This window comes from uncultured Nocardioides sp. (assembly GCF_947488025.1).
GTDB lineage: Bacteria > Actinomycetota > Actinomycetes > Propionibacteriales > Nocardioidaceae > Nocardioides.
This window is the reverse complement of the sequence record NZ_CANKYS010000002.1, coordinates 224730-280925: the sequence shown is the minus strand read 5'-3', so window position 1 is coordinate 280925 and position 56196 is coordinate 224730. Positions and strand designations below refer to the sequence as shown.

Annotated in this window: 57 protein-coding genes (2 of these 57 running past the window's edge); 28 read left to right on the top strand and 29 right to left on the bottom strand. The window is 71.8% G+C overall.

Annotated elements, in window-relative coordinates; genetic code table 11:
- The 7 genes from Q1B24_RS04745 to Q1B24_RS04715 form a co-directional block, all read right to left on the bottom strand.
- On the bottom strand, positions 1 to 900 hold the 5' portion of the coding sequence (locus Q1B24_RS04745; RefSeq protein WP_299923953.1) for a histidine kinase. 672 nt of this gene lie to the left of the window's left edge; 900 of the gene's 1572 nt are visible here — the first part of the coding sequence; its start codon is at positions 898 to 900; its stop codon lies beyond the left edge, outside the window.
- Positions 901 to 908: 8 nt separating this feature from the next.
- Positions 909 to 1802 (bottom strand): type II secretion system F family protein, encoded by an 894-nt coding sequence (locus tag Q1B24_RS04740; RefSeq protein ID WP_299923950.1) that lies wholly within the window; start codon positions 1800 to 1802, stop codon positions 909 to 911.
- Between the two features lie 34 nt (positions 1803 to 1836).
- Positions 1837 to 3729, bottom strand: a complete 1893-nt coding sequence (locus tag Q1B24_RS04735; protein WP_299923947.1) for a type II secretion system F family protein — start codon at positions 3727 to 3729, stop codon at positions 1837 to 1839.
- Positions 3726 to 4928 (bottom strand): CpaF family protein, encoded by a 1203-nt coding sequence (locus Q1B24_RS04730; protein WP_299923944.1) that lies wholly within the window; start codon positions 4926 to 4928, stop codon positions 3726 to 3728. The genes Q1B24_RS04735 and Q1B24_RS04730 overlap by 4 nt, the downstream gene beginning before the upstream one ends.
- A 263-nt stretch (positions 4929 to 5191) precedes the next feature.
- Positions 5192 to 6433: an AAA family ATPase gene (locus Q1B24_RS04725; protein WP_299923941.1), complete on the bottom strand. Its 1242-nt coding sequence runs from the start codon at positions 6431 to 6433 to the stop codon at positions 5192 to 5194.
- Complete coding sequence (gene cpaB, locus Q1B24_RS04720) at positions 6430 to 7185, bottom strand: Flp pilus assembly protein CpaB (protein ID WP_299925094.1); 756 nt, start codon at positions 7183 to 7185, stop codon at positions 6430 to 6432. The genes Q1B24_RS04725 and cpaB overlap by 4 nt, the downstream gene beginning before the upstream one ends.
- Before the next feature lie 246 nt (positions 7186 to 7431).
- The gene (locus Q1B24_RS04715; protein ID WP_299923938.1) at positions 7432 to 9228 is read right to left on the bottom strand and encodes a long-chain fatty acid--CoA ligase; all 1797 of its coding nucleotides are present in this window, start codon (positions 9226 to 9228) and stop codon (positions 7432 to 7434) included.
- A gap of 119 nt (positions 9229 to 9347) precedes the next feature.
- On the opposite strand from Q1B24_RS04715, the gene Q1B24_RS04710 reads away from it, so the two are divergent.
- Genes Q1B24_RS04710 through Q1B24_RS04700 form a run of 3 tightly spaced genes read left to right on the top strand, consistent with a single transcriptional unit; the run spans position 9348 to position 11379 of the window.
- A complete protein-coding gene (locus Q1B24_RS04710) occupies positions 9348 to 9785 on the top strand; it encodes an SRPBCC family protein (protein WP_299923935.1) in 438 nt (145 codons plus the stop codon).
- A gap of 14 nt (positions 9786 to 9799) precedes the next feature.
- Complete coding sequence (locus tag Q1B24_RS04705) at positions 9800 to 10999, top strand: ArsA family ATPase (protein WP_299923932.1); 1200 nt, start codon at positions 9800 to 9802, stop codon at positions 10997 to 10999.
- Positions 10996 to 11379 (top strand): hypothetical protein, encoded by a 384-nt coding sequence (locus Q1B24_RS04700; RefSeq protein WP_299923930.1) that lies wholly within the window; start codon positions 10996 to 10998, stop codon positions 11377 to 11379. Before Q1B24_RS04705 ends, Q1B24_RS04700 begins: the two co-directional genes overlap by 4 nt.
- A 39-nt stretch (positions 11380 to 11418) precedes the next feature.
- On the opposite strand, the gene Q1B24_RS04695 is transcribed toward Q1B24_RS04700, so the two are convergent.
- Together Q1B24_RS04695 and Q1B24_RS21830 are read right to left on the bottom strand one after the other, a co-directional pair.
- Positions 11419 to 12564 (bottom strand): pilus assembly protein TadG-related protein, encoded by a 1146-nt coding sequence (locus Q1B24_RS04695; protein WP_299923927.1) that lies wholly within the window; start codon positions 12562 to 12564, stop codon positions 11419 to 11421.
- Positions 12561 to 13028 (bottom strand): TadE/TadG family type IV pilus assembly protein, encoded by a 468-nt coding sequence (locus Q1B24_RS21830; RefSeq protein ID WP_366916425.1) that lies wholly within the window; start codon positions 13026 to 13028, stop codon positions 12561 to 12563. The genes Q1B24_RS04695 and Q1B24_RS21830 overlap by 4 nt, the downstream gene beginning before the upstream one ends.
- A 167-nt stretch (positions 13029 to 13195) precedes the next feature.
- On the opposite strand from Q1B24_RS21830, the gene Q1B24_RS04690 reads away from it, so the two are divergent.
- Positions 13196 to 14137 carry an ROK family protein gene (locus Q1B24_RS04690; RefSeq protein WP_299923925.1) on the top strand — a complete coding sequence of 314 codons (942 nt, stop codon included), beginning with the start codon at positions 13196 to 13198 and terminating at the stop codon, positions 14135 to 14137.
- Between the two features lie 33 nt (positions 14138 to 14170).
- On the opposite strand, the gene Q1B24_RS04685 is transcribed toward Q1B24_RS04690, so the two are convergent.
- The gene (locus Q1B24_RS04685; RefSeq protein ID WP_299923923.1) at positions 14171 to 15406 is read right to left on the bottom strand and encodes a TIGR00300 family protein; all 1236 of its coding nucleotides are present in this window, start codon (positions 15404 to 15406) and stop codon (positions 14171 to 14173) included.
- A gap of 39 nt (positions 15407 to 15445) precedes the next feature.
- Positions 15446 to 15919, bottom strand: a complete 474-nt coding sequence (locus Q1B24_RS04680) for a hypothetical protein (RefSeq protein ID WP_299923920.1) — start codon at positions 15917 to 15919, stop codon at positions 15446 to 15448.
- Between the two features lie 80 nt (positions 15920 to 15999).
- Between Q1B24_RS04680 and Q1B24_RS04675 the strand changes: the two genes are divergently transcribed.
- Genes Q1B24_RS04675 through Q1B24_RS04655 form a run of 5 tightly spaced genes read left to right on the top strand, consistent with a single transcriptional unit; the run spans position 16000 to position 19933 of the window.
- Positions 16000 to 16812 carry an alpha/beta fold hydrolase gene (locus Q1B24_RS04675; RefSeq protein WP_299923917.1) on the top strand — a complete coding sequence of 271 codons (813 nt, stop codon included), beginning with the start codon at positions 16000 to 16002 and terminating at the stop codon, positions 16810 to 16812.
- 9 nt (positions 16813 to 16821) lie between these two features.
- Positions 16822 to 17589 carry a lysophospholipid acyltransferase family protein gene (locus Q1B24_RS04670; RefSeq protein WP_299923914.1) on the top strand — a complete coding sequence of 256 codons (768 nt, stop codon included), beginning with the start codon at positions 16822 to 16824 and terminating at the stop codon, positions 17587 to 17589.
- Positions 17586 to 18740, top strand: coding sequence for a DUF5931 domain-containing protein (locus Q1B24_RS04665; RefSeq protein WP_299925091.1), 1155 nt, complete (start codon positions 17586 to 17588; stop codon positions 18738 to 18740). Before Q1B24_RS04670 ends, Q1B24_RS04665 begins: the two co-directional genes overlap by 4 nt.
- A gap of 4 nt (positions 18741 to 18744) precedes the next feature.
- On the top strand, positions 18745 to 19251 hold the full coding sequence (locus tag Q1B24_RS04660) for a flavin reductase family protein (protein WP_299923911.1): 507 nt from the start codon (positions 18745 to 18747) through the stop codon (positions 19249 to 19251).
- Between the two features lie 37 nt (positions 19252 to 19288).
- The gene (locus tag Q1B24_RS04655) at positions 19289 to 19933 is read left to right on the top strand and encodes a response regulator transcription factor (protein WP_299923908.1); all 645 of its coding nucleotides are present in this window, start codon (positions 19289 to 19291) and stop codon (positions 19931 to 19933) included.
- Positions 19934 to 19942: 9 nt separating this feature from the next.
- Here Q1B24_RS04655 and Q1B24_RS04650 read toward each other — a convergent pair whose 3' ends face one another.
- From Q1B24_RS04650 to Q1B24_RS04640, 3 genes are all read right to left on the bottom strand, one after another.
- Positions 19943 to 20563, bottom strand: a complete 621-nt coding sequence (locus tag Q1B24_RS04650) for a hypothetical protein (RefSeq protein WP_299923904.1) — start codon at positions 20561 to 20563, stop codon at positions 19943 to 19945.
- Between the two features lie 338 nt (positions 20564 to 20901).
- A complete protein-coding gene (locus tag Q1B24_RS04645) occupies positions 20902 to 21369 on the bottom strand; it encodes a class F sortase (RefSeq protein ID WP_299923901.1) in 468 nt (155 codons plus the stop codon).
- Between the two features lie 179 nt (positions 21370 to 21548).
- Complete coding sequence (locus tag Q1B24_RS04640; protein WP_299925088.1) at positions 21549 to 22385, bottom strand: DUF4397 domain-containing protein; 837 nt, start codon at positions 22383 to 22385, stop codon at positions 21549 to 21551.
- Between the two features lie 183 nt (positions 22386 to 22568).
- On the opposite strand from Q1B24_RS04640, the gene Q1B24_RS04635 reads away from it, so the two are divergent.
- Complete coding sequence (locus Q1B24_RS04635) at positions 22569 to 23012, top strand: GNAT family N-acetyltransferase (RefSeq protein ID WP_299923898.1); 444 nt, start codon at positions 22569 to 22571, stop codon at positions 23010 to 23012.
- 9 nt (positions 23013 to 23021) lie between these two features.
- Positions 23022 to 23921, top strand: a complete 900-nt coding sequence (locus Q1B24_RS04630) for a hypothetical protein (protein ID WP_299923895.1) — start codon at positions 23022 to 23024, stop codon at positions 23919 to 23921.
- Here Q1B24_RS04630 and glpK read toward each other — a convergent pair.
- Entirely contained in the window at positions 23918 to 25396 is a 1479-nt protein-coding gene (gene glpK / locus Q1B24_RS04625) for a glycerol kinase GlpK (RefSeq protein WP_299923892.1), read from the bottom strand. The genes Q1B24_RS04630 and glpK overlap by 4 nt on opposite strands.
- Positions 25393 to 26232 carry a DUF1028 domain-containing protein gene (locus Q1B24_RS04620; RefSeq protein ID WP_299923889.1) on the bottom strand — a complete coding sequence of 280 codons (840 nt, stop codon included), beginning with the start codon at positions 26230 to 26232 and terminating at the stop codon, positions 25393 to 25395. The genes glpK and Q1B24_RS04620 overlap by 4 nt, the downstream gene beginning before the upstream one ends.
- 68 nt (positions 26233 to 26300) lie before the next feature.
- On the opposite strand from Q1B24_RS04620, the gene Q1B24_RS04615 reads away from it, so the two are divergent.
- Together Q1B24_RS04615 and Q1B24_RS04610 are read left to right on the top strand one after the other, a co-directional pair.
- Positions 26301 to 27374 carry an SMI1/KNR4 family protein gene (locus Q1B24_RS04615; RefSeq protein ID WP_299923886.1) on the top strand — a complete coding sequence of 358 codons (1074 nt, stop codon included), beginning with the start codon at positions 26301 to 26303 and terminating at the stop codon, positions 27372 to 27374.
- 47 nt (positions 27375 to 27421) lie between these two features.
- Positions 27422 to 28669: an MFS transporter gene (locus Q1B24_RS04610; protein ID WP_299923883.1), complete on the top strand. Its 1248-nt coding sequence runs from the start codon at positions 27422 to 27424 to the stop codon at positions 28667 to 28669.
- Between the two features lie 3 nt (positions 28670 to 28672).
- Here Q1B24_RS04610 and Q1B24_RS04605 read toward each other — a convergent pair whose 3' ends face one another.
- Positions 28673 to 29881: a pyrophosphate--fructose-6-phosphate 1-phosphotransferase gene (locus tag Q1B24_RS04605; protein WP_299923880.1), complete on the bottom strand. Its 1209-nt coding sequence runs from the start codon at positions 29879 to 29881 to the stop codon at positions 28673 to 28675.
- A 197-nt stretch (positions 29882 to 30078) separates the two neighbouring features.
- Between Q1B24_RS04605 and Q1B24_RS04600 the strand changes: the two genes are divergently transcribed.
- The 4 genes from Q1B24_RS04600 (at position 30079) to Q1B24_RS04585 (ending at position 35735) form a co-directional block, all read left to right on the top strand.
- Positions 30079 to 31524, top strand: coding sequence for an APC family permease (locus tag Q1B24_RS04600; RefSeq protein WP_299923877.1), 1446 nt, complete (start codon positions 30079 to 30081; stop codon positions 31522 to 31524).
- Positions 31525 to 31592: 68 nt separating this feature from the next.
- Positions 31593 to 32978 (top strand): metallophosphoesterase, encoded by a 1386-nt coding sequence (locus Q1B24_RS04595; RefSeq protein ID WP_299923874.1) that lies wholly within the window; start codon positions 31593 to 31595, stop codon positions 32976 to 32978.
- A gap of 86 nt (positions 32979 to 33064) precedes the next feature.
- A complete protein-coding gene (locus Q1B24_RS04590; protein WP_299923871.1) occupies positions 33065 to 34402 on the top strand; it encodes a class II 3-deoxy-7-phosphoheptulonate synthase in 1338 nt (445 codons plus the stop codon).
- A 331-nt stretch (positions 34403 to 34733) separates the two neighbouring features.
- The gene (locus tag Q1B24_RS04585) at positions 34734 to 35735 is read left to right on the top strand and encodes a GntG family PLP-dependent aldolase (RefSeq protein ID WP_299923868.1); all 1002 of its coding nucleotides are present in this window, start codon (positions 34734 to 34736) and stop codon (positions 35733 to 35735) included.
- Here the strand turns inward: Q1B24_RS04585 and Q1B24_RS04580 are convergent.
- The 5 genes from Q1B24_RS04580 to Q1B24_RS04560 all read right to left on the bottom strand — a co-directional run bounded on the left by Q1B24_RS04580 (position 35713) and on the right by Q1B24_RS04560 (position 41836).
- On the bottom strand, positions 35713 to 36852 hold the full coding sequence (locus tag Q1B24_RS04580; protein WP_299923865.1) for a hypothetical protein: 1140 nt from the start codon (positions 36850 to 36852) through the stop codon (positions 35713 to 35715). The genes Q1B24_RS04585 and Q1B24_RS04580 overlap by 23 nt on opposite strands.
- A gap of 60 nt (positions 36853 to 36912) precedes the next feature.
- Positions 36913 to 37812, bottom strand: a complete 900-nt coding sequence (locus tag Q1B24_RS04575; protein ID WP_299923862.1) for a DMT family transporter — start codon at positions 37810 to 37812, stop codon at positions 36913 to 36915.
- A gap of 18 nt (positions 37813 to 37830) precedes the next feature.
- Complete coding sequence (gene pknB / locus Q1B24_RS04570) at positions 37831 to 39999, bottom strand: Stk1 family PASTA domain-containing Ser/Thr kinase (RefSeq protein WP_299923859.1); 2169 nt, start codon at positions 39997 to 39999, stop codon at positions 37831 to 37833.
- A 107-nt stretch (positions 40000 to 40106) separates the two neighbouring features.
- Entirely contained in the window at positions 40107 to 40862 is a 756-nt protein-coding gene (locus Q1B24_RS04565; RefSeq protein ID WP_299923856.1) for a transglycosylase SLT domain-containing protein, read from the bottom strand.
- Positions 40863 to 41035: 173 nt separating this feature from the next.
- Complete coding sequence (locus tag Q1B24_RS04560; protein WP_299923853.1) at positions 41036 to 41836, bottom strand: glycoside hydrolase family 16 protein; 801 nt, start codon at positions 41834 to 41836, stop codon at positions 41036 to 41038.
- Positions 41837 to 41927: 91 nt separating this feature from the next.
- Between Q1B24_RS04560 and Q1B24_RS04555 the strand changes: the two genes are divergently transcribed.
- Genes Q1B24_RS04555 through Q1B24_RS04545 form a run of 3 tightly spaced genes read left to right on the top strand, consistent with a single transcriptional unit; the run spans position 41928 to position 43163 of the window.
- On the top strand, positions 41928 to 42299 hold the full coding sequence (locus Q1B24_RS04555) for an Rv2175c family DNA-binding protein (protein WP_299923850.1): 372 nt from the start codon (positions 41928 to 41930) through the stop codon (positions 42297 to 42299).
- Complete coding sequence (locus Q1B24_RS04550) at positions 42299 to 42724, top strand: ribonuclease domain-containing protein (RefSeq protein WP_299923847.1); 426 nt, start codon at positions 42299 to 42301, stop codon at positions 42722 to 42724. The genes Q1B24_RS04555 and Q1B24_RS04550 overlap by 1 nt, the downstream gene beginning before the upstream one ends.
- 4 nt (positions 42725 to 42728) lie before the next feature.
- Entirely contained in the window at positions 42729 to 43163 is a 435-nt protein-coding gene (locus tag Q1B24_RS04545) for a barstar family protein (protein WP_299923843.1), read from the top strand.
- Between the two features lie 19 nt (positions 43164 to 43182).
- On the opposite strand, the gene Q1B24_RS04540 is transcribed toward Q1B24_RS04545, so the two are convergent.
- Complete coding sequence (locus tag Q1B24_RS04540; protein ID WP_366916441.1) at positions 43183 to 44250, bottom strand: polyprenyl synthetase family protein; 1068 nt, start codon at positions 44248 to 44250, stop codon at positions 43183 to 43185.
- 60 nt (positions 44251 to 44310) lie between these two features.
- Between Q1B24_RS04540 and metF the strand changes: the two genes are divergently transcribed.
- Positions 44311 to 45201 carry a methylenetetrahydrofolate reductase [NAD(P)H] gene (metF, locus tag Q1B24_RS04535; RefSeq protein ID WP_299923837.1) on the top strand — a complete coding sequence of 297 codons (891 nt, stop codon included), beginning with the start codon at positions 44311 to 44313 and terminating at the stop codon, positions 45199 to 45201.
- Between the two features lie 7 nt (positions 45202 to 45208).
- Positions 45209 to 45817, top strand: a complete 609-nt coding sequence (locus Q1B24_RS04530) for an SIMPL domain-containing protein (protein ID WP_299923834.1) — start codon at positions 45209 to 45211, stop codon at positions 45815 to 45817.
- Here the strand turns inward: Q1B24_RS04530 and Q1B24_RS04525 are convergent.
- The 3 genes from Q1B24_RS04525 to Q1B24_RS04515 are packed head-to-tail and all read right to left on the bottom strand — an operon-like array spanning position 45811 to position 48233.
- Positions 45811 to 47121, bottom strand: a complete 1311-nt coding sequence (locus Q1B24_RS04525; protein ID WP_299923831.1) for an FAD-dependent oxidoreductase — start codon at positions 47119 to 47121, stop codon at positions 45811 to 45813. The genes Q1B24_RS04530 and Q1B24_RS04525 overlap by 7 nt on opposite strands.
- A gap of 19 nt (positions 47122 to 47140) precedes the next feature.
- Positions 47141 to 47746 (bottom strand): DUF4126 domain-containing protein, encoded by a 606-nt coding sequence (locus Q1B24_RS04520; protein WP_299923828.1) that lies wholly within the window; start codon positions 47744 to 47746, stop codon positions 47141 to 47143.
- Between the two features lie 13 nt (positions 47747 to 47759).
- On the bottom strand, positions 47760 to 48233 hold the full coding sequence (locus Q1B24_RS04515; RefSeq protein ID WP_299923825.1) for a YbaK/EbsC family protein: 474 nt from the start codon (positions 48231 to 48233) through the stop codon (positions 47760 to 47762).
- 48 nt (positions 48234 to 48281) lie between these two features.
- Here Q1B24_RS04515 and Q1B24_RS04510 point away from each other — a divergent pair, with 48 nt between their 5' ends.
- The 6 genes from Q1B24_RS04510 (at position 48282) to Q1B24_RS04485 (ending at position 52305) form a co-directional block, all read left to right on the top strand.
- Positions 48282 to 48749, top strand: a complete 468-nt coding sequence (locus Q1B24_RS04510) for a hypothetical protein (RefSeq protein ID WP_299923823.1) — start codon at positions 48282 to 48284, stop codon at positions 48747 to 48749.
- Between the two features lie 191 nt (positions 48750 to 48940).
- Positions 48941 to 49264 carry a DUF6504 family protein gene (locus Q1B24_RS04505; protein ID WP_299923820.1) on the top strand — a complete coding sequence of 108 codons (324 nt, stop codon included), beginning with the start codon at positions 48941 to 48943 and terminating at the stop codon, positions 49262 to 49264.
- Between the two features lie 12 nt (positions 49265 to 49276).
- Positions 49277 to 49717 (top strand): SAV_6107 family HEPN domain-containing protein, encoded by a 441-nt coding sequence (locus Q1B24_RS04500; protein WP_299923817.1) that lies wholly within the window; start codon positions 49277 to 49279, stop codon positions 49715 to 49717.
- Between the two features lie 71 nt (positions 49718 to 49788).
- Positions 49789 to 50583: a methyltransferase domain-containing protein gene (locus tag Q1B24_RS04495; protein ID WP_299923814.1), complete on the top strand. Its 795-nt coding sequence runs from the start codon at positions 49789 to 49791 to the stop codon at positions 50581 to 50583.
- Between the two features lie 24 nt (positions 50584 to 50607).
- Positions 50608 to 51777, top strand: a complete 1170-nt coding sequence (gene dinB / locus Q1B24_RS04490; RefSeq protein WP_299923811.1) for a DNA polymerase IV — start codon at positions 50608 to 50610, stop codon at positions 51775 to 51777.
- A gap of 90 nt (positions 51778 to 51867) precedes the next feature.
- The gene (locus Q1B24_RS04485) at positions 51868 to 52305 is read left to right on the top strand and encodes a DUF3040 domain-containing protein (RefSeq protein ID WP_299923808.1); all 438 of its coding nucleotides are present in this window, start codon (positions 51868 to 51870) and stop codon (positions 52303 to 52305) included.
- Between the two features lie 170 nt (positions 52306 to 52475).
- Here Q1B24_RS04485 and Q1B24_RS04480 read toward each other — a convergent pair whose 3' ends face one another.
- The 3 genes in view from Q1B24_RS04480 to Q1B24_RS04470 are tightly spaced (each overlapping or abutting the next) and all read right to left on the bottom strand, a layout consistent with a single transcriptional unit that may run on beyond the window.
- Positions 52476 to 54842: a DUF3488 and transglutaminase-like domain-containing protein gene (locus Q1B24_RS04480; protein ID WP_299923805.1), complete on the bottom strand. Its 2367-nt coding sequence runs from the start codon at positions 54840 to 54842 to the stop codon at positions 52476 to 52478.
- Complete coding sequence (locus tag Q1B24_RS04475; RefSeq protein ID WP_299923802.1) at positions 54839 to 56107, bottom strand: DUF58 domain-containing protein; 1269 nt, start codon at positions 56105 to 56107, stop codon at positions 54839 to 54841. Before Q1B24_RS04475 ends, Q1B24_RS04480 begins: the two co-directional genes overlap by 4 nt.
- Positions 56100 to 56196, bottom strand: the 3' end of a protein-coding gene (locus Q1B24_RS04470; RefSeq protein ID WP_299923799.1) for a MoxR family ATPase. Its footprint extends 911 nt past the window's final position; only the last 97 of its 1008 coding nucleotides appear in the window; the start codon falls outside the window, past its right edge; the stop codon is at positions 56100 to 56102. Before Q1B24_RS04470 ends, Q1B24_RS04475 begins: the two co-directional genes overlap by 8 nt.

The following is a 56196-nucleotide window of genomic DNA, read 5'->3' as shown; positions in this document are numbered from 1 at the left end:
GGTGTCGAGACGCATGGCGAACTCGTCGGCCACGTGAAGGGCGGCGGCATCGAGCTCTGCGGTCCATCGGGGCACTCCGACCAGGACGCAGTAGCCGAGCAGCTGCTGCGACCCGCGCAGCGGTATGACGGCTGCTCCAGGAGTGCGCTCGGAGAGGGGGAGCTCGATCTCCTTGGCCAGACGTTCGACGTCCTTGCCCCCGTTCAGTGCGCGCGGTGCGCCGTCGGGCTCGAGGACGAAGACCGTCGAGCGGGCGCAGCGCGTGGCCGCCTTCATGGCCCTGTCGAGGTCCGTTGACAACGAGGTGGTGTCGAGTCCGAGAGATCCTGAGCTGGCAAGCTGGTGGACGCGTTCCATCAGCTGATGAGCATCGGCGTAGGGGGCCTGTCGCGCGGAGAGATCGCGAATCGAGCGAGACTGCCAGCTTGCGAGCAGTCCCACTCCTAGACCGATGGCGAGCCACACAAGCCCGGCAAGGGTGCGCTGCCACGTGTCGTCGGGGTCGACGGCGAAGATGGCCGCTGCGGTGAGGACCGACAACAGGGTGACGTTGACGGTCGTCACCGGCCCGTGACGGACGCCGGCAACCACGATCGGCACCGCCAGGTACGGCGCGATCTGTGACGTCGAATCTGTGGCGACCAGCAAGGCGGTCACAGCCACCGTCTCGGCGACGGCGTACCAGTGGCTCGTGTGGGTGCGCGTCGACCAGTCCAACGTGGATGTGGCTGCCGCCACGGACCCCAGGACCACGAGCATGGGGAACGACAGTGCGAAGGCACTCTCGCTGATCGCCATGCCCGTGCAGAGGGCCAATGCGAACACCCGGACGGCCGTGGTGGTGCGCCACGTGCGCAGCTGGGGGCCGGTCAGGGATGTCTCGGCCAGAGGCGGCGTCAAGGTTCTCCCTACTTGAACGATTCCATGATGCCGATCGCAGCTGGCCCCATGATGACAAGGAAGAGGCACGGCAGGATGAAGAGCACGAGCGGCACCATGATCTTGACCGGCACCTGCTGGGCCTTCTCCTCGGCTCGCTGCCGACGCTTCGTCCGCATCTCCTGGCTCTGGACGCGGAGCACGCGACCGATCGGGATGCCCAGGCTGTCAGCCTGGACCATCGAGGTGCAGAACGAGCGGAGGTCGTCCAGCGAAGAACGTTCGGCCATGCCGCGCATGGCCTCCACTCTGCCACGGCCGATCTGCATCTCCTGCAAGAGACGCTGGAACTCCTGCGACAGCGGTCCTTCGGTGTTGCGTGCGACTCGTCCCACCGCAGAGTCGAAGCCGAGGCCGGCCTCCACCGAGACGGTGAGGAGGTCGAGCGCGTCAGGAAGTGCCTTCCGCATCAGGCTCTCACGCTTCTGGCCCGCGTTGTAGAGCAAGATGTTGGGCAGCACGTAGCCGAAGGCCGCGGCAGCGGCTGTCGCCAGGACCACCTTCACGAACGGCCACCCAGCGGCGGACAGGTAGAGGAAGCCGAGGACGCCGAACACGCCAAGGCCCAGCACCTTGAGCCCGAGGATCCGGTTGACGTCCCAGCCTGTGGGGTTTCCGGCGATGTCCAGACGGTGCTGAAGCTTGGTAGCCGTGTCAGCGCGGACGAACTTGCGGCCGAGGCCGACGAACCGATCACCCAGCGGTGCGAGGATGCGCTCGCTGAAGGGCCGCTCGAGCTCCTCCTTGAGCACGTCCGGCGCCGAGCCGAGCGCGTTGATGGCAGCCACGGATCGGGCCACGCCTCGGCGTTCGGTGGTTACGACGCCGATGAGGGACAGGGCAAGCGTGCCGGCGAGGAACACCAGCCCCGCACCGAGCAGGAGGATCGGGGACATGTCAGACCTCCACCTTGACCATCTTGGACATCATGAAGCCGCCGAGTCCGAGGAGGAACCCCGCAGCGGCCAGGAAGCCCCACCCCATTGTCGTGGTGTAGAGCGGCTCCACGTACTCCCGGTTGGCCATCATCATGTAACCGAACATGCCGACCGGGAGGGCCGCCAGGAGGTATGCGGACATCCGTCCCTCAGCGCTGAGGGCCTTGACCTGGCGGCGGAGGTACTCACGTTCGCGAAGGGTGTCGGACACGGTGTGCAGGATCTCTGCGAGGTTTCCGCCGACCTCCCGCTGGATGCGGATCGCCATGACGACCCACGCGAAGTCCTGGCTCTCCATCCGTTCCCCGACGCCTTCCAGCGCGTCAGTGATGTCGACGCCCAGCCGCTGCTCGATGAGCGCGCGCTTGAACTCCCCGGCAATGGGTTCGTTGCCTTCCCGGACGACGGTGTCGACCGCCTGCGGCAGCGACAGCCCGGCCTGGAGTCCACCAGCGATGAGGCCGAGCGACTGCGCGAGGTTGGCGTTGAACCTGTTGAGCCGGCGCTTGTGGCGAAACCTGAGATAGACCCAGGGAAGGACAGCGCCGAGCACGAGCCCCACCATGGCCAGCGTCCCACCGCCGAACAGGAAGCCCGCCATGGCCGAGCCGACGGCAATGCCCGTGTGGAGCAGGAGCCATTCCGCTGCCGTGAGTCCCGATCCCGCGCCGGTGAGACGCTGGGAGATCCGGGTCTCGAGATCTGCCGAGACGACTCTGTCCGCGACTGCGACGGCGGATCCCTTCAGGTCCGTCGCCGACGCCCCGCGCCGACCGCCCTTCGACTTGTTCTCACCGAAGTAGACGTCCAGTCGGCGCTGGGTGCCGGACCTGGTGTCGGACGCGCCGACCAGTACTGTCGCCAGAAGTCCACCAAGCCCGACTGCGAGGGCGAGGGCGCCCAGGAGCATGACGGGCCGACTCACGAGCGCCTTGCCCGAGTCAACGACATCGAGCTCGGTGCCAGGGTCGGCGAAGGCCACGAGGGTCGAGTCGTGGTAGGCCTGCCCCTGTGAGGTGAGTGCCACGTCGACGGATGCGTCGGCTGTCACGTCGCGCGGGGGCGCGAAGGAGATGAGGAGCTGCTTCGACAGCGCGTCCGCCTGCTCACCAAAGACCGCCGACAGCGCCGCCGGGTCGGCCGGGAAGACGCCGCCCTGCGTTGCCTCGGCGAGTGACGCCAGCTCGGCGGCCCGAGCGTCCTCCGCGAGCGAGACGACGTCCACCACCACCTCGGCGTCCGCCGCTTGCCGCGACAGGACGTCCAGCGTCGTCGTGCTGCTGGTGTCAGCACCGTCCGACAGGACCAGGACGGACCTGGCGCCCTCGTCGCCCAACGCCGCCATGCCGGCCGCGATCCCGTCGTAGACGCTCGTTCCCCGTTTGAGCGTGATGCTGTCGAGCGCCGCGGTCACCGCGTCGTGGTCAGTCGTCGGCTCGACGGTCGTGGTCACCTTCCCTGCGAACGCGACAAGGCCGATACGCACGTCGGCGGGCGCCGCGGCCAGGTAGGCGTCGACAGCGCCCTTCGCGGCCTCGAACTTGCCACCGCGCTGCATGCTATTGCTCGCGTCGAGCACGAGCATCGTGGAGCGCTCGACGTCGCCGGCCGCGACGGTCTTGACCGTCGCGTCGACGGCACGACCGTCCACGCTCACCTCGACCGAGTCCTCGTCGACGTCAGCACCGCCGGGCAGCTGGTCGACCGAGAGGATGAGGTCGACCCCCGACTCGCTGGATTCGACGTGATCAATGGTGATCTCATCCTCGGCAGACGCTGCGCCCGGGACTGACAGCACAAGCGTTGCCACCGCGGCTGCCACGCCGGAGAGGCGCAACGCGAGGCCGCTCATCGGCGACTGCCTACGGTGGCGGCGAAGATCGCCGGGTCCATGTGGACGCCGTGGTCCTGGAGTCGCTCGATGAATCGTGGGCGGAGACCGGTGGAGACGAGACCGCCCTTGAACTTGCCCATCTCGTCCATGCCTGCGGCGTAGTCGAAGAGGAACACGTCCTGGGTGGTGATGATGTCGCCCTCCATGCCCACGATCTCGGTGATCGCGGTGATGCGACGCGTGCCGTCCTTCAGGCGGGTCTGCTGGATGATGAGATCCACCGCGCTGGCCACCTGCTCGCGGATGGCACGCACCGGAAGGTCCATACCGGCCATCAGCACCATGGTCTCCAGACGTGACAACGCGTCACGTGGGGTGTTGGCGTGGAGAGTGGAGATCGAGCCGTCGTGACCGGTGTTCATCGCCTGCAGCATGTCCAGTGCGGCCGCGTCACGGATCTCACCGACGACGACCCGGTCGGGTCGCATGCGCAACGAGTTCTTGACCAGGTCGCGAATGGTCACCGCGCCCTTGCCCTCGATGTTGGCGGGACGGGACTCCAGGCGCAGCACGTGATCCTGGACGAGCCGGAGCTCGGCGGCGTCCTCGATGGTGACGATGCGTTCGTCGTCGGGGATGAAGGAAGACAGGACGTTGAGCGTGGTGGTCTTGCCGGCGCCAGTTCCGCCCGAGACCAAGATGTTCAACCGACCCTTCACGCAACCGGCCAGGAGGTCGGCGGACTGCCGGGTCAACGTGCCGAAGCTGATGAGGTCCTCGACCGTGTACGGGTCCTCGGAGAACTTGCGAATGGTGAGCTTGGAGCCGTCCAGGGCGAGTGGGGGGATGATGGCGTTCACGCGGCTGCCGTCCGGCAACCGGGCGTCCACCATCGGGCTGGTCTCGTCCACGCGTCGGCCGATCTTGCCGACGATCTTGTCGATGGTGCGGCGCAGATGAGCCTCGTCCGAGAACGACGTCCCGGTCTTCACGAGCTTGCCGCTGCGCTCGATGTAGATGCTGTCGTAGGCGTTCACCATGACCTCGGACAGGTCCGGATCGCGCAGCAGCGGCTCGATCGGACCGTAGCCGAGGATGTCGTCGGCGATCTCCTGGGCGATCCGGGTCCGGTCGGCCGACGTCATCGGCATGTCGGTGTCGGCAAGCGTCGTCTGAAGAGCCAGTCGCACCTGCTGCTCCAGCTCGGACTGCGTCATGTTCGCGTCATATAGCTTCGGTCCGATCGACTCGACGAGACGCGCATGCACGATCCGCTTGAGGTCGCGGAACGGGTCGACGCCGGTCGGTTCCTTCTGCTTGCGCCGCGCAGCCAGACTGGAACTCGACGTCACCGCTGAGCCGCCGCCGTCTCCGCCGCTGCTGGCCGGTGCGCCAGGGTCGGGCCGCTGCTCGGCAGTGGTGTCGCCCGCCCCGGCACCGAGACGTGTCGCTGCTGCTAGACGATCGCTGAGGCCCATGATCAGCCCTTCCTGCGGCGGAGACGGCCGGCCTTGCGACCGCCGTGGTCGGATGAGGTGTCGGAGGTCGAGGACGACTGAGCGAGAGTGGCAGCGAAACGCGCCAGGGTCTTGCTGTTCTGGTGGCTGGCAAAGGCCCGTACGAGCGGCTCGCCGCGATTGACTGCGTTGAGCACCTCGTTGGCCGACACCAGCGTGGCGTTCGCCTCGAGGCCCAACGTGGACTCGTACTCGTCCACAGACAGGCCTACGCGGCCGTCGGCGCGGTTGAGGACGAACTTCCAGGACTCCTTGGTGAAGTTCAGCAGCTCGAGCGTGTTGATCGCCAGCTTGAGGCCCTTGAGCGCGGGGATGTCGAGTGTCCCGACGAGGACGATCGTGTCGCTGCGGTCGAGTGCGGTGAGGGCGTGATCGTCGAAGACGCCGGAGGTGTCGACTACGACGGCCTCGAAGCGAAGCTTGAGGGCATCGAGCAGTCGGCCCACGTCCTCGGCCGTCGCCTGCTCGAGGCTGTCGAGTCGGATGGGAGCCGCGACGATCGAGAGGTTGTCGGAGTACTTGGTCAGGACCGAGTCGATGGCTCCGTCGTCGATCACCCCGCTGAATCCGACGAGGTCGTTGATCGTCCGGGTGGGGTTCAGCTGGAGCATGATGGCGACGTCGCCGCTGTTGACGTCGAGGTCGACGAGGCACACCCGGTGGCCCGCATCCGCCATGGCCACGGCGACGTTGGTGGCGACCAGGCTCTTGCCGACGCCTCCCTTGGTGGAGAACACCGTGTGGAGCTGGCCCACCGGGGCGTCTGCCGCTGCCTGCGCTGCGGCCGCCTCGGCGGCCACCTGGGCCTTGGCGGCGTCCGCTGCCGCCTGCGCCTCGTCCATCAGGGTCTGACCGATGGCGCTTGCCACACTCCGCGCGCGCTGCACCGCCGTGGTCACGCCCGCCAGGTCACGCGCCTGCACCACCTCGCGCATGCCACTTCGCAACGCCAGGGCTAGTGCAGAGCTGTCCACCGTCTCGCGCAACAGGATGACGCCTAGGTCCGGTCGTTGGACTCGCGCCCACTGAGCGAACTCGGCTGCGAACTCTGCAGCGACGGAAGGGCCGATCACGACGGCGAACTCGTTGGGCGTGTCCCGCAGGTGCGACCGCAGGGCTTCCATGTCTCCGAAGGCCGACGAGCCGTGAAGCATGGCTTGAAGGACGCTGGCCTGCGATGCGTCCGGTTCGAGGATGGTGGTCATGGCTGTGCTCGACCGAGATCGGGCATCACTCCAGCCAATCCCACACCCGGCTCGTCACGGGAGGCCGAGTCATCGGTCAGGAGCGCGAACGTCAAGTCCGTCGTGCGGTCGGAATGGATCAGCTTCTCCGCTTCCGCCTGGGTGACAGCAATGGTGAGAATCGTCCTTGGGACCTCCTCGGTGACTTGCTCACCCTCATCGGTCTCGGTCGTCCGCGACGTCACGCTGGTTGTACCCACACCAACGACCGGCACGCGTGGCAGGACGATCCGGGTCCAGTCGCCGCGCTTCTGTTCGTCGCCGTTAGGAGAGATCAACACAGGCGATGTGGCCGTGGCGAAGATGGCAACGTCATTGCCAGGATTGACGAACCCAGCCACCCGCTCGAAGTCGGTGAGCTCGATCGAGATGGCCATCTTGTCGTCCGGGATCACCAGCGAGTCGGTGTCGCCCAGCGTTCCGAACTTTTTGGCGATCAGCTGCTCTCCCGGATAGATCGGTCCGGTCGCGACCAGGTCGGAGATGGCGCTGGTCGAGGACAGCGCGCCGTCGACGACGTCCTCGCGCCGCACGTCCTTAGCGTCGAACTTGCCACTTTCCTGAGCGGCTGAGACGGACTCACCCGCCTCCAACGCCTCGGTGGCGACGAGGACCTCCACGAGCTCTTGGCCCTCGGCTGCTCGAGCATCGATGCCCTGGACGTAGACGACGATCAACGCAGTGCCAACCAGGGCGATCAGCACGGCCACCATGAGAAGAACGGAACGGCGAGCCATGGGGCAGTCCTTTGATTCGGGGAACCGAACGTCAGGTCCGATTCGCACAACGGAGCGCCGGGCAACAGGCTTGGGGAGGCCCCGACGCCCAACCCAGCGACTGCGAATTTAGGGCCGGCACCGCACGGCCGGAGGCTAAACCGAGCAAACCACCCGTTAATGACGTTCGCGTAGTCATAAGGGACTAGTTCTGCCTAGTCACGGTCTAGCCCGTCGGCATGGTCATCCGAGGTACAGCGCCTCGATCTCGTCGCGGGACTCGCGCATCACGACGCGGCGCTTGAGCTTGAGGCTGGGGGTGAGCTGGCCGCCCTCCTCGGTCCACTCGCCGGGCAGGATCGTGAACTTGCGGATGGACTCGGCCTTCGACACTGCCTTGTTCGCCTCGTCGACGGCGTCCTGGACCTCGGCGACCAGGTCGACGTCGTCGATCAGGTCTGCGACGTCGGAGGACTTGCCGTGCTGCTCCGCCCACGCGGGGAAGGTCTCCCGGTCGATCGTGACCAGGGCGCCGATGAACGGCTGGCCGTCCCCGACGACGAGGCACTGGTCGACGAGGGCGTGTGCCCGGAGGCGGTCCTCCAGGACGGCCGGTGCGACGTTCTTGCCGCCGGCGGTCACGAGGATCTCCTTCTTGCGGCCGGTGATGCGGACGAAGCCCTCGTCGTCGACCTCGCCGACGTCGCCGGTGTGGAACCAGCCGTCGCGGTCGATGGTCTCGGCCGTGGCGTCCTCGTCGCGCCAGTAGCGCGCGAAGACCTGGCCACCGCGGAAGAGGAGCTCACCGTCGTCGGCGACCCGCACGCTCGTGCCGGGCAGGGGGCGACCGACGGTCCCGATCTTCGTGGCATCGGGGAGGTTGACGGAGAGGGCGGCGGTCGTCTCGGTGAGGCCGTAGCCCTCGAGCACCGTGAGGCCGATGCCGCGGTAGAAGTGGCCGAGCCGGTCGCCAAGAGGCGCGCCGCCCGAGATGGCGTACGTGCAGCTGCCACCGAGTGCCTGGCGCAGCTTGCCGTAGACCAGGCGGTCGAAGAGCGCGTGCTGCGCGCGCAGGCGCACCGGCACCCGCTTGCCGTCCGACGCCCGGGACCACGCGATCGCGACGTCCGCCGCACGGTCGAAGATCTTGCCGCGACCGTCGGCCGTCGCCCGCTGCGAGGCGCTGTTGAAGACCTTCTCGAAGACCCGCGGGACGGCGAGGATGAAGGTCGGCTCGAACTCGCCCAGATCGGTCACCAGGTTCTTGATGTCGGCGCTGTGCCCGAGCCGCGCGCGGCTCTTGACTGCACCGATCTGGATGATGCGCGCGAAGACGTGGGCCAGCGGCAGGAAGAGCAGCGTCGAGGCGCGGTGGCTGTCGAACAGCTCTTGCAGCTCGTCGACGGCCACACCCAGCTCGAACATGAAGTTGCCGTGGGTGAGCATGCAGCCCTTGGGCTTGCCGGTCGTGCCGCTGGTGTAGATGAGCGTCGCCAGGTCGAGCGGCGTCGCCGCCGTACGCCGCTGGTCGAGCACGTCGTCGGAGATGTCGGAGCCGAGGCGACCGAGCACGTCGACCGCGTTGTCCTGCAGCGACCACACGTGCTGGAGCTCGGCGAGGTCGCCGGACCGGCGGGCCTCGCGGACCCGGGCGAGGTGGTCCGAGCCCTCGGCCACGAGGGCGCGGGCGCCGGAGTCCTGGAGGATCCAGCCGATCTGCTCCGCCGAGGAGGTCTCGTAGATCGGCACGGTGACGCCCCCGGCGAACCAGATGGCGTAGTCGAGGAGCGTCCACTCGTAGCGGGTTTTCGACAGCAGGGCGACCCGGTCGCCGACCTCCACGCCGGCGGCGATGAGCCCCTTGGCGACCGCTTGCACCTCGTCGAGGAACGTGCCCGCGGTGACGTCGGCCCACCCCTCGTCCGTGCGACGGCTGAACACCACGGTGTCCGCGTGGTCGCGGCCGTTGGTGACGACGTCGTCGGTGAGGTTCCCCGTGGACGGGATGGTGATGGAGAGCGGCGTCGAGAACTCCCGCACGATGGAACCTCCTGGAGCGTGGTGGACTGCGATCGGCAGGCTATCGCCCGATCTCGGGGGTGGCGTACGCGCGGTGCCACCGGCCCGGTGCCGTCCGCGCCGTGGGCTAGGCTCCGGCCATGGCCGAACAGACCTCCTCGTCGATCGTCGTCGACGCTCCTCCGGCCGACGTGATGGCCGTCATCGCCGACTTCGAGTCCTACCCCGAGTGGGCCAAGGGCGTGCAGAAGGCCGAGATCGTGGAGCCGGGGGCCGGCGACCGGGCCGAGCAGGTCTACTTCGAGCTCGACGTCGCGCCGATCAAGGACGAGTACACCCTCGCCTACGACTGGGACGGTGACCGCGAGGTCACCTGGACCCTCGCCCAGGGCAAGATGCTGCGCGCGCTCGACGGCACCTACACGCTGGTCGACCGTGGCGACGGAAGCACCGAGGTGACCTATCGGCTCGCGCTCGACGTGACCATCCCGTTGATCGGCATGTTGAAGCGCAAGGGTGAGAAGATCCTCATCGATGCCGCGCTGAAGGGCCTCAAGAAGCGCGTCGAGACGCTCTGACGCGCGGTCCGGGCATGCGGATCCTGCTGTTCACCGGCAAGGGCGGGGTGGGCAAGTCCACGCTCGCCGCAGCCACGGCCTGCGCCAGCGCAGCGGCCGGTCACCGGACGCTCGTGCTGTCCACCGACGCCGCGCACTCCCTGGCCGACGCCCTGGACGTGCCGGCCACGTCCGAGCCGACCGAGGCCGCGGCGAACCTGTGGGTCCAGCACGTCGACGCCCAGAGCCGGTTCGAGCGGTCGTGGGCCGACATCCAGGGCTACCTCCTCAGCGTGCTCGATGTGGCCGGTGTGGACCCGATCGCCGCCGAGGAGCTGACGGTCATTCCCGGGGCAGAGGAGGTGCTGGCCCTCCTCGAGGTCCGCACGCAGGCGAGGTCGGGCGAGTGGGACGTGCTGGTCGTCGACTGCGCACCGACCGCCGAGACGCTGCGCCTGCTCGCCCTTCCCGAGGCGCTCGGGTGGTACATGACCCGCGTCCTCCCGGTCGAGCGGCGCGTCGTCAAGGCGCTCAAGCCCGTGCTGAGCCGGGCGGCGGGCGTGCCGATGCCCGAGGACTCGGTGTTCGACGCGATCGAGCGGCTCCACGCCGATCTGGACGACGTACGCACGGTGCTGACCGGGCCCGAGACCTCGGTCCGTCTGGTCCTCACGCCCGAGTCGGTGGTGCTGGCCGAGGCCCGGCGGGCATACACCTTCCTGACTCTCTTCGGCTACAGCGTCGACGCCGCCATCGTGAACCGCGTCTTCCCCGACGAGGGCGCAGACGAGTGGCGGCGGACCTGGGTCGATGCACAGCGTCGTCAGCTCGAGGACGCCGCCGACTCCTTCGCCGGGCTCGAGCTCAGGACGTCGGTCTACCGCGCGAGCGAGCCGGTCGGGCGCGACGAGCTGCTCGACCTCGCGGAGTCGGTGTACGACGACTCTGACCCGCTCGCGCGCGGCGCGTCCGCACCACCCATGTCCGTCCGCACGACGGCGGGCGGCCTCGTGCTGTCCCTCCCGCTGCCGCTGGCAGCACAGGACGACGTCGACCTCGTCCGCAAGGGCGACGAGCTCATCGTCTCTGTCGCGTCCTACCGTCGGCTCCTGACGCTGCCGTCCGGCCTCGCTCGGCACCGCGTGGTGGGGGCGCGGGTGCGTAACGGGCAGGTGCAGGTCCGCTTCGCCGAGCCCGCTGCCGCGACCACCGACCTGTCCGAGGGGGCCCTGTGACCGACGCCGAACCCGACGACGTCGGCTCCCTGGGGGAGGAGGCGGCCAAGCTCCTCGGCGCCCTGTCCGGATGGGCACGGGAGCACGCGACCGAGGCCGGGGACGGGCTGGCGGGCCTCGCGTCGCACGCAGCGACCTCCGCGCACGATCTCGACGACCACCTCGCGACCGGCGCGGCTGAGTGCACGGTGTGCCCCCTGTGCCGCGCGATCAGCGCTGTGCGGCAGGTCAGCCCTGAGGTCACCGGTCATCTGACCGCTGCGGCGACCTCGCTCGCACAGGCGGCTGCGGCGTTCCTCGCGACTTCTCCGCACGCTTCCCCGGGCACGGACGACGTCGAGCACATCGACCTCGCAGACGACTGGCCCGAGGGCACGTGACGAGGCGTCCAGTCTGCCCTGGTCGAAGCGCGGGACTCACTACTCGACTAGGCGGACCGACGCTGTGCCAGTGTCAATGGTGGTTGTCGGAGCGTTCACGTCGATGATTCCTTGGAAGACCAGCAGGAAGCCGATGTCGTCCTTGTCCCCAAATGCTGACATCGGCGTCCAGCTCCCGGCGTTCCTCGTCGTGCAGTCACCGGCGGGGAGGGCGGTGGCGGACCGCTTGCCCTTCATGGCATAACCGCACAGTGTCACCGCGGCAATCTTCCAGACCGGCCAGTTACCGCCCTTGGTCACCGACGTGGGTGAGCAATCCTTATCGCTGCAAAAGATGGGCATGGCGAAGGTTTTGCCGAGGAGCGTGTCCCACGCCTTGTCCATCGTCTTCACATCGCGCCCTGTGTCGTCCGCCAGGCAGTATGTGGACTCGGGACCGCACTTGGAGCGAAGGTACGTAGACCGCTCGGCCGGGGTGTGAGTGGCGGTCTGCCCCGGAACGATGGTCACCTCCTCGCATCCGTTGATGATGTTGTTGTACGTCTCCCCGTGAGAGCCCCCTCCGTTGAAGCAAGTGGTGCGCCACCAATCGCCCGGCTTGTTCGGGTTGACGCAGTCAGGGTCCGAGGGAATGTGGCCGTTGCCAGGAAGTCCGACGGGTGTCACATTCGAGGGGAAGGTCCCGGTCGGGATTTGTGCCCCGCAGACCATCCAAGGGCGCAGGCTTCCGACGGCGGCTTGCGCGCGACTCAGCGCTGCGGTCGCGCTGCGGTCGACGTTAATGGTGTCGCCCTGCCCGGGTACCACCTGGCCGAGGCCAACGGGCGAGTCGTAGCTGACGCCCAGCTCGACCTCCAACGTGTCGCCATCACACACGGCAATCTTGGGGCTGTGTGGAAAGACGGGAGTACCTCCGGGAAGGTTCTTCTGCACGATCGCCTCGGCGGCGGTTTTCGCCTTGGTCTGCAGAGTTGAGTTGCCCACCAGGGTGGCGCAGAGTCCACCTTCCTCCTTGAAGACGCTGGCAGCAGCCAGCGCCCCGGCGTCAGCGGCGTTCTGTGCGTCGCGCTTGTTCACGTAGGCTTGGCCGAGATCTACGACCATGGCGCCGAGTACTAGTAGGAACGCACACGATACGGCGACGACGACCGCGACGATTCCGTCCTCAGAGGCAGTCCGCTTCACGAGAACTCGCATCGGAAGACTCCCTTACCAGTGAGCGTCCTGGTGGAGCCCAGACCTGGGATAAAGTTCGGAATCATCACCCTCGCGGGGTAAGTCATGGTGACCTCGACGTTGGAACCGATCGGTGCTCCTTTGCACGCCTCGGCGGTCCCCAGGCACGCGGTCGTGGTGGACGGCGCCGGCGTCACTAGGTCGACTGCCACGTGTGACGTCGCGAGGTCCGTGATGAGCCCACTCGCTGCTCCGACCCCTTCGGTCTTCACGGCATCGCACGTTCGACCTGCGATGACCCCGAAGCGCGCAGCTTGTCGCGCTGCGTTCGACAGCGCGAGGTCCTGCGCGAAGAGGAACCCGAAGTTGATGATGCCAACGAGTACGGCCATGAGAAGGGGTAGCACCAGGGCGAACTCGACCGCGGCAGCACCCCGTTCGGTACGACGGTCGGTGCGTGAGCGCCAGCGCATGAGATCCCCTTTCCCCGAGGTGTCCGTCCGTCACGGTAGGAGGTGTCGGTCTCGGGTGTCGCTGGTTTGACGACACTCTTGACCGTGCGTGACGCAAGATGGCTCGAAGTGACTAGACGAATCAGCCGATCGGGCCATGGGTCGTGCCGTGCGCCAAGATGAGGCCCGTGAACGAGGGCGTAGTCGTCGGGGTCGACATCGGTGGCACCAAGGTGCTGGCTGGCGTGGTCGATGACGAGGGACGGGTGTCCCACACGGCGCTGCGTACGACGCCGGGACGTCGCGTGGTGACGAGCCGGGTCGAGGACGCACTCGTCGAGGCCATCGTGGAGGCCGCAGGAGGCGAGTCCCTCGTCGGAGTGGGTGTGGCGGCAGCCGGGTTCGTCGACTCGGCGGGGGAGCGGGTCATGTTCGCACCCCACCTCCCGTGGCAGGGCGAGCCGCTCAAGGACCTGCTGGAGGGCCGACTCGGCTGCCCGGTCGGCCTCGACAACGACGCCAACTGCGCGGCCCGCGCGGAGGCCCGCTACGGCGCGGCCCGCGGCGCTGGCTCAGCGCTGATGGTCACCATGGGCACCGGTATCGGAGGCGCGGTGCTGTTGGACGGCCGGGTGGTCCGCGGCGCCAACGGGATGGCGGGGGAGTTCGGACACATGCAGGTGGTGCCCGACGGGCAACCGTGCGAGTGCGGTCGGCGGGGTTGCTGGGAGCAGTACTCGTCGGGCAACGCGCTGGTCCGCAACGCCCGCGCCCTGATGGTCGAGCAGCCGTCGGTCCTCAATGACATGACTGATGGCAACCCGGAGCAGATCACCGGGCCGATGGTCACCAGCGCGGCGGAGCAGGGAGACCTCGTTGCCCACCGGGCCTTTGCGTCAGTGGGCCACTGGCTCGGCGTCGGGGTGGCGAACCTCGTGGCCGCGCTGGACCCCGAGGTCGTGGTCATCGGCGGTGGCGTCTCGTCCGCGGGTGACCGGCTGCTCGAGCCGGCACGGGACGCGCTGCGGCGTACGCTCGTCGGCGCCGAGCACCGCCGCATCCCGGGTGTGGTCGCGGCCGAGCTCGGCCCCCGGGCCGGGATGATCGGGGCCGCTCTTCTGGTCTCGTGACAGGACTCCGTCCTTCCTCGACCAGCGGCAGGTCTAGCCCCGGCGGTAGTCCGGCACCAGCTCGAGCGCGAGCTGCTCGAGGAACAGCCCGACGTCGGTGACGATGCCGCGGCCCTGGCCGGTGCCCCGGTCGGCGAGCCGGGTGACCATGGCCGGGTTGATGTCCACGCAGACCAGCGGCACGGACGCCGGGAGGAGGCTGCCGGTGGCGACGGCGTACAGCTGGGTCGCCATCATCAGGCAGTAACCGATGTCGTGGATCTCGGCACGCATCGCGCGCTGGCCCTCGACCACGTCCGTGTGGACCTCGGGGAGGGGCCCGTCGTCGCGGACGGAGCCGACGAGGACGAAGCGCTTTCCCTCGGTGACGAGTGCGCGCATCACCCCGCTGGGCAGCACGCCGTCACGGACCGCTCGCTCGATCGAGCCGGCCTTGCGGATGGTGTTGACCGCCCGGACCCGGTGCTCGTGGCCGTGCTCGTGACCCGGCGGGGCGTTGCTCTCTGGGCTGGCGCCGAAGAGGGCGGTCTCGACGTCGAGGGCGGCCATCGCGTTGCCGGCGAAGAGGAGGTCGACCCAGCCTCCCCGCACGAGGGCCACCATGGCCGGTACGCCGCCGGCGTGGACGAGGCCGGGCCCGGCCACCCACAGCAGCCGCTTGCCCGCCGCGCGCGCGTGCCGCATCCCGTCGGCCACCTGCCGGACCAGCACCGTCTGCGGACGCTCGGGGTCGTGCTCCCCGTGGAACGAAGCGACCGTCTCGGCGGAGGGGCGGTGACTGGGCACCGTCACCTGGATCCCGGCCGCGCCCACCACGATGCCCATGCCGCGCACGACGTCCGACAGGGGCACCGTCCGCACCCGTACATCACCGGACGTCGCCTGCTCGACGACGAGCCCGCAGTCCATCTCGGGGTTGTCCACGTCGTACCACCGACCGCCCAGTCGCACCTGCGTCTCGAGGTTGGTCGTCGCGTAGAACCCGTCGGGCAGCACGCCGTCCTGGTCGGCGGTCGCGACCGCGGCATCGCCGTGGGAGAGCTGGTTGACCCCGCGGGTCTGCAGGCGCATCAGCAGGCGCTGGAGCGCCTCGTAGTCCGGGGCCTCGACGGTGATGCGGGCGCTGCTGGGGTCGTGCGCGTCACGGCCGACGTCGAACTCCTCGATGACGAAGTCCCCGCCGTACTCGCGGATGTCGTCGAGGACGCGCGACAGGATTCCGCTGTCCATGAGGTGCCCCGTGACCTCGACCGTCTCCCGCGCACCCACCCCCGTGACCCTACGCCTGGGAGATGTCTTGCGGGCGGGTCAGATCCGGGAGCCGTCGTCCCAGGGGTCGCGGGGCGCCTTGGGCATCACGAAGACAAGGTAGGCGAAGCCGCCGACGAACCACCCGACCAGTGCCCACCCGACGAGGGGGTGGACGTAGATCGAGAGCAGCCCGATGACGAGCGCGATCACCGGCGCCACGAAGATGCCGGCCCAGGCCAGGCCGCGCTCCCACGTGCGCGGAACGGGCAAGGGGGGTGCCGGCGGCGGCTTGAAGCGCTCGGCCTCGGCGATCGCCTGCTCGCGCCGCTCGACCTCGTCGTCGTCGCGCAGGTGCTCCGGCAGGTCGGTCGGGGAGAGGGTGGCGGGAGCGTCCGACGGGGCGTCGTCGGAGGTGGTCGCGGGTGCCTCGGAGGAGGACGGCGGGTCGTCGAGGACGGCACGCTCGCCGAAGTTCTCCACGATCTCGCGCCACGCGAGCTCGGTGCGGCTCTCGTCCTCCGGGCGACTCACGTTGACCACGGTAGCGGCAGCACGTGAACGCCGTCTCGTGACGACCGCCACGGCGGCCGGTCCTGGTGCACACTGTGCCCGTGAGGATCCCGTTCCGCGGCGCGCAGGCCGCACCCCTCGACCCGACGCTGGTCGCACCCATGTCCACGCCCGCGCAGCCCGAGCTGACCGGCGGCCGGCGCATCGGCGTACTCGTCCAGCACGGCTTCACCGGCAGCCCGGCGTCGATGCGGCCGTGGGCCGAGCACCTGGCGGCACGCGGGTACGCCGTCGAGATGCCGCTGCTGCCCGGCCACGGCACCCGCTGGCAGGACATGAACAAGGTCACCTGGGCCGACTGGGTGGCCACCGTCGAGGGCGCCCTCGACAAGCTCGCCGCCGAGAACGACGCCGTGGTGGCCGTCGGCCTCTCCCTGGGCGGGGCCCTGTGCCTGCGGCTCGCCGCGGACCACGGTGAGGACCTCGCCGGCGTCGTCATCGTCAACGCGGCGCTCGACACGATGCGCAAGGACGCGGTGCTCCTGCCCGTGCTCAAGCACGTGGTGCCCGCCTTCCCCGGGATCAGGAACGACATCAAGAAGCCCGGCATGGACGAGATCGCCTATCCCTACATCCCGCTCAAGGCCGCCGCGGAGATGTCCGCCGGCTGGGTCGAGCTGCGGCGGGACCTGCCGCGGATCACGATCCCGGTCCTCTACTTCCGCTCGAAGGTCGACCACGTGGCGGACATCTCGTCCTCCAAGGCGATCAATGCCGGCCTGTCGTCGAAGGACTTCGAGGAGCGGGTGCTGGAGGACAGCTACCACGTCGCCACCCTCGACAACGACGCCCCGCGGATCTTCGCCGAGTCCGCCGAGTTCATCGAGCGGGTCACCGCCCAGCAGCAGGGATAGTCTCGGACCGTGCTCTATTGGTTCCTGAAGTGGATCGCCCTCGGGCCCGTGCTGCGACTCGTCTTCCGGCCCAAGGTCTTCGGCATCGACCACGTGCCGGAGGAGGGTCCCGCGATCCTCGCCAGCAACCACCTGTCCTACGCCGACTGGCTGTTCATGCCGCTGACCCTGACCCGTCGCGTCACCTTCGTCGCCAAGGCGGAGTACTTCACGACCCCCGGCATCAAGGGGTGGTTCCAGAAGAAGTTCTTCACCGGCGCGGGGCAGGTCCCGATCGACCGGTCGGGCGCCAACGCTGCCGAGGGCGCGATGAAGTCGGCGATGAAGATCCTCGGTGAGGGCGACCTCTTCGGGATCTACCCCGAGGGCACCCGCTCGCACGACGGCAAGCTCTACCGCGGCAAGACCGGCGTGGCCCGGCTGGCGCTCGAGAGCGGAGCCCCGGTGATCCCGTGCGCGGTCGTCGGGACCGACGTCGTGGCGCCCACGGGCAAGGTCTACGGCACGTGGACGCGTCCGGTGGTGCGCTTCGGCAAGCCGCTCGACTTCTCCCGCTACGCCGGCATGGAGAACGACCGCTACATCCTCCGCTCGATCACCGACGAGATCATGTACGAGATCATGCGGCTCTCCGGCCAGGAGTACGTCGACCTCTACGCCAGCAAGGCCAAGGAGCTCGCCAAGGAGAAGGCCCGCCAGGCCGAGCGCGAGAAGGCCGAGCAGGAGAAGGCCGAGCGCGAGCAGGCCGGGGACGGGCCCGAGCAGAAGGCGTCCTGAACGCCCTCACGGACCCGCCGGCGCCACAGCCGCGGACCGACTCCGCCCTCGCCGTCGAGGACCGGCTCTACTCCGCGCTCGCCCTGGTGCGGGTGGTGGTCACGGTCAACATGGTCGGGCTCAACGCCTACCGACGCGACAGCTACGCGTACCCGGACCTCGCGCTCGCGATCGTGCTGGCGCTCGTGGTCTGGACCGGTGTCGCGATCTGGCTCTACAGCAGGCGTTCGAGACGTACGCCTGCCCTGCTCGTCGCAGACCTGCTGATCGCCGTCGCGGCGATCGCCGTCACCCCGTGGCTGAAGTCGGACGGCTTCCAGGCCACGCTCCCGGGCTTCTGGGTCATGGGCGCGCTGCTCGCCTGGGCGATCCACTGGCACTGGAAGGGCGGCCTCGCGGCGGCGGTCCTGCTGTCGTTGGCCGACCTGCTGCCGCGGCAGGAGGTCGACCAGGGCAACTACGGCAACATCTTCCTCGTGCTCATCGGCGGGCCGATCGTCGGCTTCATGTGCGAGTCGCTGCAGCGGATGGCGCAGGAGCGGGACGCCGCGGAGCGCGCGGCAGCAGCGGCCGAGGAGCGCACCCGGCTCGCGAGGGCCGTGCACGACGGCGTGCTGCAGGTGCTGACGATGGTGCAGCGCCAGGGGGCGGCGGCCGGCGGGCAGTGGGCGGAGCTGGGGCGGCTGGCGGGGGAGCAGGAGCGAGGGCTGCGCTCACTCATCCGGCAGCAGGCCACGGTGCCGAGCCGGTCCGGCGGCCGGGTCGACCTCGCCGGCGCCCTGGAGGCGATGGCGACCGCGCACCCGGTGCGCGTGGAGGTCGCGACGCCCGGCGGTGCCGTGCTGGTCGACGACCACGTGGCCATCGAGACCGTCGCCGCGGTCAAGGCCTGTCTGGACAACGTCCTCGCGCACGTGGGCCCCGATGCGTCGGCCTGGATCCTGGCCGAGGCCGCGCCTGATGCGGTCACCGTCTCGGTCCGCGACGACGGCCCCGGCATGCCTCCTGGCCGGCCGGAGGAGGCTGCAGCCGAAGGCCGGCTCGGGGTCGCCTCGTCGATCCGCGGGCGCGTCGAGGGTCTCGGCGGCACGGCAACCCTCCAGAGCGGTGAGTGGGGCACCGAGTGGGAGCTGAGGGTGCCGCTAGCGTGATGGCGTGACCATCCACAGCGGCCACCCGTTCCCGACGCCGGACGATCCCGTACGACGCCTACGCGGGCGCCTCGGCGGGACGGTCTCGCTCTGGACGGCGGGGGACGACGCCGAACGGGCGGGCCTGACGGTCACGTCATGGCTCGTGGCGGGCGGCGAACCGGGCCGGGTGCTCGCGCTGCTCGACCCCGACGCCGACCTCACCGAGCTGCTCCTCGAGACCGGCCGGGGCGTCGTACAGCTGCTGTCGTGGAAGGACCGCGACCTGGCGGACGCCTTCGCGGGCACCACCCCGGCGCCGGGCGGACCGTGGCGGATGGCCGCCTGGGACGACACCGACCACGGGCCCCGGCTCGCCGCGGCCACCGCCTGGGCCCGGGTGAGCGTCGAGTCCGACGTGGAGGTCGGGTGGTCACGTCTCGTGACGTGCACGGTCGACGAGCTGGTGGTGGGCGACGACCCCGAACCACTGGTCCACAGACGTGGCCGTTACGTCCCGCCGGGCGGCTGATCCGTCTACGCTGCGGTCCAAACCTGGAGGGGGACCCATGGTGAGGGTGATGGTGGTCGACGACCATCCGATGTGGCGTGACGCGGTCGAGCGCGACCTGCAGGCGGCCGGGCACGAGGTAGTCGCGGTGGCGGCCAACGGGCGCGAGGCGATGGCACGCTTCCCGGCGGCTGCGCCGCAGGTGGTCGTCCTCGACCTCCAGCTGCCCGACGCGAGCGGGGTGCAGGTGACCAGCATGATGCTGGAGCACGACCCGACCGCGCGCGTGCTGATCCTGTCGGCGAGCGGGGAGCAGGACGACGTCCTCGAGGCGATCAAGGCCGGAGCCACGGGCTATCTGGTGAAGTCCGCCTCGAGCGCCGAGCTCATCGACGCCGTGACGCGCGTGGCCGAGGGCGACACGGTCTTCACGCCCGGCCTGGCCGGGCTGGTGCTCGGGGAGTTCCGCCGCATCGCCGACGGTCCGGCGGACGACCCGCGCGACCAGCTCACCGAGCGTGAGACCGAGATCCTCAAGATGGTCGCGACGGGCATGAGCTACAAGCAGATCGCCGCGCGCCTGGTCCTCTCGCACCGCACGGTGCAGAACCACGTGCAGAACACCCTGCGCAAGCTGCAGATGAACAACCGCGTGCAGCTGACCCGCTGGGCCATCGAGCACGGGCTCGACGGCAACGCCTGACGGCGCCGCTCAGGACGGGACCGTGACGACGGCCAGCACCCGGCTGCCGGCGTCGGTGTCGTCGAGCTCCACCCGCCACTGGTCGTTGCCAGTCGCCTGACCGCAGGGCTCGGGCTGCTCGTCCGGTGCGGCGCAGGCGAGAGACAAGACCTCCTCCGACCGCACGACCCGGACGTCGCGCGCCTGCGTCGCGGTGACGTCGAGCGACGTCGTCGTGGCGAGGCCGCGTCGCTCGGCGGACGAGCTGAGCTGGACGGCGCCGGACATCCGGTAGCGCACCTGGATGCGGGTCGACCCCGCGAAGGTGTACGTCGTCCCGCTTCCCGCGACGGTCCCCGGCCCCGAGGCGGGGCGACCGTCCGCGGTCACCTCCACGTCGGTCGCGGAGACCTCCGCACCGTCGAGCTCGGGCAGGGTGAGGCCCAGCTCGTCGATCGGGCGCTCGGAGTGGATCCAGTGGGTCACCTCCAGGTCGCCGCCGGCCAGCACCTCGGTGACCGCGCGGGACTCACCGGCGATCGGCCACCCGTCGATGGGCAACGAGGCCGGGGCGCGCGGCGGCTCACCCGGTCCGACGACCTGCCACGCCAGGACCCCGCCGGCGAGCACGCCCACGACGGCGGCGGCCACGAGCGCGGTCGTCCTGCGCCTGGGGGACCCCGGGCGCGCGGACGCGGAGTCGTTCGGGGAGTCGGCCGGGGGAGGGACCGCGGGCGTCGGCGGCGGAGCGGTCGGTGCCACCGGTGCGGCTGCGGCAGTCGGCTGGGGAGCCGGTGCGGCACCTGGGGCCTGCGGACGGGGGTCGGCGGGTGCCGCCTCGGGCGCGGTGTCCGGTGGCGGAGCCACCGGCGGGGTCCGCCGGGCGCGCGGGGGAGCGGGAGGTGGTCGGACCGTCTCCTGCGCCGGCGCACGGCGCGGCGCGGGCGGCAGGACCGTGGGGAGGCGCTTCTGGTAGGGCTTCTTCGGGCTCATGTCGCCTCCGGAGGGCCGACGGGCAGCGCCGTCACGACGGCCAGGTTCTGGTAGCCGCCGCGGGAGGCGTCGTACGGCGGCGCGCACGTGACGAGGGTGAGCCGCAGGTCGCCCGCAGCGTCGTAGATCCAGGCATCGTCGGCGAGGCCGCCCTGCGGCACCAGCCGGCGCTCCCGCACCTCGAAGTCCTGGCGCAGCCCGTCGGCCTCGAGCCGCACCCGCGCACCCCCAGGCACCGTGAGGAGCTCGGCGAAGGGGCCGAGACCCTCGGAGTCGGAGTCGACGTGGGCGGCGACGAGGATCGATCCGAACGGGTCCCCGACCCGCGAACCGCCGCGCCACCACCCCGCGACGTCCACGTCGTCCGGTACGTCGAGCACTCCCGTGCCGGTGGTGCCGGCGGCGGCCACGCGTACGACGCGACCGCTGGGCAGCGTGGCCCGGACCGGCCGTCGCGGCTGCACGACGGAGCCTGCGCGGCGGGCGGGAGCGACCGGTTCGGCAGACGAAGGAGATGTCGACGGGGAGGACGACGAAGACGGGCCAGCCCCGGCGTCGACGGGTCGGGTGGAGCCGGTGCTGCCCGCACATCCGGCAGCGACGACGAGGCAGGCGGAGGTCATGAGCGCGCGCGTGCGGACGCTCATCGGAGTGGCGGCACGGGGCGCGAGCGCCGCCGTGGGCCCACTCCGGAGGCGCCCAGCGTCACGAGGACCGCCGCAGCGAGGACCGCCGCAGCGAGGGCCCCGAGCGCCGCGAGCACGCGCCGGTCGTCTGCGGCCGCCGAGCCGGTGAAGGTGGTCACCCGGCCCTCGGCCAGCCCCGCCGACCCGGTCTCGATGCGCGAGGGGCGGACGCTGCCGTCGGCAGCCAGGTCGACCGTGTGGGAGATGACGTTCATCGAGCCGTCGCGCGGGTTGCCGTAGGCGTAGATCATCGACAGCGTCCTCGCCTCCACCGCCACGTCGAGCGGGCCCAGGATCGGATCGGCGCCGTCCGTCCCCGACGGCAGCAGCGCCACCGCGATCGAGCCCTCCGGGACGTCCGCGTCGGCGAACTCCCCGTTGGCGATGTTGGTGAAGACGGTCTGGCCGTCCACCTCGACGTCGGCGGGTGCGACGGTCGCGGTGTGGGCGAGCAGGACGCGGGCCTTGCCCGGCCCGATCGGCCCCGCGGGTGCCGCGTACGAGTGGACGACGGGCTTGCCCCCGACGTCCGCGGGCAGGTGCAGCACGACGTCGCTGGTGTCGCCCGCCCCGACGTCGAGGGTCGACTCCACCTTGACGCCCTTGCCGCGGAACGAGATCTCGTGGCTGCCGGGCTCGAGCTCGAACGGCCCCAGCACGTCACCCACGCCGGCACCGCCGGCGACCCGACGACCGTCGACGCTCACGTCGACGCTCGTCCCGGGAACGGCCTGTACGACGCTGACGCGGGCTGGCAGCGGCGCCGGGGCCTCTGCCCCGGCCGGCGAGCCCATCGCGAGTGGCAGGCACACGGCCGCCAGCAATGCTGCACGTCGACGCATTCCGACCACACCCCCGTAGCCCCCACGACGCCGTCCCGATCGAGACGCCGGCCCTCACCTGAACACCCCGGGGTCCCGCCGCTCAACCCCGATATGGGGTACGTCCGTCGACGCCGACACGCCTAGGGTTGAGCCGTGGAGACCTGGCGACGCGCGACGGCGCAGGACATGGTCGCGCTGCGCGACCTCGAGCGGATCGCGAGCCGGACGGGCCTGGCGCACGTGTTCGGCGACCTGCCCTACCCCGACGACGACGTGCTGGCCCGCTGGGCCCTGCTCCTCGACGACCCGGGGGTGAGGGTCGAGGTGGTCGAGGACGAGCGCGGGCTGGTCGCCCTGACCGCCCATGACGGGTCGACGCTGCGCCACCTGGCCGTCCGGCCCGACCACTGGAGCGCCGGGCTGGGCCGCGACGGGTTCCTCCGCGCCCAGGCCGCGGGAGCGCGGCGCCTGTGGGTGCTCGAGGCCAACGGGCGGGCGCGAGGGCTCTACGAGTCGCTGGGCTGGGCTCCCAGCGGCGTCACCCAGGAGTGCCCCTGGCCGCCGTACCCCACCGAGGTCGAGTACGCCGCTCCCTAGGATCGGGGCATGCCGGACGCCGACCCGCTGCTGAAGATCGCCGACGACCTCTACGCCCTGCCCCTCGCGGACTTCACACCTGCACGCGACGCGCTGGTCAAGGAGCACAAGGCCGACAAGGCGCTCGCTGCCTCGATCAAAGGACTGCGCAAGGCGTCCGTCGCGGCCTGGGTGGTCAACCTGCTGGTCCGTCGCGATCCCGACCAGGTCGACCAGGTGCTCGCGGTGGGCGAGGCCCTGCGGGACGCGCAGGACAACTTCGATGCCACCCAGCTGCGCGAGTTCACCAAGCAGCGCCGCCAGCTGACCGCGTCGGTGACCACGGCGGCGCGGCGGATGGCGCGCGAGAAGGGGGTCAGGACGACCGAGTCCGTCGCCGAGCAGGTGGAGGCCACCCTCACCGCCGCCATGCTCGAGCCGGACGCCGCGCGCGCCGTGCGCAGCGGGCTGCTCGTGACGTCGTTGTCCGCGACCGGCCTCGGCGACCTCGACCTCAGCGGGGCGGTCGCACTGCCCGAGGCGCTCGGCTTCAGCGCGAAGGCACGCCCAGCGGCAGCCCCGGACCCGACGCAGCGGCCCCAGCTGCACGTCGTACCCGACCCGGATGCAGACGCCAAGGCCCGGGCAGCTGCGGACGAGCGGCTCGCCGACGCGCGCGCCGTGCTCAAGGAGCACGAGAAGGAGCACCGGGCCGCACGCCGGTCGGTCGAGAAGCTGCAGGCGCGCACCCTGCAGGTCCAGTCCGAGATCGACGAGCTCCGCGGCCGGCTCGCCGCGCTCGAGGACACCCTCGAGGAGGTCGACGAGGAGCTCGCGGAGGCCGAGGCGGCGCAGGCCGAGGTCGAGGAGGCCGTCGACGAGGCGCGGTCGGAGGTCGACGCGGCCCGCGAGGCGCGCGAGCGGTTCTAGGAGCTGGCCCAGCCCTTCGACCGCTCCACCGCGTCGCTCCAGCGGGCGTACGACGCGTCGAGCGCGTCGCGGTCGCCTCCGGGCTCGAACCGCCGGTCGAGCGCCCACGTCTCGCGCAGGTCGTCGGTCGACCCCCACACACCGGTGCCGAGCCCGGCGAGGAACGCCGCGCCCAGCGCCGTCGTCTCGATGATCTCCGGACGCTCCACTGCGCGGCCGACCTGGTCGGCCTGCAGCTGGCACAGGAAGTCGTTCTCCGCGGCGCCGCCGTCGACGCGCAGCGTAGTTTGTCCCTGCCCGGGAAGCGTCTCGAGCACGTCGCGGACCTCGAAGGCGATCCCCTCGAGGGTGGCGCGGACGAGGTGGGCGCGGGTGGTGCCGCGGGTGATGCCGAGGATGGTGCCCCGCGCGTGGGGGTCCCAGTGGGGCGCGCCGAGCCCGGTCAGCGCGGGCACGAAGACCACGCCGTCGGTGTCGTCCACCGTGGCGGCGATCGCCGCGGTCTCGGCGGCACTCCCGACGATCTGGAGGCCGTCGCGCAGCCACTGGACGGCCGCCCCGGTCACGAAGATCGCGCCCTCGAGGGCGTACGTCATCTCGCCGTCGGGCGAGCGCCACGCCGCGGTCGACAGCAGGCCGGCGTCGCTGCGCAGCACCTGGCTGCCGGTGTTGGTCAGGATGAACGAGCCGGTGCCGTAGGTGCACTTGGACTCGCCCTCCTCGAAGCAGGTCTGCCCGAACAGCGCGGACTGCTGGTCGCCGGCGACGCCCGCGATCGGAAGCGACAGCCCGAGGAAGACGGTCGGGTCGGTGGGGGCGATCTCACCCCAGTTGGGGACCAGGTCGGGCAGCGCGTCACGCGGCACCCCGAAGAGCTCGCACAGCTCGTCGGACCACTCGCCCGACTCGAGGTCGAGGAGCAGGGTGCGGCAGGCGTTGGAGACGTCGGTGACGTGCCAGGTGCCGCGCGTCATCCGGGCGATGAGGTAGGAGTCGACCGTGCCGACGGCGTACCGACCCGACTGCACCAGCGCCCACGTGTGCGGCTCGTTCTCGGCGAGCCACATCAGCTTGGTGCCGGAGAAGTAGGGGTCGAGGCGCAGCCCGGTGAGCTCGGCGACCCGCTCCTCGTGCCCGTCGGCGCGGAGCCGGTCGCAGATGTCGGCCGTACGCCGGTCCTGCCACACGATCGCGCGGCGCGGTGAGCCGAGCGTCTCGCGGTCCCACAGCACGACCGTCTCGCGCTGGTTGGTGATGCCGACCGCCGTGAGCTCGGACTGGTCGACCTTCGTGAGCACCTCGCGGGTGGCCTCGAGGGTGGCCTGCCAGATCTCCTCCGCGGAGTGCTCCACCCAGCCCGGCTGGGGGAAGTGCTGGCGGAACTCCTGGTAGCCCGTGGCCTGGATCCGGCCGTCGGGGGTGACCACGACGGCCGTCACGCCGGTCGTGCCGGCGTCGATCGCAAGGATGCTCACTTGCCGACTCCTCGGATGATCTCGAGGATCCGCCGGTCGATCCATCCCGGTCGCAGGCCGGGGGCGACCCGCATCTCGTAGTTCTCCGACCCGACCCACTCCCGGAAGCTGTCCTTGCCCTCGGCCTTGGCCAGCGACTCCAGCTCGATCATCAGGGCGTCGTCGACGGGCACCTGCTCCTCGGGGGTCGAGGCGGTCAGGTAGAGCTCGTTGAGGTCAACGAGCCGCGCGAGCTCGGTGACCGGGGCGGTGTGGTCGTCGACGCGGAGGTCGACTGCGACGTCGTCGTGCCCGCCGTAGCCGGCCCCGTCGCGTACGACGAGGAGTGCGGCCGACTGGCGGCCGCGGCTGTCGCCACCCGCCTCGTCCCCTGCCGCCAGGGCGGCGAGCAGGCGGCGTTCGAGCGACGTGCCCTCCCCGGCGATCCAAGCGCGCTCCATCGCCTCGACCACCTCGGGCCCGGTGAGGATGTTGCCCTGGATCGCGTAGCCGCCGCGCTCACCGCTGCGGCCGGTCGTCCCGCCCGCCCAGGCGAAGCACTCGGCGCCGGTCCACGTCGCTGCGTTGCCGTCGGAGTCGACGACGCCGACCTGCCGGTGCTCGCGCTCGTCGTCCTCCTCGACCAGCCGGTCGAGGGCGACCTGGGCCGTCGCGCCGTCGTCGAGGTGGGCCAGCCCGAGGTACTTGAAGGCGAGGTTGGCGTCGGCCTGCGTGGCGATCGCGCCGACCCCGGCCGCCGCCGCGGGCACGGCGGATCCGACGGCCAGGAACTTGGAGGCCACGGCGACGCCCCACGACTCACCGTCGTCGGACCTGGCCACGATGGAGAACGTCATGTGCCGACCCTAGGGGCATTCCGGCCAACTCCGTGCCGCACGTCGTGCGCGGCCCTACGCTGACGCCCGTGAACGGGGGAATCGTGCACGACCTGCTGTCCGCCGTGACGCCGGAGCCGACGCGGATCGACTGGGGTCGGGTCGAGGGGTGGCTCGGCACGGCGCTGCCGACGGCGTACCGCCAGATCGCCGACCGGTTCGGCTCCCTCCTCGTGGGCGACTGGCTGTGGATCCACGCGCCGGTCCGACTCGCGGGCTACCCGACGTTCGACAAGGAGCTGGCCGGGATCCGGTTCGAGGCGCGCGACGCGTGCGACGCCGCCCGTCTTCCCGCGCCGAGGTTCCACCCGAAGCGCGGCGGGCTGCTGCCGTTCGGCTCGGGGCGCGGGGGAGAGGGTCTCTTCTGGGACACCGCGGCGGGCGCGCCCGAGGAGTGGCCGGTCGTCGTGCTGGCTCACGCGCCGGGGGCCTACGGCAACGCTGGCTGGATCCACTCCGGTCGCACGCTCGTCCCGTTCCTCGAGGCGCTCGTGACCACCGGCGTGGGTCAGGGCGGCCACTCGCTCGGCCCGCTTCCCGCGAGGATCGATCGCGCGTACGGCGGCCGGGCGACGTCGTACTGGACACCGCCCGACCGCGCTGCGAGGAGCGACCCGCGTCGCAAGGGGCTCACCAGCGGCGCGGGCCTGAATGCGCTGCAGGTGCTGGTGCCTCCGCCGGAGGGTCGCGAGCCATCGGTGGTCGACGAGGGACTTCCCGGCGACTACCGCGCGCTCATGGCGGCGTACGGGCCGGGCGCCTGGCGCGGCTGGCTGAGGGTCTGGCACCCGGACGATCTCGGATCCAGCATGGGGCGACCGTTCCTGGACCCGGTCGCCGGGAGCGGCGAGGTCGACTTCCTGCCCTTCGCCGACTCGATCGACGGGGACGTCCTCGGGTGGGTCCGCGAGGGACCGCCGGACCGGTGGCCCCTTGCCTGGGTGCCGCGTCATTCCGACCCCGGGCAGGCGATGCGCGTGACGTTCACGGCGGCGCTGCTCGCCTGGCTGCGAGGCACGCCGGTCGACGGCGTCTTCGGTGCGCACGATCCCGACGTGGACCTCGTCGACCAGGCGACGTTCGCGCCCCGGGAGAGTGCGTGACCCTGCCGGTCTGACCCCCGGTCAGCGGGATGCGAGAGGATGCCCCCGTGCTGGCTCGTCTCGGATTCCCCCGTGTGGGGGAGCACCGCCGCTTCGTCGCGGCGATCGTCGCCGACACCGTCGGCAGCGGCCTGTTCATGCCGATCACGCTGCTCTACTTCCTCGCGATGACCGACCTGTCCCTCGTGCAGGTGGGGTCCGCGCTGTCGCTGTCCGCGGTGCTGACGATGCCGGGAGCGTTCGTCATCGGCAGCCTCGTCGACCGGTTCGGCCCGCGACGGATGATGCTGGTCGGCAACCTCGTGCAGGCCGCCGGCATGGTGGCCTACCTGTGGGCCGACTCGCTGCTCGCCGTCGCGCTGTGGACCGCCCTGCTCAACCTCGGTCGCCAGTCGTTCTGGGGGTCGTTCGGCAACGTCGTCACCGCGATCTCGGCGCCGGGGGAGCGCGAGCTGTGGTTCGGCTTCCTGCAGGCCGTGCGCAACCTCGGCTACTCCATCGGCGGCGTGCTGGCCGGCCTCGCGCTGCAGGTCGGCACCGACGTCGCCTTCCAGTCGGTGGTGGTCGTCAACGCGGTGACCTTCGTGGTCGCCTTCGTCCTCCTGCTCGACGTGCCCGACCACCGCGTGGCCCACCCCGCCGACGCCCCGGTCGAGGGTTGGGGCGTGGCGCTGCGCGACACCGCCTACCTTCGCCTCGTGCTCGGGCAGTTCGGCTTCGTCGCCGGGATGATGGTGCTCAACTTCGCCCTGCCGGTCTACGTCGCCGAGACGATCGACCTCCCGGGATGGGTGGTCGGGGCGATCTTCACTCTCAACACCGCGCTCGTCGGCCTCGGCCAGGGGCTCGTCGTACGCCGCATGACCGGGCGCGTGCGGGCGCGGATGATGGGGCTGGCCCAGCTGACCTTCGTCGCCGCCTACGCCCTGTTCGTCGTCGCGGGCTGGCTCCCGGTCTGGCTGGCGATCGTGGTGATGCTCGTCGGCGCGGCCATCTACACGGCCGGCGAGCTCACCGGCGGGCCCGTCTTCAGCGCGGCCGCGGCCGAGGCGGCGCCCGACCACCTGCGGGGTCGCTACCTCGGGCTGTTCCAGCTCAGCTGGGGCATCGGAGGAGCGGTGACGCCGGTGGCGTTCACGTGGCTCCTGGCCCACGGGCAGACCACGCTGTGGTGGGTGCTCGCGCTCGTCGCGCTCGCCAGTGCGGCGTACCTCCAGCGGCTGCCCCGCGTCCTCCCGGCGGCCGGCAGGCGCGTGACCAACCGCGCCGAGGAAGAGGCGACGGAGGCCGCGTGAGCCTCAGTCCCGGCCGGTGCCCTGGCCGATGCTCGCGAGCAGGTCGGTGAACCACGCCTGGGTGGCGTCGAACGGCTTGTGGCCGGCGATGCGCTCGAACTCGATCGCGCGCAGCTCGTCGTCCTGGTCCTCGTCGTGGCCGATCACGCCGGGCGTGCCGTCGAGGGCGCACGCGACGGCGAGCTCCGCCATCTCGCGGATCAGGGCGAGGTCGGTGTCGTTGGCGGGCGCGGAGCGCGAGAAGTAGCCCGACTTCTGCACCATCTTCTTCTCGGCGCCGATGGCCTCGGAGAAGCGGTCGGCGAAGTAGCGACCGGGGTTGATCGTGTCGATCTTGACGTGCCCGAACGGGTCGCGTCCCACCGTCTCGCCGGACGCCTCGAGGTCGGCGACGATGTCGTCGATGCCGGCACCCTCGGCGAGGAAGATGTTCACGCAGCCGATCTCGTCCATCACGGCCCGCAGCCGGTCGGCCTCGGCCGCGAGATCAATGGCGAGCTCGGGGACGTAGACCGCATGGATGGCCCACTTGCGGCCGTCGAGCCCGATCCCGGGCAGCCACTCCTGCTCGGCGTGCCAGGCCATGTAGTCGCGCGCCGCCGCGGCGGTCAGCCAGCCGCTGGCGCGGCCCATGACCTCGTGGACGATCAGCATGCGCGGGTTGGACCCGTGCTCGGCCAGCACGTTCTGCGCGAACCGCGACGCCTGCTGGGCGGCGGTCTGCGCGCCGAGGCTCTGGCGGATCGGCACGATGTCGTTGTCGATGGTCTTGGGCAGCCCGACGACCGTCAGCTCGGAACCACGCGTCGCGAGGTGGGCCGCAAGGTCGGCGGCCGCGGTGTTGGTGTCGTCGCCGCCGATGGTGTGCAGCACGTCGACCCCGTCGGCCTGCAACCGCGCGGCCGCCACCTCCAGCGCCGTCTCGTCCTCGCCGATGAGGCCGCGCTTGCGGCAGTCGGCGTCGTTGGTCAGCTTGACCCGGCTGTTGCCGATCGGGCTGCCGCCGTAGCGGTGGAGGAGGGCAGCACCGGCGCGCTCCTCGGCGCCGATGGTGATGCTGTTGCCGGTGAGCAGGCCGTGGTAGCCGTGCCGGTAGGCGATCAGCTCGATGTCGGGGTCGGTGGCGTCGTAGGTCTGGATGAGGGCGCCCACGGCGGAGGAGAGGCACGGGGCGTACCCGCCCGCGGTCAGGATCGCAACACGCTTCGGCATGGGCAGCAGGGTAGTTGGATCGATACAAGCCCGGAAGTACGTCCCACTCCACCCCTCCGGGGGCGGGTCGCGCCTGCCCGGCGTGACCCGGGCGCCGACACGACGTTGTCCCCGTGCTGCGGTGGTTGCCTCGCCCCCGCGGCAGGGTCATTGTGTGAGGACGCCGTGCGCTGCACGGGATGACGACGGGAGTCTCCATGAGCGCGACAGAAGCCACGCAGCAGGACGTCAACGGTCCGGGGGACACCGACCTCAAGCGGGTGCTCGGCCCGAAGCTCCTGCTGCTCTTCATCGTCGGGGACATCCTCGGCGCCGGTGTGTACGCCGTCACGGGAAAGATCGCCGGCCAGGTAGGCGGCATCGCGTGGCTGCCGTTCCTGGTGGCCTTCGCCGTCGCGACCGTGACCGCCTTCAGCTATCTCGAGCTGGTCACCAAGTACCCGCAGGCCGCCGGTGCCGCGCTCTACACGCACAAGGCGTTCGGCATCCACTTCATCACCTTCCTGGTGGCGTTCGCCGTGGTCTGCTCCGGCATCACCAGCGCCTCGACGTCGTCCAACCTGCTGGCTGCCAACCTGCTCATCGGCTTCGGCAACGACGACCCCAGCCCGAGCGCCATCCTGATCACGGCGCTGCTGTTCATGCTGGTGCTCGCCGCGATCAACCTGCGCGGCGTCGGCGAGAGCGTGAAGTTCAACGTGCTGCTGACGCTCGTCGAGATGACGGCCCTCGCCATCGTCATCGCCATCGGGATCTGGGTGATCGCCAGTGGCGACGGCGACCTCTCCCGGGTCACGGTCTTCGAGAGCCCCGACGACAAGGGCCTCTTCATGGCGGTCACCATCGCCACCGCCATCGCGTTCTTCTCCATGGTCGGCTTCGAGGACTCGGTCAACATGGTCGAGGAGACCCAGGACCCGCTACGCATCTTCCCGCGCGCGATGCTGACCGGCCTGGGCATCGCCGTGCTGATCTACATGCTGGTCGCTATCTCGGTCGTCGCGGTCATCCCCGCCGGGCAGATCGCCGAGCCCACCAACGCGGAAGCCGGGATCCTGCTCGACGTCGTCAAGATCGGTGCACCCGACCTGCCGATCGACACGATCTTCCCGTTCCTCACGGTCTTCGCGGTCGCCAACACCGCCCTCATCAACATGCTGATGGCGAGCCGGCTCATCTACGGCATGGCCCAGCAGGACGTGCTGCCGCGTTCCCTCGGCAAGGTGCTCCCGGGCCGTCGCTCGCCGTGGACCGCCATCGTCTTCACCACCCTCCTGGCCCTTGGCCTGATCAGCGTCGTCACGCTCGACTCGGAGTCCTCGGTCGTGGGGGCGCTGTCGGGCACCACGGCCCTCCTGCTGCTGGCCGTGTTCACGATCGTCAACATCGCGTGCCTGATCCTGCGCCGCGACCCCACGCCCGAGCGCGCCTTCCGCACACCGACGGCGCTCCCGGTCATCGGTGCGATCTGCTGCGGCTACCTCCTCGGCCCGTGGGCGCGCCTGGAGGCCGACATGGTGCAGTACAAGATCGCCGCCGGGCTGCTCGCGGTGGGCGTGGTGCTCTGGGCGCTGACGTGGATGACCAACCGCGGCGTGCGGGCCAAGAAGACCGGCTTCCGCGACATCGACCACCTGGAGTGATGAGTCCGCACCCGACACGGCGGGGGTTCGGTGCACGCGCGTCGGTCCTCCCGTCTACCGTTGGGCGGGTGACTCGACGACGCGTGGGGCCCGTGCTGGCGGTGCTCGTGGCCGGAGCGCTGGGCTGCTCGACGGCCACGCCGCCCACCCCCTCCGCGAGCGCGATCCCGGTCCCGGACGACCCGGCGTCCACGAGCGTCGGGCCGACGGCTCGCCTGGCGCCGGGTGAGCCGTCGTCGGCCTCCTTGCCGCCTGCTGCCGAGCGGGGCCCGCGCGAGCGGCCGTCCGTGGCCGCGGCTCCCGAGCTGGCGGGGGCCTACCGCTTCGTCTCCGCGCCCGACTTCCTCAACCAGGACGTCGCCGACCTCACCGCCGACGGGCGCCAGCAGTTCGTCGACAAGCGCACGGGTGAGATCGCGAACTCCACCAACGCCGACTACGACGCGGCGCTCGACCACGTGATCGACGAGATGGCCTCGCACGGCACCGACGACGTCCTCGTTGCGGGCGACCTCGTCGAAGGGCGCTGGGGTCGCGACGACGCGCGCACCGGCGTCTTCGGGCCGGTGCGGACCCAACCCCAGCGGCTGCGGGCCTGGCGTCGCGCTGCGGACGCCTACTACCCGGCCTGGCGCGAGCGGTTCGACGACCGCGGACTCACGACCTATCCCGCGCTCGGCGACCACGAGATCGGTGACAACCCCTGGAGGGAGAAGCGTCGCGACGCGTGGATCGACTTCAAGCGGCGCCACGTGCCCGAGTTCAAGCGGATCTACGCCGACCACGTGCTGACGGGCGACGACGGACGGCCCCGGTTCGCCGACCGGCCCTCCGGGCAGGCCCGCCGCACCGCCTACGCCGTACGCCTCGACGCCGACGTCCTGCTCGTCACGCTGGACGTCTTCGAGCGGCGCGGTGGTGACGTCCGCGTGTCCGTCGACCGTGCACAGCTGCGCTGGCTGCGAGGCGTGCTCCGGCAGGCCCGCAAGGACGAGGTGCCGTGGGTCATGGTCCAGGGCCACACCCCGATGACCCCGAAGGTCCGCGCCCGCAACTCCAGCAACCTGGTCTACGAGAAGGGGGCGCGATCCGACCTGTGGAAGGCGATGGTCCGGGGCGGCGTCGACGTCTACCTCAGCGGTGAGGTGCACGACCAGACCGTGCACGTGCGCGACGGCATCCTGCAGGTCTCCCACGGCTCCCTGCTCTACCGCGGTGAGGCGTCCTACGTCCTCGGCCAGGCCACCGCCGACCGACTGGTGCTGGAGAACCACCAGTTCCGCGGCGAGATCGGCTTCGAGGACCGCCTGTGGACCACGTCGCGCCAAGGCGCCCCAGGTCGCATCAGCTATCCCGATCCCTCGGTCGTCACCGGCACCCTCGTCGCGAGCCGCACCCGCTCGGGAGGCCTGCGGGTCGACGACGCCGAGGGCGTGCTCGCGCCGCGCGACTGAGACGCCGGCCCGGCGTGCGGCGCGTCACGCGTTCAGGGGTCGGTCAGGGTTCGGGGGCCGCGGCCCGGTCGCCGTACCCTTGACGGGTGAACGCCATCCCCACCCTCGAGCAGTTGCACGCGCTCGGGCCCAGGCAGCAGCCGACCTACCCCGACTCGGGGGCCGTCGACGCTGCCGTGGCCCGACTGAGGACCGCGCCGCCGCTCGTCTTTGCGGGCGAGTGCGACGACCTCACCGACAAGATCGCCGCCGTCACCCGGGGTGAGGCCTTCCTGCTCCAGGGCGGCGACTGCGCCGAGACCTTCGCCGGCGTCACCGCCGACAACGTCCGCAACAAGCTGCGCGTGCTGCTGCAGATGGCCGTCGTGCTGACGTACGCCGCCTCGGTGCCCGTCGTGAAGCTCGGGCGCCTCGCCGGCCAGTACGCCAAGCCCCGCAGCTCCGACCTCGAGACCCGCAACGGCGTCACCCTCCCGGCCTACCGCGGCGACGCCGTCAACGGCTACGACTTCACGCCCGAGGCGCGCGTGCCCGACCCGCAGCGTCTCGTCGACGTCTACAACTCCTCGGCCGCCACGCTCAACCTGGTCCGGGCGTTCGTGACCGGTGGCTACGCCGACCTGCGCCAGGTGCACACCTGGAACACCGACTTCGTGCAGAACTCGCCCTTCGGCCAGCGCTACGAGGCGATGGCCGACGAGATCGAGCGCGCCCTGACCTTCATGCAGGCGATCGGCGCCGACCCCGACGAGTTCCACCGCGTCGACTTCCACTCCAGCCACGAGGCGCTGCTCCTGGAGTACGAGCAGTCCCTCACCCGGATCGACTCGCGGACCGACCAGCCCTACAACGTGTCCGCGCACTTCGTGTGGATCGGCGAGCGCACCCGCCAGCTCGACGGCGCCCACGTCGAGCTGCTGTCGAAGATCAAGAACCCGATCGGCATCAAGCTCGGGCCCACGACGACTCCCGACGACGCGCTGGCCTACGCCTCGCGCCTCAACCCGGACAACACCCCGGGCCGGCTCACCTTCATCACCCGCTTCGGCGCCGGCAAGATCCGCGACGGCCTGCCCGCCCTCGTGGAGAAGGTCACCGCCGAGGGCCTCAACGTCGCCTGGGTCTGCGACCCCATGCACGGCAACACCTTCGAGGCCTCCTCGGGCTACAAGACGCGTCGCTTCGACGACGTCATCGAGGAGGTCCAGGGCTTCTTCGACGTGCACCGCGCCCTCGGCACCTGGCCGGGCGGTGTCCACGTCGAGCTCACCGGCGACGACGTCACCGAGTGCGTCGGCGGCGGCGAGGAGATCGACGAGGTGGGCCTGGCCCACCGCTACGAGTCCGTCTGCGACCCCCGCCTCAACCGCGTCCAGTCCCTCGAGCTCGCTTTCCTCGTGGCGGAGATGCTGCGCAAGGCCTGACGCCCTCGGGCCGCCCGCGCCGTACGAGCGGTGAGTGACGCAGGTTTCGCGGTGCCGGAACGTGCCTGGTGCACCGCCGGCTGGGTGGTCGGCGTACGAGCGGTGGGTGACGCAGGTTCTGGCTCGCCCGAACCTGCGTGGCTCACCGACGCTCGCGCGAGCGGTGGCTGAGCGACGTTCGCGGCTGAAGGAATGCGGGTGGACCACCGCCGGGGGCGTGTCGTACGACGGCGCGCCGGGCGAGCGGTGGCTGAGCGACGTTCGCGGCTGGACGAATGTCGGTGGACCACCGTTCGGCGGAGCGCGGGGACGGTCGTGATGGGATGAGCCCGTGATCGACCTGCGCTCCGACACCCTGACCCGCCCGACCGACGCGATGCGCGAGGCGATGGCGCGCGCGGAGGTGGGCGACGACGTCTACGGCGAGGACCCGACGGTGGCGGCGCTGGAGGAGCGGGTAGCCGGGATGTTCGGCCACGAGGCGGCGCTGTTCACGCCGACCGGCTCGATGGCCAACGTGCTCGCCGTGGCCGGCGTGGTCTCGCCCGGTGAGGAGGTGCTGTGCGAGTCCTCGGCCCACATCGCCCGTGCCGAGCTCGGTGCCCATGGCGCCATCACGGGGCTCACGATGCGCACCTGGACCAGGGAGCGCGGCCAGGTCGACCTGCCGGCGATCGAGGCGATGCACGCGCCGGACATGGGTCCGTTCTTCGTGCGCACGGCCGCGGTCTCGGTGGAGAACACCCACAACTTCGCCGGTGGCACTGTGCTGCCGATCGAGGACCTGCGCGCCCTGCGGGCGTGGGCCGGGACGAACGACACGAAGGTGCACCTCGACGGCGCCCGCCTGTGGAACGCGCACGTCGCGACCGGGACCCCGCTGGCCGACTACGGCCGGATCGCCGACGTCCTCGCGGTCTGCCTGTCCAAGGGTCTGGGCGCGCCGATCGGATCGCTCATGGTCGGATCAGCCGATGCCGTCGCCGAGGCGCGGGTGCGACGCAAGCGCATGGGCGGGGGGATGCGGCAGGTCGGCGTCCTCGCCGCAGCGGGTGCGTACGCCCTCGACCACCACGTCGAGCGGCTGGCGGACGACCACGCCAACGCCCGGCTCCTGGGCGAGTCACTCGGCCTCGACCCGGACGACGTGGACACCAACATCGTCGTCGTGCAGCGCCCCGACGCCATGGCGTTCGTCGAGCGCGCGGCGACCGAGGGAGTCCGCATCGCCGCAGTAGGCCCGCGGACCGTACGACTCGTGACCCACCTGGACGTCTCGAGGTCGGACGCCGAGCGGGCCGCCGCGGTGCTCAGCCGGCTCGCCGCCCCGTGATGCTGACCTCGCTGAGCGCGGTGTAGTCACGGCCGAGGTTGCCCGCGCCGGGTGGGGTCACGGCGGTGAAGGTGAGGGTGACCGTGGAGGTCTCGACCGGCGGGACCTCGATCCGCTGCATGCCGGGTCGTTCGGCCAGGGTCTGCTCGACCGTGGTGCCGTCGTCGAAGCCCCAGGAGACCGCAACCGTACGGCGGTTGTTGGGGTACCAGTTGACGCCGGCGACCTTCTTGGCATAGCCGTTGATGAGCCCCACACGGGTGACGACACCGGGCTCGGCCAGCGTCACGGTGACGGACTCCCCGGTCGCGTCCCCCGCGGTGCGCCAGGCCGTGGCCGGGATGCCGTCGCCCATCTGGCTGGCTTCGTAGGCCACGAGGTTGCCGTCGAAGTCGGTCGTCGGCGGCGCCGTGCCGGGCACCTGGAAGGTGGCGCCCCTGACCAGCTCGCGCGCCTTGCCGACCCCGGCCGGGGCCTCCTCGCCGTCGTCCGAGGGAGCGGTGTCGGACGCCGGCGCGTCGGTGCTGCTCGAGGTGCTGCTCGACGTGCCGGTGGCGGGATCGGTGGCGACGTCGTCGCCGTCGGTGTCGAACACCCGGAGCAGGACGAAGGCGAGACCCATCAGCAGCGCGGCGCCGAGCACCCAGGCGATCCATGCGTTGCCGCGGACCGGCAGGTCGCCGTCGGCGTCGTCGACCTCCTCGTAGGGCAGCAGGTCCTCGTCGGGGTCCCAGGTCGACTGCCGCGGCCTGACGGCTGCCGACTCGTCGGGTACGTCGTCGGGCGGGCTGCTCGGCGGGCTGGTCGGCGGCACGGGGGTCGGGTCGGCGGCCTGCACAGGAGGCACGACCGGCGCCGGGGGCGGCCCGGGGTCGTGCTGCGGGTCGGCTGTCACCTCGCCGGCGGTGTCGTCGCTGGACGGGCTCGCGTCGCGCGGGGGCGCGGTCGCGGTCAACGTGGCCGGGGGAACCGGGGGAGTCGGGGAGGGAGCCGACGGGCGAGCCGGGGCGACTGCGGGCTCGGGACGGACCGGCGCGGGCGCGCCGATGCGGTGCCCACAGTTGAGGCAGAACCGCCCCACCCCCAGCTCGGCGCCGCACGCCACGCACGTGTCCACGGGCCCCACGATAGGGGGACGCACCCACGTCGAGGTCCACCCGAGGGACGGGACCGCCGCTCACACGGCGATGTGCGGGACCTCGCCCTCGACCACGCGACGCGGGGCGAGCTCGACCATCAGCATCGCGGCGAGCACCATCGTGCCGCCGACGAGCAGCCGCGTCGTGACGTCCTCCCCGCCGAGCCAGACGGCGAAGAACGAGGCGAAGACCGGCTCCATGCTCATGATGATCGCGCTGCGGGTCGGTGGGAGGTGGGCCTGCGCCCAGGTCTGCCCGAGGAGGCCGAGCGCGCCGACCACCACCGCCATGTAGACGACCGCCCACCAGTCGGCGGCGCGGTCGGGGAGCACGATCCCGTCGTGCGCGGTCGCCGCGGTGCACACGACGGCGATCACCATCACCTGCAGGATCGTCATGCCCACGGCGTCCTGTGCGGTCGACCACGCGCCCAGCCCGACGATGTGGAGCGCGTAGAGAACCGCGGACGCGAGGGTGATCAGCTCGCCGTAGCCGATGCTCAAGCCGTTGAGAGCGAGCACGCCCAGCCCCACGGTCGCGACCACGACGGCCGCCCAGGTGATCGGCGGGATGCGGGTGCGGAGGATCGCCGCGGCCAGCAGCGGGGTGAACACGACGTACAGGCCGGTGACGAAACCGCTGATGCTCGCCGGCGTGTGGGCCAGGCCGGCGGTCTGCAGGATCTGGGCGACTCCGTAGAGGAGGCCCAGGACGACCGCGTGGCGGCGTACGACGGGGGAGAGCCGGCCGAGGGCCTTCGGGGCGACCACCAGCAGCGCGAGCGAGGCGATCGCGAACCGCACGGCCAGGAAGTCGAGCGTCGGGACCCGGTCGAGCAGGTCCTTGATCATGAAGAACGTCGAGCCCCAGCACGCCGCGATCGCGAGCAGCGCGAGGGCCGCGAGCAGCGACGTACGACGGGTCTGCTCGGCGTGCACGGACGAAAGGCTAGGACCTCACACGAGGAACAACGTGATCGTCGAGCCCTTCGGGATCTCCTCGCCGGCTCCGGGGTCGGAGCTGGCGACGTAGCCCAGGCCGAGGTAGGTCCCCGACTCCTCGGTCTCGACCTCGAACCCGAGTCCCTCGAGCAGCTCGGTCGCCGCGTCGACGCCCATGGCCTGGACCCGCGGCACCTCGACCAGCTCGGGGCCGAGGGAGACCACGAACGAGACGGTGTCGCCGCGGAAGAGGGTGGCCGTCGGCGGGTCCTGCGAGATGACGTCGCCCTCGGCGACGGAGTCGCTGTACTCCTCGGCGGTGACGCTCACCTGCAGCCCCCGCTTCTCGAGGGCGGCCGAGGCGTCGTCGAACGACTCGCCCGTCCAGTCCTTCACCTCGATCGGCTTGCGGCCCCGGCTGAGCACCAGGTCGACGCTGGCGCCGGGCTTGAGGGTGGTGCCTGCCTTGGGCGAGGTGCGGATGACCTGTCCCTCGGGCACCGTCTCGCTCCACCTGGCCTTGCTGGCGCCGAAGGCGAGGTTGGTCGCGGCGAGCGCGTCCTGGGCCTGGTCCTCGGTCTGCCCGACCAGGTCGGGCACGTCGTAGCGCTCCGGCCCCAGCGACAGGGTGAGGCTGACGGTGCCGCCGTCGAGCACCTTGCCGCCCGGTCCCGGGTCGGTGGCGATGACGAGACCTGCGGCGACGTTCTCGCTGTAGGCCGGCTCGCCCGCCTCGGCCCGGAGGCCGGAGTCCTCCAGCTCGGAGGTGGCCGCGGCCTCGTCGAGGCCCAGGACGCCCGGGGTCGTGGTGTACCGCTCCCAGCCGAACCACCAGGCGCCGGCGGCGACGCCGGCGACGAGCAGGAGCGACAGCAGCAGGACGAGGGGCCCCTTCATCGACCGGCGGCGCTCGGTGGTGTCGACGGGCGCCACCCGGGACGGAGCGCGTCCGGGCGCAGGCCGCGCGGTCGTGGGCGGGGCCGGGAGGGTGGTGGTCGCGGACGCTGCGGTCGCGGTCGTGGTGCGCATCGGCTCGGTGACGGGGCCGCCGGGCGGCTCCGCGGGTGGGGCGGGGTGCCGCTCGAGGGCGGTGGTGCGGTCGGGGCTGCCGTCGTCGACGAGCCCGGAGTCGCGCGGGTCCACCTCGGTGAGCAGCGCGAGCGCGCCGGCGTCGAACGGCTCGGGCGTCGTGTCGTCGGGCGAGGCTGGCTCGTCGGGCGCCGCCGCCGTGCGCCGGGGAAGCAGGTCGGCGGCCAGCTCGGGGTCGGAGTCGAGGCCGTCGCGCAGTGCCTGCTCGACCCGGTGCAGGTGGTGCAGCAGCACGGTGGCGTCGGCGGGACGCTGGTCGCGGTCACGCGAGGTCGTCCGCGCGACGAGGGCGTCGACGTAGTCGGGGATGCCGGGCTCGACCAGCGACGGCATCGGCACGTCGCGGTGGACGTGGCGGTAGGCCACCTGGATCGGCGACTCGCCCTCGTGCGGCTTGGTGCCGGTCAGCAGCTCGTAGAGCACGACGCCGGCGGCGTAGACATCGGCGCGGGCGTCGGCGCGACCGTCGATGACCAGCTCGGGCGCGAGGTAGGACACGGTGCCGATGAGCACGCCGCCGGTCGCGGTGTGCTGGGTGTCGGCGCTGACCGCCTTCGCCAGGCCGAAGTCGGCGACCTTGACGGTGCCGCCGTGTGCCTCGTCGGCGATGAGGACGTTCTCGGGCTTCACGTCGCGGTGGATCAGCCCGGCGCGGTGTGCGGCGGCGAGCGCGGAGACGACGGGCTCGAGCAGGGCGAGGGCCCGGGCGGGCGCCATCGGCGCCTCCTTGCGCAGCACGTCGCGCAGCGTGTGGCCCGGGACGTACTCCATCACCAGGAAGATGGTGTCCGTGCCGTCGGAGGTGTCGTCACCCTGGTCGTAGACGCCCACGACGTGCGGGTGGTTGAGGCGGGCGGCGGCGCGGGCCTCGCGCACGAAGCGCTGCGCGAACTCCTGGTCGTCGCCGAGGCCGGGGTGCATGACCTTCACCGCGACCGTGCGGTCGAGGCGGGTGTCGGTGGCCTCGTAGACGCTGGCCATGCCACCGCGAGCCACGCGGGCGAGGATGCGGTAGCGGCCGTCCAGCAGCCGCCCGACCATGGGGTCGCCAGCGGCGCCGGGCGCGGTTGCGCGGGCGTGCTCGGATGGCTCCACTGATCGACCTCCACACCGGACCAGGGGTGGGACGGGGAAGGATCCGGCGCGCCCATCGTACGGAAGCAGCCCCTGAGCCCACGCTCACGCGCGGCCCCGGCGTGGCGTCACGCCGGCGGGCGGCCCGCCTCCAGCCGCCGCTTGATCGCGGCGACGTTGTCGACGTAGGCCCGGGTCTCGTCGTAGAGACCGTGCTCGCGGACGGCGCCAAGGCCCTGGTAGTAGGCCGCGATCTTGTGCGTACGACGCTGGGTGTGGCGCGAGAGGACGTCGAGCAGCAGCACCCCGGCCGTGGCGTTGTCGCCGAGCCTGCGGAGGTCGAGCGGACGCCCTGCGTAGTCCTCCATCCACCGTCCCGTCGACGGCAGCACCTGCATCGCGCCGATCGCCCTGGCGTGCGAGACCACGCCCATCTGCCACCCGGACTCCTGCCACGACACCGCCAGCGCGAGCTGCGGGTCGACCCCGTGGTTGCGGGCCGCACCCGCGACGACCCGGCGCACCTTCTCGCGCTCGGGGTCGGGGTGCTGCCACATGGTGGTCTGCGATCCGCCGCGGGACCGCTCGCCGACGACCGGGATCTCGATGCGCTGGCCGACCTGCAGGGCGCCGGTGCGGCCCAGGTGGTTGTGGGCGACGATCTCTGCCGTCCAGGCGCGGTGCTCCACGGCGAGGCCGGAGACGGTGTCGCCCGGCTGGACGACGTACGACACCAGGGTGCGGTCGGCCGGGACCTGCTGGTGGTCGGCGTGGGCCGGCGCTGCCGTCAGCACGGTCGCGAACGTGGCGGCGAGGACGCCGACCGCGGTGGCGAACGCGCGGGTGCGGGGTCGGTGATGTCGCGGGTGGTCTGCTCGGGGCACGGGGGTTGCTCCTCGTCCCGTTCGCTGCGCCCGGGGCACGAGGTCCCGGGAGGGAAGCGCGCGAACGAAGCCGTCGACGTTAGCGACCGGCGTACGACGAACGCGAACGGCGGCCGGGTCGGGCGTGTCGCCCGACCTCGGCCGCCGAGGCGGTGGTCGTGATGTGCGGGGTGTCAGCAGGCGCCGTTGAAGGTGCTCAGCTCGAGCTGGGGAGCCTTGATGGACTTCTCGTTGGGGGCGCGCATCGACCAGTAGCGCATCCAGTCCATCTGCATCCGGGCCGGGTTCATCTTCGTGCCCTTCCGGGCGCGCAGCTCGAACTTCAGCTGCCGCGGCAGCGGGTCGAGCGCCCCGGCGCGTCGCTCGGTGTTGATCACGTGCCCGTCCACGAACCAGGAGATGTGGTCCTTCGCGACCTCGACGCCGTAGGTGTGCCAGCGGTCGTTGCGCAGGTGGCGGCCGAGGAACCCGCGGTAGGAGCTGTTGGGCAGCGTGTGGACGTAGGACTTCACGGTGTTGGTGCCGAGGGTGAAGTTCTCGATGCCGATGTCACGACCGCCGCAGCGCTGGTCACGGGTGCCGCCGGGGACCAGCTCGGTGACCACCTTGAAGGGCTTGCCGCCCTTGACCTTCGACATCGTGCGAGCCCGCATGCGGATCTCCCAGCGGCCGTAGGTGCGGCCCTTGAGGTCGAGCGTGGCGGACACACTGCCGCGCTTGGTGCTCATCAGCGTCAGCATGCCGTTCTGCGTCCGGACGACACCGCGGCCCTTCTTCTTCCAGAAGCCGGGCTTGGGGCCGATGAACTCCTGGCGGAAGACGCCGTGCTGGTACCAGCCGAAGGTGTTGCCGGCGTGGACCGGCCCGGGCGCGCCGTCGTAGTGGTCGGCCGAGGCGGGGGAGACGACCGGGGAGAGCGTGAGCGCCAGCAGACCCACGAGGGCCGCGGCGAGAGCAGATCGGAGGGGGTGCATCCACGGCACGGTACGGACCGCCCGCCGGGGTGACAACTTCGATCCGCAGCACGACTTCGCTGCTGCGCGCACCCTCTCCTAGGCTGCGGGCATGACTGACGCGCCCCTCGCCGACCGTGACCTGGCCGCCCTCGTCCCCGAGTGGCTCGACTGGGACCAGGTCGCCGAGCTGCTCGGCGTGTCGCCCGGGAAGGTCCGCACGATGATCCGCGAGCACGAACTGGCGGCCGCCGTGCCCGAGCCGGGTGTCGGCCCGCGGGTGCCGGCCGCCTTCATCCAGGACGGCCTCGTGGTCAAGGGGCTCCCCGGGCTCCTGACGCTGCTGCACGACCACCGGTTCGACGACCGCGAGTGCATTGCCTGGCTCTTCACCGACGACGACCTCCCGGGCCGCCCGATCGACGCCCTGCGCGAGAACCGCGGCAGCGAGGTCAAGCGCCGCGCCCAGGTGCTGGAGTACTGATGGCTGCGGCCGCGGCGACCGGCAGGCAGCGCTACCGCTGGCTGCTGCTGCTCGTCGCGGCGGGGATGCTCGTCCTCTGGCTGGTCAGCGGTGGTGGGCAGGGGGACCCGGAGCCCGCCGGCACCGGGTCCGACGCGACGAGCGGCCTCCCCGTCGTACGCCTCTCCGACCTGCCGCCGGAGGCGGAGCGGACCGTGGAGCTGATCGACGCCGGCGGGCCCTTCCCCGAGCCGGAGCGCGACGGCGGCACCTTCGGCAACCGTGAGGAGCTGCTGCCGGACCGGCCGATGGGCTACTACCGTGAGTACACGGTCCCGACGCCGGGCCTCGACCACCGCGGTGCGCGCCGCATCGTCGCGGGCGGGGACGACGAGCTCTACTGGACCGCTGACCACTACAGCTCCTTCGCACGCATCAGGAGGTAGAGACGTGAGTGGACTGGCAGCAGTGCTGGCGGGTCACGAGCCGCCCGGCATCCACCTGTGGCACGGCGCCTTCGACGCCGCCGACGTGCGGCACACGGTCGAGCACGCCGGATGGGGGTTCGGCTGGGTCGACGGCTGGACCGGCGCCGACACCAAGCCGGCGTTCCTCGCTGCGGTCGGGGAGGCGCTGGACTTCCCGGACCACTACGGGCAGAACTTCGACGCCCTGGCCGACTGCCTCCACGACATCGGCAGCGGCCGCGACGGCGTCGTCCTGCTGTGGGACGGCTGGGCGACCCTCGCCCGGGCCGACGAGAAGGCCTTCAGCATCGCGCTCAGCGTGCTGGGCTCGCGCGTCAACGACGACCGGGGCGTGCCGTTCACGGTGCTGCTCCGGGGCGAGGGCCCTGCCCTGCCCGGGACCACCAGCCTGGACTGACCGCCGGACGCGCAGGTGTTCAGACCGAGCGCTGGGTGGCGGCTGCCGCCAGCTCGACCAGTACGTCGCGCGCGTGCTCGTCGATGTCGGCGGCGCGCAGTGCCTCGACGGCGTGGTCGGAGAGCTGGCCGATGACCGCCTCGACCTGGGCCCGGGCGCCCGACTCCTCGATGATCGCCCGCAGCTCGTCGACGTCGGCGTCGGTGAGCGGGGTGCCGAGCGCGGCGTCGAGGCGCTCGGCGGCGGCCCTGGGTGCGCCGTCGAGCGCGAGCGCGACGAGCACCGTGCGCTTCCCCTCGACCAGGTCGTCGCCGGCCGGCTTGCCCGTGGCCTCCGGGTCACCGAAGACGCCGAGGAGGTCGTCGCGCAGCTGGAACGCCTCCCCGAGGGGCAGGCCGAACCGGCCGAGCTGCTCGAGCTGGTCGGAGGTGGCCCCGCCCAGGGCGGCGCCGATGTGGATCGGGCGCTCGATGGAGTACTTCGCGGACTTGTAGCGCAGCACCGTCATGGCCGTGTCCACGTCGGCGCGCCCGCGCGCCTGCACCGACACGTCGAGGAACTGGCCGGCGATGACCTCGTTGCGGCACTGCTCGAAGAGCGCGAGCCCGGGAGCGACCTCGTCGGCCGGGAAGCCGCTGCGCCGCAGCATGTCCTCGGCCCAGCCCAGGAGCAGGTCGCCCAGCAGGATCGCGGCGGCCGCGCCGTACTGCTCGGGATCGCCGCGCCAGCCGGCAGCACGGTGCTCGGCCTCGAACGCGCGGTGGGTCGCGGGTCGGCCGCGCCGGGTGTCGGAGGCGTCCATGAAGTCGTCGTGGACGAGCGCACTGGCGTGCAGCACCTCCAGGGAGGCGCACGCGCGGGCGAGTGCCGCGTCGTCGTCCACCGACGGGCGGACGGCGCGGTGTCCCCAGTGGCAGAAGGCCGCCCGGAACCGCTTGCCCCCGCTCACCGCCGTACGCGCCTCGGCGATCAACCGGCTCGCGTCGGGGCCGAGCGGGACGAGCTCGGCCTCGCGGTCGTCGAGGAAGGCGTCGAGGACCTCCTGGACCCGGTCGCGGAAGTCGGCTGGGTCCCAGGTCGTCACCAGTTCAGCCTAAACACTGGACAGGAAGCGGGGATCGGCGCGGTCCTCCGTAGGCTGTTGCGCATGACGCACGCACAGGGACAGAGCATGCGCGAGCGGTTGGCGCGCGGCGACCGGTCCTTCTCCTTCGAGTTCTTCCCGCCCAAGGACGAGGCCGGCGAGCAGCAGCTGTGGCAGGCGATCACCGAGCTCGAGCCCTACGGCCCGACCTTCGTGTCGGTCACCTACGGCGCCGGCGGCACGACCCGCGACCGCACCGTCGCGATCACCGAGCGGATCGCTCGCGAGACCGGCCTGCTCCCGGTCGCCCACCTGACCTGCGTGGGACACACCACCGACGAGCTCACGACGATCCTCGCCGACCTCGCGCGCGCCGGCGTCGACCACGTGATGGCGCTGCGGGGCGACCCGCCCGGTGGCCCCGGCACGGCGTGGACCCCGACGGACGGCGGGTTGACCTACGCCAACGAGCTGGTCGCCCTCATCCGGGCGCGGACCGACATGCGCATCGGCGTCGCTGCCTTCCCCGAGGGTCACGTCGACGCCGCCGACCTCGACCACGACGCCCGCGTGCTGAAGGCGAAGTACGACGCCGGCGCGGAGTTCGCGGTGACCGAGATGGTGCTGCGGGCCTCCGACTACGTCGCGCTCGTCGAGCGGGCCGCGGCGGTGGGGGCGGACCTCCCGATCATCCCGGGCATCATGCCGATCCTGAACCTCCGCTCGATGGAACGGATGGTGGAGCTGTCCCGCCGGCAGCTGCCCGAGGAGATCACGGCCCGTCTGACGCCCCACGCCGACGACCCGGCGCGGCTGCGCGCCGAGGGCATCGCGATCGCGACCGAGCTGTGCGAGACGCTGCTCGATGCCGGGGCGCCGGGCCTGCACTTCTACACGCTCAACCGGTCCAAGGCGACGCGCGAGATCTTCGCCAACCTGCAGATCACGGTCTGAGGCGCGCGTGCAGACCGTCACCGTGACCGGGACCGGGATCGTGACAGTGGTGCCGGACAGCGCGGTGGTGAGGCTCGCGGCCTGCGCCCGGGGGAGCGGCGTCGCCGAGGCCTACGCGGCCATGGCCGGCGCGGCCGCCACCGTCGTCGAGGTCGCGCACCGGCACACCGAGGAGCGCCGGGTCGCCTCGACCGGTATCTCGGTGTGGCCGGCCCGGGACCACGAGGGGCGCGGGGCCGGCTACGAGTCCCGCCACTCCTACTCCGTCGCGTGTCCCGACCTGGCGGCCGCCGGTGCCCTGCTGGGCGAGCTGGCCGGGGAGGTCGGCGATGCGCTCGCGGTCGACGGGGTGGCCCTGGAGGTCACCGAGGACCACGGCGCGGGGGACCGGGCCCGGGAGGCGGCCTTCGACGACGCCCGAGAACGTGCCGCCCAGCTCGCCCGGATGGCGGGTGCGGGGCTCGGCGCCGTCCAGTCCATCGTCGAGGGAGACGTCCACCGGGGACCGACGCCGATGCCCAGGATGGCGCTGTCCAGCGCGACCGCGGCCGGCCTCGAGCCGGGCGAGGCCTCGGTCACCACGACCGTCACCGTGGTGTGGGAGCTGGCCTACTGACGTGGCGCCCGGCCGACCATCTCGGCCACCAGCGCGGCGCTGAGCCCGGCGAACGGCAGGCCCGACCCGGTGGTGGCGTGCGCGCCCGCGGCCAGCACGCCCGCGATCGGCGTCCGCGGGCCCAGTCGGGTGCGAGACGTGCGGGGGCCCTGCCACAGCACGCCGTGCGGGGACCCGCCCCACGCCTCGACGAGGTCGCGCGGGGTGCGGTCGACGCGGGCGACCACCTGGGCCCGCACGTCGAGCCCGTGGCGCGCGAGCGCGGTCAGCACGTCCTCCGCGATCCGGCCGCGTGCCAGCACCGTCCACGCCGCCGCACCGTCAGGAGCCCGACCGCCGGTGCGCACCACCAGCAGGGGGTCGCCGTGCAGCACCACCTCGTGGGGCAGGTCGGGCACGTCACCCTCGAGCCCGACGTGGCTCACGACCGGCGGGAAGGCCGGCATCGTGCGCCGGACGTACGTCGCCAGGGCCGGCAGGCGGCGCGGGTCGATCGCGACGACCACGTGGTCCGCGTCGACCTCGCCGCGCGGGGTCTGCACTGCAGCGACCCGGCCGTCCCGCACGACGAGGTCGGTGGCGGGGGTGCCGGTGAGCACGGTGACGCCGCGCAGCGCGAGCCGGTCGGCCATCGCCACGCCGAGGGCGGCGAGCCCTCCGGGGACGGTCCACGCCCCGAAGCGTTGCTCGAGGTAGACGTCGACGCCGGCGAGCACCGGAGCCTGTCGCAGGTCGTGGCCGTCCATCACGAGCCGGTGGCCGGCGACCAGCCGGAGCCGGTCGTCAGGCAGCGCCCGGCGCAGTCGCTTGTGCAGCGACTCCCGACGCTCGAGCAGGGACAGCATCTCGCGGGGAGCGACGTCGGCGTCGAAGGGACGCTCGTACCACTCCTTGCGCAGGACCTCCCAGGTCTCGCCGTACGACGCGACGTGGTCGACCCACTGCCGGCCCAGGCCCGCGCCGAGGCCGTCGAACGCCGCGAGCTGGGCGGACCGCGACCCTCCGGGCAGCTGCAGGGTCGAGCCGTCCTCGAAGCGGTGCTCGCGGACCACGTCGAGCGGCTGGAGGTCGAGCTCCCGCTCCAGCGGGCGACCGGACTTGCGGAACAGGTCGCGCACGACCGCGGGCAGCAGTGTGCTGGTCGGCCCGGCGTCCCATGCGAAGTCGCCGTGCCGCACCGTGGTGAGCGCGCCCCCCAGCTGCTCGGAGCGCTCGAGGAGGGTGACCTCGTGCCCGAGCCTGGCCAACCGGGCAGCGGCAGCCATGCCGCTGAATCCGCCACCGACCACCACGACGCGAGCCACGAGGGAACCCTAGGCGCCCCTATGCGACGTCGCGGACGGGCTCCTGCGTGTCCCGGTCCCGTTTCTTCCACCGCCGCCAGCCGCGGCGCGCCAGCCGACCCAGCACGAGCAGGAGGACGAGGCCGACCACGAGCAGGACGCCGGCGATCGCGGCAGCCGCCTGCGGGTGCTCGAGGGAGAACCACACCACCCCGAGCACGAGGGCGTCCTCGGTGAGGCTCGCCGCGACGTTGGTCACCGGCTCGGGCGAGGAGTTGATGGCCAGCCGACCGCCCGCCTTGGCGAGGTGGCTGAGCAGGGCAGTCCCGCCGCCGACCACGCCCAGCACGGCCTGGTCGAGCGAGGAGGCGTCGCCGGCGAGCAGCACACCGATCACCGCACCGGCGGTGGGCCGGATGGCGGTGGAGATGGCGTCCCAGGTCGAGTCGATGTAGGGGACCTTGTCGGCGACGAACTCCATCGCGTACATGAAGCCCGCCGCGGCGAGCACGTCCCACCGGCCCAGCACGTCGGGGATCTCCGCGACGGTCCCGAGCCGGTCCGCGATGCCCAGCACCAGCACGACGAGGTAGGCGTTGACGCCGCTCGCCCACCCGCTGGAGAACGTCATGGCCAGGGCGTCCATCAGCGGGTCTCCATCAGTCCACCTCGACCTCGACGGCGCCGGTCATCGCCACCAGCTCGTCGTAGGACGTCGAGAAGACCGCAGCCGGGTGTCCGGCTGCCGCCCACACGACCTCGTGCCTGCGCAGCCACGGGTCGATCCAGGTGCGGATCGGCGCCGGGTGGTCGATGGGGGAGACACCCCCGATGACCTGCCCGGTGTGGTGACGGACGAAGTCGGGGTCGGCGCGCCGGAGCCGGCTGACGCCGATGCGCTCGGCCACGGCCGCCGTGTCGACCCGGTGGGCGCCGGAGGTGAGGATGAGGACGGGTTCGCCGTCGCCGTCGAAGAGCAGGCTGTTGGCGATGGCGCCGACCTCACACCCCAGCGCCGCCGCGGCGAGTGCTGCCGTGTGGGCGCTGTCGGGCAGGATGACCACGTCACCGGCGCCGCCGCGTCGGGTGAGGTCGCCTCGAAATGAGGTGATCGATGCGTGCTCGGACGACATGATGCGAGCCTAGCGACGAACGACGACAAGGCTCAGGGGAGTTTTCAGATGGCGCGCGACCTGCCGGGATCCGTGGTCAACAGCATGCGAGTGCTGGGGCTGATCGTCGCGACGTCGGGAGTGATCACGCTGTTGATCTGGCTGATGCGCGACGAGGTGATCCTCGGGTGGGCCGAGGGCAACCCGTCGGCGCAGGAGATCCTCGCCCAGGGCGGGATCGAGCAGCTGCGCGAGAGCCCCATCGTCCCCGGCTTCGTCGCCCTGTCGGTGGTCGCGTTCGTCGGCTTCGGCCTGCTGGTCCTCGTGCTGGGCTCGTTCTTCGTCGGCGGGCACGGCTGGACCCGTCCCGTCCTCACGGCCACGGCCGGTGTCGGTGTGCTGGTGGGCGTGGTGTGCCTCGACGCCCAGCTCCCGACCATCTTCGTGGTGCTCTCGGCCCTCGTGATCGTCGAGGGTGTCGTGCTCTCGTTCTTCCTCTGGCAGCGCGAGACCACCGCCTACCTGCGCCGCGTCTGACCCGCCTCTCCTCGCGGGGCGATCCCGCCGTCCTCCACGGCCCTGGGTGCGGCTCTTGACGGGTTGTCGGTGGGAGGGAGTAACGTTCTGGGTGTTCGAACACGTGTTCGATGCGACCCGGGTGGCCGTGACCTCGACCCCCACCGCCTCCCGGGTCGGCCCCGGGGTCGACGGATGTGCGAGGAGGCGCGATGAGGCAGTACGACGACCCCGTCGAGGTGCGACGAGGCGAGGCGGAGGACCCCGACCAGTTCCTGTGGCGGGGCAGGCTGTGGAAGGTGCGCGCGGTCGTGGCGCACTGGATGGAGGCGGGCCCGTGGCGGCAGGGCGGACCGGAGGCCGGTCGCCCGGGGAGCGGCGCCGACCTCGTGGCCGGGCGCGAGCTGTGGCGCGTGGAGGCCGGCCGGGGCATGCTCGGCGGTCGTCAGCCGAGCGACCCGCAGGCCGTTGCCGTCTTCGACCTCTCCTTCGACTGGACCGACGGGCGCTGGCAGCTCGTCGGGTGCCTGGACTGAAGGCCGATGGTCATGACCGCACCCGGCTCCCGCTCGGGGCTCGCGCCCGCCCCCGGGCCTCACCTGCTCCCCGCCAGCGCCCACTCCTACCTCGCTCGCTCGGCGACCTCGCTGCGCGACGCGATCACCGCACGTGACGTGCCGACCCGCTACGCCTGTGCCCATGTCGCCGCCCTGTGCGCAGCAGCCGCGCTGCTCGCGGCCCGGGCCCGTCCGGCGCCACGGGGTCGCCGGCAGAAGAACGCGTGGGTGCTCCTCGCCGAGGTGGCTCCCGAGCTGTCGGAGTGGGCGAGCTTCTTCGCGGCCGGCGCTGCCAAGCGGGCGGCCGCCGAGGCCGGGTCGACGCGCGCCGTGTCCGAACGGGAGGCCGATGACCTCGTGCGCGACGCCGACCGGTTCCTGGCCGTGGTCGAGCAGGCGCTCGGCCTGGTTCCGCACGCCAGCGTCGCCTGAGAGCCGGGCGAGGTGTCGACAGACCCGCTCGTCCAGGAGGACGTGGCGACCGAGCCACTAGGGTGGCGCCCATGGCCCAGCCGACCGCGCGCTCCTCTGCCAGCGAGCGCCGCCAGTCCGTCCGCACCGGCGTGGTCTGGGACGGCGTACGCCGACTCCTCGAGGCCGACGTCGCCGACGGGCAGCCGGCCCGCATCGTCGACATCGGTGGCGGCACCGGTGGGTTCGCCGTCCCGTTGGCCGAGCTCGGACACGCCGTCCAGGTCATCGACCCGAGCCCCGACGCCCTCGCCTCGCTCGACCGGCGTGCCCGCGAGCGCGGCGTCGCCGACCGCGTCACCGGCCAGCAGGGCGACCTGTCCGACCTGTCCGACCTGGTCGACGAGGTCGACCTCGTCCTGTGCCACGGCGTGCTGGAGATGGTCGAGGACCCTGCGGCGTCCCTCGCCTCGATCGCCGGCGTGCTGCGTCCCGGGGGCCACCTCAGCCTGCTGGTGGCCCAGCGACACGCCGCCGTGGTGGCGCGTGCCATGGCCGGCCACTTCCAGGCCGCGCGCGAGCTGCTCGACGACGTTCCCCACCGACCGGCAGGCGGATCGGCCGACGGGCAGGCCGGACAGGCCGGCCCGGTCGGGCGCAGCGGCCGCCGCTTCACCCACGACGAGGTCGTCGACCTGCTCGCCGGCGCCGGCCTCAGCCCGGAGTCCGTCCACGCCGTCCGCGTCTTCGCCGACCTCGTGCCGGGGAGCCTGCTCGACCTCGAGCCCGGTGCGACCGCGGCCCTGGTCGAGCTCGAGAAGGCCGTGGCCACCCGCCCCGAATACCTCCCCCTCGCTGCCCAGCTCCACGTCACCGCGCGCCGCTGACCCTCGCCCCGGTGGGGGGCGGCGATGACCGACACCCCGCTGCTGCACGTCGACATGGACGCGTTCTACGCCTCCGTCGCGCTCCGGGAGCGCCCCGACCTGGTCGACCAGCCGGTCGTGGTGGGCGGGAATGGACGCGGTGTCGTGCTGGCCGCCAACTACGTCGCGCGCCGCTACGGCCTCCGTTCGGCGCTGCCGATGACGCGGGCCCGCCGGCTGTGCCCGCACGTCGTGGTTCTCGCGCCCGACTACTCCACGTTCATGAGCGTCTCGGCGTCGGTGATGGAGACGTTCCGCGACGTCACCCCCGTGGTGGAGGCGATGTCGCTCGACGAGGCGTTCCTCGACGTGCGTGGCGCCACGCGGCGACTCGGCACCCCCACCGAGATCGCCGAGCGTCTCCGCGCGACCATCCACGACGAGCAGGGCATCACGTGCTCCGTCGGGGTCGCGGCGTCGGTCTCGGTCGCCAAGGTCGCGAGCAGGCGTGCCAAGCCCGACGGCGTGGTGGTGGTGCCCCCGGCCGAGGTCGCCTCGTTCCTGCACCCGCTCGACGTCGGGGAGCTCTACGGCGTGGGGGAGAAGACGCAGGCGCTCCTGCACCGCTTCGGCCTGCTCACCGTGGGCGACGTCGCCCACACCCCGCTGCAGACCCTGCAGCGTGACCTCGGTGACCACCTCGGCCGCCACCTCCGCCACCTCGCCTGGGGCACCGACCGTCGTGATCTCTCGCCGACCGTCGGACCACACGAACCGGAGCGGTCGATGGGGGCCGACGAGACCTTCGCGCGCGACACCGACGACCGCGACGTCATCGTCCGCGAGCTGTTGCGGCTGACCGCCCGGGTGACCGGGCGCATGCGCGCGGCCGGAGTGGCCGGGCGCACCGTCACCCTCAAGGTGCGCTTCTCCGACTTCACCACGATCACCCGCTCGCGCACGAGGTCCGAGGCCACCGACGTCACGGTCGAGGTGCACCGCGCCGTGACCCACCTCTACGACGCCCTGGGGCTCCGACGCGTGCGCGTGCGGCTGGTCGGCGTACGGGTGGAGGGGCTCGTGCCGCGTGCGACGGTGCACCGCCAGCTCGTGCTCGGCGAGCCCGAGCACGGATGGGCCGAGGCCGACCGTGCTGTGGACCGAGCGACGCGCCGATTCGGTGCCGCGGCCGTCCGGCCGGCGAGCCTGTGGTGAGATCCACCTGCGGTGGGTGAATTTTCCGGGGACGCCTACCGTAGGTGGGGGCGGGTGCCTAGACTTGCGGCAGAAGGTGGAGGAGGAACCGTGGAGCTCTCCGAGGAAGAACTGCGAATGCTCGAGCAGATGGAGCGCGCCCTCGTCGAAGAAGACCCCAAGCTCGCCTCCACACTGCGTGGCACGTCCTTCCAACGGGCCGCCCGCCGCCGGATGATCCTGGGCGGGGCGGTCCTTCTCGTCGGCATCGGTCTGCTGATCGTCGCGGTGCTCCTCGACCTCACCGCCGTGCTCCAGACGGTCGTCGGCGTCCTCGGCTTCGTGGTCATGCTCGCGGGCGCGATCCTGGCGCTCACCTCGGCGCGGAGCCCGGGTCACGTGACCCCCAAGGTGCGCGCCTCCGGTCGCACCGGTCTCGGTGTCGTCGACGGTGGTCGTCAGCACCGGCCTCGGCGTCAGCGCTCCGGCAGTCCGTTCATGGAGCGTATGGAGGAGCGGTGGCGTCGCCGCCGCGAACGCGGCTTCTGAACCCCCCACCGCCTGTTCGCTGACCGGGCACTTCCTGCCCGTCCTGGATCCTGACTGGGCAGTTCCTGCCCGTCCTCGAGACATCACAGCGTCCCTCCCTCGTACGCCGAAGGGGGCGCTGGCGCGTACAACAGGCAGGAAGTGCCCGGTCGGCGTCCTTGGGCTGCAGGTCAGCCGACGAGCTCGTCGACCGTCCGGGTGGACTCCTGGTCCGTGGTCGGGGTCGTGGCCCGGCCGGAGCGGGTGCGGAGGCGGAGGCGGGTACGACGTCCCACGACCGAGGCGGGCCACCACGCGGCGCGGCGCGCCTCCCGCGAGGTCACCCCGGCGGTGAGGGACTCCTCGACCAGGGTGAGGTCACCGGCCAGGCCCTCGGCGGTGAAGGTCTCGGGGTCGCGGGCGTAGCGGCTGCGCTCGAGCGCCGCGACGATCCGGTCGAGGGCCTGCGCCGCCTCGGGTGCCTGGTCGCGCCCGCGGCGCGGACGGTCGGGCCGCGAGCCGTCGTGCACGGGGGTGGCGAGCAGACGGCCGAGCCACTCGCCGGCCCGTCGCGGCGAGCGGCCCTCCGGCCAGGCGTGGCCGAGGTCGCGGGCCACGTCGCGCAGCTCGACCCAGAGGTCCTCGATGCCTCCGTCGAGGCGGCGCCCGCGTCGCGCCGTACGGACCAGGCGGGGCGTCAGGAGCAGCAGGGCCACCAGCGCGAGGCCGAGCAGGCCGGCGAGGATGGGGACCCAGGGGATGGACGAGCCGTCCGTCTCATCGGCGGCGGCCACGGCGTCGGCCTCCTCGCCGCGGTCGGGCAGCTCCTCCGCGGGGCGCCCGGCGCTCGGCGTCGGCGCCTGGGGGACCGGGTCGATCTGGGCCTCGGTGTAGTCCGGCGGCTGGCTGGCACGTGCCGGGGGGGTGGGCTCGAACCGCACCCAGCCAGACCCCGGGAAGTAGAGCTCGGGCCACGCGTGCAGGTCGCGCGAGGAGAACTCCCACGAGCCGTTGGTGGCGCGTTCGGGCTCCAGGAAGCCGACCGCGACGCGGCTCGGGATGCCGAGGACGCGCGTCATGATCGCCATCGAGGCCGCGAACTGCTCGCAGTAGCCGACCCGGTCGTTCAGGAAGGCGAGCAGGTCGGCGCTGCCGTCGCCCGCCGACGGCACCTGGTTGATGTCGTAGCGGAAGCCGCCGTCCTCACGGAACCACTGCTGCAGCACCTGCGCCTTCTGGAAGCGGGTGGGCGCATCGGCGGTGACGCTCGCTGCGAGCCTGCGGATCTCGTTGCTCAGGCTGCTGGGCACCTCGGTGAAGATGCCGGCCACCGAGCCCGCGCCGGACACCGCGGAGTTCATCCGCTCGGCGTCGTAGGTCAGCTGGACCCCGGTGTAGTCGTAGGTGCTGTCGGCCGTCGTGACGTCGTCGCGGGCGGCGATGACGTCACGGGTGTCGAGGTCGTAGCGCCAGTCGCTGCCGGCTGCGATCCGGGTCGTCTGCGCAGCGGTCGGGAGCCAGGACGACGCGAAGTCGGGCCCGACGCGCACGTCGTACTTGAACTGTCGACGGGGCACGTCGACGGCCACTCCGTCGAGCGGGGGCAGCGCGCCCGACGCCGCCTGGGACTCCGGGATCTCCCGGTCGCCCGGTGTCCACTGCGACCCGTTGAACCGCGAGAGCACCGAGATGCGGAGGTAGGTCGGACGGGGGCCGGACGTGGTGACCCACAGCAGCGGGATGTCCTCGCCGCGGCGCAGGTCGCGGCGCAGGTCGACCATCGGGTCCTGCACCTCGACCTCGCGGGTGCCGGGGCCGTTCCCGTCGAAGACGCTCATGCTCATCGTGGGGACTGCGACGGGTACGACGACCGCGAGCGCGATCGCGGTCGCGCCGAGCGCCAGGGCGGTGTTGCCGATCGCACCCGTGCGCACGGAGAAGGAGCCCTTCTCCCCGTCGGGTGCGCGTCCCCAGCTGGTGACGTGGTCGCTGTGCTGGATGAAGACCAGGGTGAGGAACAGGGCCGCGACCACCGCGAACAGCCACCACGACACGGCGTCGCCGGTGACCGCGACGGGCAGGGTGTAGGCGGCGAGCAGCACGAGGCCGGACACCGGCGCGCGGCGCAGGGTGCAGGCGATCAGGTCGACCAGCAGGACGACGAGCGTGCCGCCGATGAGCAGGAGCGGGTGGACGGGGGGCACGCCGACCTGGACGGGCGCGGCATAGCTGCGCGAGGTCTCGAGCGCGTCGCGCAGCGCAACCATGAAGGCGTCGACGTTGTCGGGCGTGGGGATGGGCGAACCGGTCGTGGTGCCAAGCACGAGGAGTGCGCCGACCACCAGCTGGCCGCTGACGACGGCCAGCAGCGGGAGCCGGCTCCACCGGGCGACGGCGCCCGCACCGGCGAGGACGACGCCGATGAGGAGCAGGGGGATGGCGACCTCGGCGAAACCCTCGGTGAGGACCCGCCACGACAGCACGGTGGTCCACGCCGCGAGCAGCGCGATGCCGGCGATGCGCAGCTGGTGGGGGAGCGTGCTCCACGTGGACCTCATCGTGCGACTCCCGACGTGGCGGTGGCCCGGCTCTGCATCAGGCCGAGCTCCTGCCAGGCGGTGTCGAGGCGGTCGCGCGGGCCGAGCGTGATCGAGCGCCACCCCGTGGAGGTCAGGTGGGCGGCCGCCCCGGGGCCGGGTTGGACCGGCAGGTGGGGCGCCCAGGCGTCGACGTCGAGGGCGATGGCCAGGCTCGACGACGCGTGGTGCTGCAGGCGACGGAGGAACGGCAGGTCGGCGTCGCCGAGGCTGCCGAAGACCCCGATCGTCAGTCCACCGTGACCGGGCTCGGCGAGCCACTGGGTGTCGGGCGCGGGGGAGTGGTCGAGCTGGACCACGGCGAGCGCCTCGAGGAGGGGGATGGTGCTGGCCTCGGCGGTGTGGGAGTGCCACTCGGTCTCGCGGCTGTCGCCCGAGGCGGTGACCAGTCGGACGGTGTAGCCGTGGTGGGCCAGGTGGATGGCGATCGAGGCGGCCGCGGACACGGCGCCCTCGAGGGAGCTGGCGGCGCCCTGTCCCCGGTGGGCGGTGCCGCGGTTGTCGAGGAAGACGGTCGCGCGCGACTGCCACGGCTGCTCCTCGCGGCGCACCATCAGCTCGCCGACGCGCGCCGAGCTGCGCCAGTGGACGCGGCGCAGGTCGTCGCCGCGGCGGTACTCGCGGACGGTGACGTCCTCGGCGCTGCCGCTGGCGAAGGCGCGGGGGCGGTTGTCGCCCGAACCGGTCCAGGCCCCGCCCAGCGGGATGCTCGGCAGGGGAGTGGTGCGCGGGGTGACGGTCAGCCGCGTGGTCGCGTGGAACGTGCGACCCAGCTCGACGAAGCCGAACGGGTCGGTCACGCGCACCGACATCGGCCCGATGTCGAACTGCCCGCGCAGCTCCGAGCGCACCTGGTAGGTCGCGTGCCGGCGCCACCCGTGGCCGAGTCCCTCGAGCACGAAGCGGGGGCGGGTACCCAGCACGTAGGGGAGGCGCTCCTCGAGCAGCAGGACCCCCGTGGGCGTGCGGGACTCGTTGGCGACGGTGAGCTCGACGGTGGCGGGCTGGCCGGCGACGACGAGCTGGGGGGAGACCGTGCGCACGAGCGAGAGGCGGTAGCGGGAGCGGCCCACCCACCAGGCGGTGAGCAGCGGGAGCACCGCCACGAGGACGCCGATGCGCACCACCGAGGAGTGCCCGACCACGATCGCGGCCACGACGGTGGTGATGCCGGCGGCCAGGAACGCCCGCCCGCGGACGGTCAGCGCAGCGAGCGCTTCACGCACGGCTGCCACGGGGGATCGACGTGGTGTCGGACGCCGTGGGGACGGGCACCGACTCGACGATCCCGGACAGGATCGCCGCGGTGGTGCGC

Coding starts and splice junctions, on each gene's coding strand:
- Q1B24_RS04495 (WP_299923814.1), top strand. CDS start 49,789: ATGGCCCAGCCGACCGCGCGCTCCTCTGCCAGCGAGCGCCGCCAGTCC.
- Q1B24_RS04500 (WP_299923817.1), top strand. CDS start 49,277: ATGACCGCACCCGGCTCCCGCTCGGGGCTCGCGCCCGCCCCCGGGCCT.
- metF (WP_299923837.1), top strand. CDS start 44,311: ATGACGCACGCACAGGGACAGAGCATGCGCGAGCGGTTGGCGCGCGGC.
- Q1B24_RS04480 (WP_299923805.1), bottom strand. CDS start 54,842: ATGAGGTCCACGTGGAGCACGCTCCCCCACCAGCTGCGCATCGCCGGC.
- Q1B24_RS04555 (WP_299923850.1), top strand. CDS start 41,928: ATGACTGACGCGCCCCTCGCCGACCGTGACCTGGCCGCCCTCGTCCCC.
- Q1B24_RS04640 (WP_299925088.1), bottom strand. CDS start 22,385: ATGGGCTCGCCGGCCGGGGCAGAGGCCCCGGCGCCGCTGCCAGCCCGC.
- Q1B24_RS04655 (WP_299923908.1), top strand. CDS start 19,289: ATGGTGAGGGTGATGGTGGTCGACGACCATCCGATGTGGCGTGACGCG.
- Q1B24_RS04710 (WP_299923935.1), top strand. CDS start 9,348: ATGGCCGAACAGACCTCCTCGTCGATCGTCGTCGACGCTCCTCCGGCC.
- Q1B24_RS04550 (WP_299923847.1), top strand. CDS start 42,299: ATGGCTGCGGCCGCGGCGACCGGCAGGCAGCGCTACCGCTGGCTGCTG.
- Q1B24_RS21830 (WP_366916425.1), bottom strand. CDS start 13,028: ATGCGCTGGCGCTCACGCACCGACCGTCGTACCGAACGGGGTGCTGCC.
- Q1B24_RS04630 (WP_299923895.1), top strand. CDS start 23,022: ATGCCGGACGCCGACCCGCTGCTGAAGATCGCCGACGACCTCTACGCC.
- dinB (WP_299923811.1), top strand. CDS start 50,608: ATGACCGACACCCCGCTGCTGCACGTCGACATGGACGCGTTCTACGCC.
- Q1B24_RS04705 (WP_299923932.1), top strand. CDS start 9,800: ATGCGGATCCTGCTGTTCACCGGCAAGGGCGGGGTGGGCAAGTCCACG.
- Q1B24_RS04735 (WP_299923947.1), bottom strand. CDS start 3,729: ATGAGCGGCCTCGCGTTGCGCCTCTCCGGCGTGGCAGCCGCGGTGGCA.
- Q1B24_RS04605 (WP_299923880.1), bottom strand. CDS start 29,881: ATGCCGAAGCGTGTTGCGATCCTGACCGCGGGCGGGTACGCCCCGTGC.
- Q1B24_RS04510 (WP_299923823.1), top strand. CDS start 48,282: ATGGCGCGCGACCTGCCGGGATCCGTGGTCAACAGCATGCGAGTGCTG.
- Q1B24_RS04515 (WP_299923825.1), bottom strand. CDS start 48,233: ATGTCGTCCGAGCACGCATCGATCACCTCATTTCGAGGCGACCTCACC.
- Q1B24_RS04620 (WP_299923889.1), bottom strand. CDS start 26,232: ATGACGTTCTCCATCGTGGCCAGGTCCGACGACGGTGAGTCGTGGGGC.
- cpaB (WP_299925094.1), bottom strand. CDS start 7,185: ATGGTGGCCGTGCTGATCGCCCTGGTTGGCACTGCGTTGATCGTCGTC.
- Q1B24_RS04520 (WP_299923828.1), bottom strand. CDS start 47,746: ATGGACGCCCTGGCCATGACGTTCTCCAGCGGGTGGGCGAGCGGCGTC.
- Q1B24_RS04600 (WP_299923877.1), top strand. CDS start 30,079: ATGAGCGCGACAGAAGCCACGCAGCAGGACGTCAACGGTCCGGGGGAC.
- Q1B24_RS04725 (WP_299923941.1), bottom strand. CDS start 6,433: ATGACCACCATCCTCGAACCGGACGCATCGCAGGCCAGCGTCCTTCAA.
- Q1B24_RS04560 (WP_299923853.1), bottom strand. CDS start 41,836: ATGCACCCCCTCCGATCTGCTCTCGCCGCGGCCCTCGTGGGTCTGCTG.
- Q1B24_RS04505 (WP_299923820.1), top strand. CDS start 48,941: ATGAGGCAGTACGACGACCCCGTCGAGGTGCGACGAGGCGAGGCGGAG.
- Q1B24_RS04730 (WP_299923944.1), bottom strand. CDS start 4,928: ATGACGCAGTCCGAGCTGGAGCAGCAGGTGCGACTGGCTCTTCAGACG.